The sequence below is a fragment of the Lutibacter sp. B1 genome (genome assembly GCF_012524075.1).
In the GTDB taxonomy this organism is placed as follows: Bacteria; Bacteroidota; Bacteroidia; order Flavobacteriales; family Flavobacteriaceae; genus Lutibacter.
Map to the genome: position 1 here is coordinate 1 of NZ_JAAZUI010000003.1, position 57,671 is coordinate 57,671.

General features: G+C 30.6%; 39 protein-coding genes (1 of these 39 running past the window's edge). 26 read left to right on the top strand and 13 right to left on the bottom strand.

From position 1 onward, the window contains the following. Nucleotides 1-173 precede the first annotated feature (173 nt). Nucleotides 174-569 (bottom strand): DoxX family protein, encoded by a 396-nt coding sequence (locus tag HGB55_RS02425; protein WP_168814312.1) that lies wholly within the window; start codon nt 567-569, stop codon nt 174-176. Between the two features lies 1 nt (nt 570). Next, nucleotides 571-1,710, bottom strand: a complete 1,140-nt coding sequence (locus HGB55_RS02430; protein ID WP_168814314.1) for a DNA polymerase III subunit delta' — start codon at nt 1,708-1,710, stop codon at nt 571-573. Between the two features lie 152 nt (nt 1,711-1,862). Here HGB55_RS02430 and pgk point away from each other — a divergent pair, with 152 nt between their 5' ends. The 3 genes from pgk to HGB55_RS02445 all read left to right on the top strand — a co-directional run bounded on the left by pgk (nt 1,863) and on the right by HGB55_RS02445 (nt 5,611). Next, nucleotides 1,863-3,050, top strand: coding sequence for a phosphoglycerate kinase (gene pgk, locus HGB55_RS02435; protein WP_168814316.1), 1,188 nt, complete (start codon nt 1,863-1,865; stop codon nt 3,048-3,050). A gap of 358 nt (nt 3,051-3,408) precedes the next feature. Beyond that, nucleotides 3,409-4,446: an NADP(H)-dependent aldo-keto reductase gene (locus HGB55_RS02440; protein ID WP_168814318.1), complete on the top strand. Its 1,038-nt coding sequence runs from the start codon at nt 3,409-3,411 to the stop codon at nt 4,444-4,446. Nucleotides 4,447-4,474: 28 nt separating this feature from the next. After that, a complete protein-coding gene (locus tag HGB55_RS02445; protein ID WP_168814320.1) occupies nt 4,475-5,611 on the top strand; it encodes a glycoside hydrolase family 26 protein in 1,137 nt (378 codons plus the stop codon). 192 nt (nt 5,612-5,803) lie between these two features. On the opposite strand, the gene trpS is transcribed toward HGB55_RS02445, so the two are convergent. Beyond that, a complete protein-coding gene (trpS, locus tag HGB55_RS02450; protein WP_168814322.1) occupies nt 5,804-6,772 on the bottom strand; it encodes a tryptophan--tRNA ligase in 969 nt (322 codons plus the stop codon). An 89-nt stretch (nt 6,773-6,861) separates the two neighbouring features. Beyond that, nucleotides 6,862-7,101, bottom strand: coding sequence for a GlsB/YeaQ/YmgE family stress response membrane protein (locus HGB55_RS02455; RefSeq protein ID WP_168814324.1), 240 nt, complete (start codon nt 7,099-7,101; stop codon nt 6,862-6,864). Nucleotides 7,102-7,258: 157 nt separating this feature from the next. Between HGB55_RS02455 and HGB55_RS02460 the strand changes: the two genes are divergently transcribed. The 11 genes from HGB55_RS02460 to HGB55_RS02510 all read left to right on the top strand — a co-directional run bounded on the left by HGB55_RS02460 (nt 7,259) and on the right by HGB55_RS02510 (nt 31,898). Further along, nucleotides 7,259-7,999, top strand: coding sequence for a lysophospholipid acyltransferase family protein (locus HGB55_RS02460; RefSeq protein ID WP_168814326.1), 741 nt, complete (start codon nt 7,259-7,261; stop codon nt 7,997-7,999). 43 nt (nt 8,000-8,042) lie between these two features. Then, nucleotides 8,043-8,693 carry a hemolysin III family protein gene (locus tag HGB55_RS02465; protein WP_168814327.1) on the top strand — a complete coding sequence of 217 codons (651 nt, stop codon included), beginning with the start codon at nt 8,043-8,045 and terminating at the stop codon, nt 8,691-8,693. Nucleotides 8,694-8,781: 88 nt separating this feature from the next. Continuing rightward, the gene (locus HGB55_RS02470) at nt 8,782-14,355 is read left to right on the top strand and encodes an alpha-2-macroglobulin (protein ID WP_168814329.1); all 5,574 of its coding nucleotides are present in this window, start codon (nt 8,782-8,784) and stop codon (nt 14,353-14,355) included. Between the two features lie 172 nt (nt 14,356-14,527). Further along, on the top strand, nt 14,528-16,867 hold the full coding sequence (gene pbpC, locus HGB55_RS02475) for a penicillin-binding protein 1C (RefSeq protein ID WP_168814331.1): 2,340 nt from the start codon (nt 14,528-14,530) through the stop codon (nt 16,865-16,867). 67 nt (nt 16,868-16,934) lie between these two features. Further along, nucleotides 16,935-17,672, top strand: a complete 738-nt coding sequence (locus tag HGB55_RS02480) for a LytTR family DNA-binding domain-containing protein (RefSeq protein ID WP_168814333.1) — start codon at nt 16,935-16,937, stop codon at nt 17,670-17,672. Between the two features lie 3 nt (nt 17,673-17,675). Continuing rightward, nucleotides 17,676-19,001 (top strand): sensor histidine kinase, encoded by a 1,326-nt coding sequence (locus HGB55_RS02485; protein WP_168814335.1) that lies wholly within the window; start codon nt 17,676-17,678, stop codon nt 18,999-19,001. A gap of 123 nt (nt 19,002-19,124) precedes the next feature. Further along, nucleotides 19,125-19,370, top strand: a complete 246-nt coding sequence (locus HGB55_RS02490; protein ID WP_168814337.1) for a hypothetical protein — start codon at nt 19,125-19,127, stop codon at nt 19,368-19,370. A gap of 373 nt (nt 19,371-19,743) precedes the next feature. Continuing rightward, the gene (gene recO, locus HGB55_RS02495; protein ID WP_168814339.1) at nt 19,744-20,460 is read left to right on the top strand and encodes a DNA repair protein RecO; all 717 of its coding nucleotides are present in this window, start codon (nt 19,744-19,746) and stop codon (nt 20,458-20,460) included. 2 nt (nt 20,461-20,462) lie between these two features. Further along, a complete protein-coding gene (locus tag HGB55_RS02500) occupies nt 20,463-22,913 on the top strand; it encodes a TonB-dependent siderophore receptor (RefSeq protein WP_168814341.1) in 2,451 nt (816 codons plus the stop codon). A gap of 167 nt (nt 22,914-23,080) precedes the next feature. Beyond that, complete coding sequence (locus HGB55_RS02505; protein WP_168814343.1) at nt 23,081-28,081, top strand: LamG-like jellyroll fold domain-containing protein; 5,001 nt, start codon at nt 23,081-23,083, stop codon at nt 28,079-28,081. 115 nt (nt 28,082-28,196) lie between these two features. Next, nucleotides 28,197-31,898: a LamG-like jellyroll fold domain-containing protein gene (locus HGB55_RS02510; RefSeq protein WP_168814345.1), complete on the top strand. Its 3,702-nt coding sequence runs from the start codon at nt 28,197-28,199 to the stop codon at nt 31,896-31,898. Nucleotides 31,899-31,933: 35 nt separating this feature from the next. Here HGB55_RS02510 and HGB55_RS02515 read toward each other — a convergent pair whose 3' ends face one another. Continuing rightward, nucleotides 31,934-33,112 carry an acyl-CoA dehydrogenase family protein gene (locus HGB55_RS02515; protein ID WP_168814348.1) on the bottom strand — a complete coding sequence of 393 codons (1,179 nt, stop codon included), beginning with the start codon at nt 33,110-33,112 and terminating at the stop codon, nt 31,934-31,936. 91 nt (nt 33,113-33,203) lie between these two features. Between HGB55_RS02515 and rnpA the strand changes: the two genes are divergently transcribed. The 5 genes from rnpA (at nt 33,204) to HGB55_RS02540 (ending at nt 39,315) form a co-directional block, all read left to right on the top strand. Continuing rightward, nucleotides 33,204-33,593 (top strand): ribonuclease P protein component, encoded by a 390-nt coding sequence (gene rnpA, locus HGB55_RS02520; protein ID WP_168814350.1) that lies wholly within the window; start codon nt 33,204-33,206, stop codon nt 33,591-33,593. Continuing rightward, complete coding sequence (locus HGB55_RS02525) at nt 33,577-35,214, top strand: S41 family peptidase (RefSeq protein WP_168814352.1); 1,638 nt, start codon at nt 33,577-33,579, stop codon at nt 35,212-35,214. The genes rnpA and HGB55_RS02525 overlap by 17 nt, the downstream gene beginning before the upstream one ends. Nucleotides 35,215-35,269: 55 nt before the next feature. After that, nucleotides 35,270-36,958, top strand: coding sequence for a hypothetical protein (locus tag HGB55_RS02530; protein WP_168814354.1), 1,689 nt, complete (start codon nt 35,270-35,272; stop codon nt 36,956-36,958). A 38-nt stretch (nt 36,959-36,996) separates the two neighbouring features. Then, nucleotides 36,997-38,268: a phosphoribosylamine--glycine ligase gene (gene purD / locus HGB55_RS02535; RefSeq protein WP_168814356.1), complete on the top strand. Its 1,272-nt coding sequence runs from the start codon at nt 36,997-36,999 to the stop codon at nt 38,266-38,268. A 72-nt stretch (nt 38,269-38,340) separates the two neighbouring features. Then, a complete protein-coding gene (locus HGB55_RS02540; protein ID WP_211047328.1) occupies nt 38,341-39,315 on the top strand; it encodes a glycosyltransferase in 975 nt (324 codons plus the stop codon). Here HGB55_RS02540 and HGB55_RS02545 read toward each other — a convergent pair. Beyond that, nucleotides 39,283-40,332, bottom strand: a complete 1,050-nt coding sequence (locus HGB55_RS02545) for a cell wall metabolism sensor histidine kinase WalK (RefSeq protein WP_168814358.1) — start codon at nt 40,330-40,332, stop codon at nt 39,283-39,285. The two genes, HGB55_RS02540 and HGB55_RS02545, sit on opposite strands and share 33 nt — an antisense overlap. Then, nucleotides 40,322-41,020, bottom strand: a complete 699-nt coding sequence (locus tag HGB55_RS02550) for a response regulator transcription factor (RefSeq protein WP_168814360.1) — start codon at nt 41,018-41,020, stop codon at nt 40,322-40,324. The genes HGB55_RS02545 and HGB55_RS02550 overlap by 11 nt, the downstream gene beginning before the upstream one ends. A 199-nt stretch (nt 41,021-41,219) precedes the next feature. Between HGB55_RS02550 and HGB55_RS02555 the strand changes: the two genes are divergently transcribed. Continuing rightward, nucleotides 41,220-41,936, top strand: a complete 717-nt coding sequence (locus HGB55_RS02555) for a 3'-5' exonuclease (protein ID WP_168814362.1) — start codon at nt 41,220-41,222, stop codon at nt 41,934-41,936. A 302-nt stretch (nt 41,937-42,238) separates the two neighbouring features. On the opposite strand, the gene HGB55_RS02560 is transcribed toward HGB55_RS02555, so the two are convergent. Next, nucleotides 42,239-44,104, bottom strand: a complete 1,866-nt coding sequence (locus HGB55_RS02560; RefSeq protein ID WP_168814364.1) for an ABC-F family ATP-binding cassette domain-containing protein — start codon at nt 44,102-44,104, stop codon at nt 42,239-42,241. Nucleotides 44,105-44,184: 80 nt separating this feature from the next. Then, nucleotides 44,185-47,652, bottom strand: a complete 3,468-nt coding sequence (locus HGB55_RS02565) for a M4 family metallopeptidase (RefSeq protein WP_168814366.1) — start codon at nt 47,650-47,652, stop codon at nt 44,185-44,187. Between the two features lie 159 nt (nt 47,653-47,811). On the opposite strand from HGB55_RS02565, the gene HGB55_RS02570 reads away from it, so the two are divergent. From HGB55_RS02570 to HGB55_RS02585, 4 genes are read left to right on the top strand one after another with little or no spacing between them, the layout of a single operon-like run. Continuing rightward, nucleotides 47,812-49,494 (top strand): ABC transporter ATP-binding protein, encoded by a 1,683-nt coding sequence (locus HGB55_RS02570; protein WP_211047329.1) that lies wholly within the window; start codon nt 47,812-47,814, stop codon nt 49,492-49,494. A gap of 29 nt (nt 49,495-49,523) precedes the next feature. Further along, entirely contained in the window at nt 49,524-50,477 is a 954-nt protein-coding gene (locus tag HGB55_RS02575) for a lipopolysaccharide assembly protein LapB (RefSeq protein WP_168814368.1), read from the top strand. Next, nucleotides 50,478-51,254: a DUF4292 domain-containing protein gene (locus tag HGB55_RS02580; protein ID WP_168814369.1), complete on the top strand. Its 777-nt coding sequence runs from the start codon at nt 50,478-50,480 to the stop codon at nt 51,252-51,254. After that, entirely contained in the window at nt 51,254-52,483 is a 1,230-nt protein-coding gene (locus HGB55_RS02585) for a murein hydrolase activator EnvC (protein WP_168814370.1), read from the top strand. The genes HGB55_RS02580 and HGB55_RS02585 overlap by 1 nt, the downstream gene beginning before the upstream one ends. A gap of 115 nt (nt 52,484-52,598) precedes the next feature. On the opposite strand, the gene HGB55_RS02590 is transcribed toward HGB55_RS02585, so the two are convergent. From HGB55_RS02590 to HGB55_RS02605, 4 genes are all read right to left on the bottom strand, one after another. Next, complete coding sequence (locus HGB55_RS02590) at nt 52,599-53,222, bottom strand: AAA family ATPase (protein WP_168814371.1); 624 nt, start codon at nt 53,220-53,222, stop codon at nt 52,599-52,601. Nucleotides 53,223-53,248: 26 nt separating this feature from the next. Then, complete coding sequence (locus HGB55_RS02595) at nt 53,249-54,598, bottom strand: MATE family efflux transporter (RefSeq protein ID WP_168814372.1); 1,350 nt, start codon at nt 54,596-54,598, stop codon at nt 53,249-53,251. Between the two features lie 180 nt (nt 54,599-54,778). Continuing rightward, entirely contained in the window at nt 54,779-55,288 is a 510-nt protein-coding gene (locus tag HGB55_RS02600) for an acyl-CoA thioesterase (RefSeq protein ID WP_168814373.1), read from the bottom strand. Between the two features lie 64 nt (nt 55,289-55,352). Further along, nucleotides 55,353-56,285, bottom strand: a complete 933-nt coding sequence (locus HGB55_RS02605) for an SPOR domain-containing protein (RefSeq protein ID WP_168814374.1) — start codon at nt 56,283-56,285, stop codon at nt 55,353-55,355. A gap of 95 nt (nt 56,286-56,380) precedes the next feature. Here HGB55_RS02605 and dprA point away from each other — a divergent pair, with 95 nt between their 5' ends. Further along, a complete protein-coding gene (gene dprA, locus HGB55_RS02610; RefSeq protein WP_168814375.1) occupies nt 56,381-57,484 on the top strand; it encodes a DNA-processing protein DprA in 1,104 nt (367 codons plus the stop codon). A gap of 89 nt (nt 57,485-57,573) precedes the next feature. Then, nucleotides 57,574-57,671: the 5' portion of an HAD family phosphatase gene (locus HGB55_RS02615; RefSeq protein WP_168814377.1), read on the top strand. Its footprint extends 499 nt past the window's final position; 98 of the gene's 597 nt are visible here — the first part of the coding sequence; its start codon is at nt 57,574-57,576; the stop codon falls past the right edge of the window.

Sequence of the window (57,671 nt, forward strand, 5' to 3'; positions counted from 1 at the left end):
AAAGGAACAAATTCTAAACAAAAATCATCTATAGAACAAAAAATTTGAGTAATTTTAATAGCAGAAATCATAAGCGAAATATTTAGTTATAAAATTGAATTTCAATACTTTAATTTACTAATTATTTTGCTTTTTTCTTGTAAATAAATCAACTTTTTTATGTCGAACTCACGTTAATTTATTAAATACAATGCTAGTATATTTAAAATAAAATATACGGTAATTGATGTTGCTCCAACATAATCCTTTGCTATTCTTTGGCCAATTAAAAGCATTAAAAATACTATTGAAGAAATTTCAAAAGCAATTTTTAAAATATAAGTATTGGAATCTAAAATTAGATTTATAACTCCAAAAATTAATAATCCTAGTGTAATTATTTCAAAAACAATAATTAAACCTACCCAAAAATTAATGCTACTTTTTAAAACTGTTTTTTTAAAATGATTCGCGTAAAAAATGGTGGTATTTTTCCAATCTAAAATCTTTTCGAAAGCTGAAAAAAAGAAGGTAATAATTAAAAAGAATGAGATTAAAATTACAGCAATATTTTGTTGAATAGCTTCCATTTTATACTTCTTTACTGTGTAAAAGTCGCGTAAGTTTTATTGATAGATCTAGCAAAATTATTTTAGCATTTCCATTTCGTTCTATATGATAAATAGCATCGTTCAGTTCGTTATTAATTTCTAAAATATTTCCACTGTGAACAAAAGGAGCAAAGTTCTCCAATTTAAAACTAGTTGTTTTTGGTTGAATAAACACTAAAGATTCTGCATTATAATTTAACAATAACGCTTGTCTAAAAAATTGTAAGCAGTAATTCAAAAAACGTTTTTGTGTTTCTCTTCCTGTTTTTGAAATTGTTTCACTCCATTCAATCAAATGTTGAATCACAGTTGCGTTACCTTTTGCTTTAAAAGCTGCTCTAACCCAAGTAATAAACCATTGTTCAAACTGTTCATCGGCATTATTGTTATGTAATAAATGCAGTGCTTTATTAAAACTACCATCAGCTTGCTGTGCTATTTGCTTTGCAATGGGTAAATCGGTACCCTCTCTTTCAACCAAACCTTTTGTAATATCTTCTTCTGATAGTAAAGGAAAATTTAAAACCTGACAACGCGATTTTATGGTTGAAATAATTTGATCTTCACGTATGGCAACTAAAATAAAAACTGTTTTTTCAGGTGGTTCTTCAATTAATTTTAATAATTTATTTGCTGCCGAAGGATGCATTTTTTCGGCCATCCAAATAATCATTACTTTATAACCACCTTCATACGACTTTAATTTTAAAGCTTTTACAATTTCTTCAGCTTCATCTACTCCAATTTGGCCTTGCTTATTTTCAATTCCTATTGATTGTAGCCATTCAAATAAATTTCCGTAAGGATTGGAAAGTATAAAATTTCTCCATTCTTCTAAAAACAGATTACTTACAGGGTGGCTTTTTATCTTGTCGTTTGTTGCTACAGGAAAAGCAAAATGTAAATCGGGATGCATTAATTTAGAGCATTTTAACTCACAGGCAGATTTATCTTTGTTCGAAGAACACAAAATGTATTGTGCGTAAGCAATAGCTGTTGGTAAAGTACCGCTGCCTTCATCACCAACAAATAATTGCGCATGAGAAATCCTTCCATTATCGGTAGATTTCATTAAATGATTCTTTAAATGCTCTTGTCCTAAAATTTTTGAAAAATCCATCAAAGCGAAAGTAAAACTTTTTAAGCAAATCTGTTGTTTTTACTTTATTTTTTTAATTTCAAAATAGCGTGAAATCGGTTTCGTAAAAAACCGTAATCCCTTAAATTATTTAAGTATTATAAGTTATATTTGTAGTATAAAATTCTTTTAAAATGAAAACTATACAGAACATAAATTTTAAAAACAAAAGGGCGTTAATTAGAGTTGATTTTAATGTGCCTTTAGATGAAAATTTTAATGTAACAGATGCTACAAGAATTGAAGCTGCTAAACCAACCATTATTAAAATTTTGGAAGATGGTGGAGCGGTTGTATTAATGTCTCATTTAGGAAGACCAAAAGGTGTAGAAGAAAAATACTCTTTAAAACATATTGTTGATAAAGTTTCAGAAATTATAGGTGTAGATGTTAAATTTGTTGATGATTGCATAGGTGAAAAGGTTGAAAAAGCTGCTTCTAATTTAAAAATGGGAGAAGTTTTATTGTTGGAAAATCTTCGTTTTTATGCTGAAGAAACTAAAGGAGATGAAGTTTTCTCAGAAAAACTTTCCAAGTTGGGAGATGTATATGTAAACGATGCTTTTGGCACAGCACATAGAGCTCACGCTTCTACAACAATTGTTGCCAAATTCTTTCCTGAAAACAAGTGTTTTGGAAATTTACTGGCGCAAGAAATTATCAGTATTAAAAAAGTATTGGAAGATAGTGAAAAACCTGTTTTGGCAATTTTAGGAGGTGCTAAAGTATCTTCAAAAATTACGATTATTGAAAATATTTTAGATAAAGTAGATCATTTAATTATTGGTGGCGGAATGAGTTTTACATTTATCAAGGCTCAAGGAGGTAAAATAGGGAATTCTATTTGTGAAGATGATAAACAAGAACTAGCTCTTGAAATTTTAGAAAAAGCGAAAGCAAAAGGAGTACAAGTTCATATTCCGGTTGATGTTGTTGCAGCCGATGCTTTTAGTAACAATGCAAATACACAAATTTGTGATATTGATAAAATTCCTGATGGTTGGGAAGGTGTTGATGCAGGGCCAAAATCAATTGAAATGTTTGACAAAATTGTAATGGAATCTAAAACCATTCTTTGGAACGGACCTGTAGGAGTTTTTGAAATGGAAAAATTTGCAAAAGGAACCATTGCTTTAGGTAACTCAATTGCAGCAGCAACTAAAAAAGGCACATTCTCTTTAGTTGGAGGAGGAGACTCAGTTGCAGCAGTAAAACAATTTGGTTTTGAACATAAAGTAAGTTATGTATCTACCGGAGGTGGAGCAATGTTAGAAAGTTTAGAAGGAAAAACATTACCAGGTATTGAAGCAATTTTGAAATAAAATTTCTTAAATAATTATAACTAACACAAATTAAAACGCTTTTGAATTTTCAAAAGCGTTTTTTTCTTAATTCAGAATTGATTTAATTACATTGAATTTTAGATTTCCGAATCTAGCTAATTATATGTTAAATAAGTAGAAGTTGAGTCAATATGAATTTGGTTCAGGTTCTTATATAAAAAAAACAATTATTTGTGATTCTGAAATAACACTTCAACTCTATTTCGACTTCGCTCAATAACCTTTCAAAATGACGATTTTCAACGCTTTTATAATAGCCTCTTTTGCTTCATACTACAAAGCGTATAAAGTATAAATTTGTTACATTTGAAACTTTTAACTTTCGTTCTAAATAAAGATGAAATACACAATCCTACCTAACACCTCAATAAAAGTGAGTAAAATTTGTTTGGGAACTATGACTTTTGGTGAACAAAACACTGAAATTGAAGCGCACAAACAATTAAATTATGCAGTTGAAAAAGGAATTAATTTTATTGATACTGCCGAAATGTATTCAGTACCGGGCAGAGCAGAAACACAAGGAAGTACCGAGAAGTTTATTGGAAGTTGGTTAAAAGATCAAAAACGAGAAAATTTAATAGCAGCTTCAAAAATAGCAGGTCCAAATCCTGTATTTAAGCATATAAGAGAAAATTTAGGCTTTACAAATGAAGCAATTGATGATGCTATAGAAAAAAGTTTAAAACGCTTACAAACTGATTATATAGACTTGTATCAGTTACATTGGCCGGATAGAAATACCAATTTTTTTGGGAAAAGAAATTACAAACATCAAAATGATGAAGCTTGGAGTGATAATTTTCATCAGGTCATAGAAAAATTAAACAGTCTTGTAAAACAAGGTAAAATTCGCCATTATGGTGTTTCAAATGAAACTCCTTGGGGTTTAATGAGACATTTATCAGAAAGCGAAAAAAATAAGTTTACACGTTGCAAAACTATTCAAAATCCATATTCGTTATTAAACAGAATTTTTGAAATTGGTTTGGCTGAAGTTGCCATGCGTGAAAATGTTGGTTTGTTAGCATATTCTCCGTTAGGTTTTGGAAGGTTGTCCGGTAAATATTTGAACGGAACTAAACCTAAAAAATCACGTTTAACCTTGTTTCCAAAAATGGCTCGTTATAATAGTGAGCAATCCTTATTTTTAACTCAAAAATATGCTGAATTAGCTCAAGAACTAAATTTGAGTTTAACTCAGTTGGCATTGGCTTTTGTAAATCAACAACCCTTTGTTACTTCAACTATTATTGGGGCAACAAAGATGGAGCAATTAAAAGAAAATATAGAAAGTATCCACGTGGAACTTTCTGAAGAAATTTTACAAAAAATTGATAAAATTCAAAATTTACAACCAAATCCAGCACCATAAAAGAATATATAAAGTAAATTTGTTTATTATGAAAACATCAAAATACAACACTTTATTTATAGTACTTTTTTCGTTTGTTTTACTTTCAATAAACGCACAAGAAAGCAATCTTATTGATAAAAATGCCACAAAGGAAACAAAAGCACTATTCAATAATTTAAAAGAACTATCTAAAAAGCACATCTTATTTGGGCATCAACATGCAACAGAATATGGACACGGTTGGGTTGGTGACCAAGGAAGATCTGATGTAAAATCGGTTGTAGGGAGTCACCCGGCAGTTATCGGAGTTGATTTTAGCGGTTTTTCAGGAAATCATTTGTCAAGAGCACAGATAGAAGCCAATAAAGAACATTTACGTAAAAATGTAGTTGATACGTATAACAGAGGTGGAGTTACAACTATTTCATGGCACTTTCACAATCCGGTCTCAGAAGGAGCTTTTTATTGGAACGATTCCATTTCATTGCCAGCCGTAAAATACATTATTCCGGGTGGCGAAGCACATCAAAAATACAAAGAAATTTTAGATGATATTGCCAATTGGGCACACAGTATAAAAGGAAAAAACGGAGAGTTGGTGCCGGTTATTTTTCGTCCATATCACGAGTTTGACGGTGGTTGGTTTTGGTGGGGCGCACCTCATTGCACTGTTGATGAATTTAAAACATTATGGAAATTTACCGTTTCGTATTTAAGAGATGAAAAAAACGTACATAATTTTATTTATGCCTTTTCACCCGATGTTAAATTTAATACCGAAGCACAATTTTTAGAAAGATATCCTGGAGATGAATGGGCAGACATGGTTGGTGTTGATAATTATGGCAATTTCGGGCGCGATAACTACGATTTGGAAACCGGCTTTAAAAAGCTCAAAATAGTATCAGATTATGCAAAAAAAGCAGGGAAATTAGCAGCGTTTACCGAAACAGGTTTAGAATCAATCCCAAACCCAACTTGGTGGACAGATACGCTTTTAAAAGTGCTGAAAAGAGACGGTTTACAGTTAGCGTATGTGTTAGTTTGGCGTAACGATATAAACAGCCCAACCCATTATTACGCACCTTTCCCAGGGCAAATAAGCGCACCAAATTTCATCGAATTTTATAACAATCCGTTTACACTTTTTGAGAAAGATTTAAAAGATATTTATAAAAAATAAACATAAAATTTCAATTTTTTGGGCGTTACCCTTCGGGTCAGGCTGTCATTACTCGCTTTTTTTAGTTGATAAAAACAACTAAAAAAGAGCTCAAACAAGCCATTCCATCCTTAACGCGCTTAAATTGTTATGCTGATTTCTATGATAAACCCGAATTATTTTGATCTGTTTAATTAACCGAACACACGTTATTTAATATCCCAATTTATTTCTAACACGTTTTAAAACATCCACAGCAATTATACGAGCTTTTTCGGCTCCTAGTTCTAAGGCTTTGTCTATTTCATTCAGGTTGTTTATGTAGTAATTGTAACGTGCTCTTTCTTCTGAAAATTTATTAACCAACAGTTCGTAAAAAGCTTGTTTAGCATTTCCGTAACCGTAGTTTCCTGCTAAGTAATTGGTACGCATTTCTTCAACTTGTTCTGCAGAAGCAACTAATTTATACAACGCAAATAAATTACAAGTATCCGGATTTTTTGGATCTTCAAGTGGTGTTGAATTTGTCTGAATTTTCATAATTTGTTTGCGTAATTGCTTATCAGGTAAAAACAAATTAATAATATTTCCTTGAGATTTACTCATTTTTCCACCATCAGTACCCGGAACGTACATAGTATCTTTTTGAACTTTTGCTTCCGGTACAACTAAGGTTTCTCCCATTTGATGGTTGAATCTGCTGGCAACATCACGTGTCATCTCCAAATGTTGTAACTGATCTTTTCCTACAGGCACAATTTCAGCATCATACAATAAAATATCAGCAGCCATCAACATTGGATAGGTAAATAATCCGGCATTCACATCTTCTAACCTATCGGCTTTATCTTTAAAACTATGCGCTAATGTTAAACGTTGGTATGGATAAAAACAGCTTAAATACCAAGAAAGTTCAGTAACTTCAGGAATATCACTTTGGCGGTAAAACACCGTTTTACTAATATCTAAACCAAAGGCAAGCCAGGTTGCGGCAGTACTGTAAGTATTTTGACGTAATTCTTCTCCATTTTTTATTTGAGTTAGCGAATGCATATCTGCAATAAACAAATACGAATCGTTTTTTGGATCGTTTGCCATTTCAATTGCAGGTATAATTGCCCCTAATAAATTACCTAAGTGTGGTGTTCCTGTACTTTGTACTCCTGTTAAAATTCTTGACATTTATTTCAAATTTTTATGTGCACAAAAGTACGTATTTCAATTGCATAAAAAAAGTGGCTGAATGCCGCTTTTATGTATTTTGTAAAAAGTTATTTTTTCTTTAGAAGTCCGGCAATAAATAAAATAACTATAGCACCTATAACTCCTTCAATTAAATCGCCTATAGTTCCTTCTACAATATAGATGCCAAGAGTGCCAAATAACCAGCCACCAACCAAACCACCTATAATACCAAGTACAATATTCATTAAAATACCATAACCTCCGCCTTTCATAATTTTGCCTGCAAGCCATCCGGCAATACCACCAATAACAATTGAGTATAACATAATATAAAAGTTTAATTGTTAATATATTATAAATGTAATTATAAAAATTTAATTAGTTTTAAATTAATTATTCAAAGAAAAAAAATGTTTAAGTAAAAGTTAATCATAATATCTACTAAAAATTTTTACTTTTGAAATCATTTAAAACACTAGTTAAGTGAAAATACTAAAATATATTTTAATCTTTTTTTGGAGAATTTGGTTTTATCTTTTGGTATTTATCACACTTTTGATAGCTACTCCGGTATTAGCTGTAGTTATTTCACACGAACGTTTTTACAAAACCTTTTATAAAATTGCACATGCTTGGGGAAAAACCATTTTGTTAGGAATGGGTTTTAGTTACGAGGTACATAAATTACAGCAAATACAAAAGGATAAAAGCTATATGTTTATAGCAAATCATACTTCAATGATCGATATTATGCTCATGTTGGCTGTTGTTAAAAATCCTTCGGTATTTGTTGGTAAAAAAGAACTCACCAAATTACCTTTATTTGGTTATATTTTTAAAAGAACAAGTATTACGGTTGATAGAAATTGTGTTAGAAGTAGAAAAGAAGTGTATGATGAAGCTCAAAAAAGATTGAATAACGGATTAAGCGTATGTATTTTTCCTGAAGGATTGGTTCCAAGTGATGAAAGTGTAGTGTTAAGTGAATTTAAAAATGGAGCATTTAGGCTGGCAATTGAACACCATATACCAATTGTACCTCTTGTTTTTTACGATTGTAAAAAACGATTTTCTTATACTTTTTTTAGTGGATCACCGGGTAAATTAAGAGTTAAAATACTTGAATTTATCAATACCAATGGGTTAACTTTAAAAGATGTAGCTACTATTAAAAAGAAATCTTTTGGTTTAATTTATAATGAATTGATTTCTTATTTAAAATAATTGTATTCTAGATACTTAAAAAATAAATTTAAGCAGTAAAATTATGAATAAACTAACATTTTACGAACCAACTGAAGAGAAAATGAATGTAATTTCTCATGCAATAGGATTGGTTTTAAGTGTTGCAGCATTGGTATTGTTAGTGGTGTATTCAAGTTTATACGGAACCGCATGGCATATAGTTAGTTTTAGTATTTACGGTGTTAGTTTAATTGTATTATATTCAGCTTCAACATTTTATCACTACTCAAAAAAGCCAAAATTAAGAGCTAGATTAAATATTTTTGATCATGCAGCTATTTATGTTTTAATTGCAGGTACTTACACACCATTTACTTTAGTAGTTTTAAAAGGTTGGGTTGGTTGGACTATTTTTGGAGTTTCTTGGGGAATTGCAATTACCGGAATTATACTAAAACTTTTTTATACAGGAAAATATGATAAAATTTCAACCATTGCATACGTACTTATGGGTTGGTTAATCATCTTTGCCATTAAACCCCTAATAGATAATTTACCTTTTGAGGGTTTATTATGGTTGTTTAGTGGAGGAATTTTTTATACTGTTGGTGCCATTTTATATAGTATTAATAAAATAAAATACAACCATGCCATTTTCCATATTTTTGTATTGTTAGGAAGCTTTTCACATTTTATTGCGGTGTTTTTTTATGTGTTGCCCATAAATAAATAGCTTAATTTAAGCTAAAATTTACAAGTTTCTATTTTATTTTTTTTAGTAACTTCATAGGAAATTTGCTAAACAAATAAAATTTTTTAACATGAAACTTCAATATCTTGTATTTTCCCTATTATTTTCGGTAGTTTTTGTGTCTTGTAAAAAAGAAAATCCGGAAGAAAGAACTAATAATATTTTCAAATTTAGAGACTACATAAATTATACAACTTCTGGTGAAGTATCTGTTGCGGAACCTATCCGAATTGATTTATCAAAAGAGGTTGAATCTTGGGTTTCAAATGAAGAGGTTTCAAATAATTTAGTAAGCATTTCACCAAAAGTTGAAGGGAAATTGTATTCGTTAAACACAAGAAGCCTACTTTTTCAACCGTCTAAAAAATTAGCGCAAAATAAGGAGTATACAGTTACGGTAAATTTAGGTAAAATGTACAACAATGTTCCGTCAGAATTTAAAACGTATACGTTCAAATTTAAAACTATTGAACAAAATTTTATTGTAACAACTACAAATTTTCAATCATACAATAAGGAGTGGCAATATATTGAAGGAAACATCCAAACTGCCGATGTTTTAGAATTAGAAAATGCCAAAACATTGATTTCTGCTACTCAAAAAAATAAAAACCTAATTATTAAATGGGGAAGTACCGATTCAATAAGTAAACGTTTTCAGTTTATAATTGATAGCGTACAGCGTTTTGAAGATGATTCTGAAGTTATTTTAACGTGGTCAGGTAAAAAGATTAATATTGACAATAAAGGAGAATCAACTTTAAAAATACCGGGTAAAAATAATTTTTCCATTCTTGCCATTGATGTTGTTCAATCACCGGAACAGCATTTAAACATTAATTTTTCTGATCCTTTAAAAAAACAGCAAAATTTTGATGGATTAGTAGCCATAAAAAACACGAAGAATTTAAAATTTATTGTTGATGGAAATGTATTAAAAGTATATCCTGACTCTCGTGTTGTGGGTAATGTTCAGGTAGATATTTTTCAGGGTATTAAAAGTAATGACGGGTATAAGTTAAAAACACCTTTTTCTGAAGTTGTTGCTTTTGAACAGTTAAAACCGGCGGTTAGATTATTGTCTAGCGGAGTTATTTTACCAAGTTCAAACGATTTAAAATTTAATTTTGAAGCGGTAAATTTAAAAGCTGTTGATGTTCGTGTTATTAAAATATTTGAAGATAATGTATTGCAATTTTTACAAGAAAATAATTTAGGAAGCGATAATCGTTATAACATCAGAAGAGTTGGAAGAAGAATAGCCAAAAAAACAATTACGCTTATAAATAACGATTTAGAAAATGATGGTAAATGGAAAGCTTATGCCATTGATTTATCTAAAATGATAAAATCGAATCCCGGAGCCATTTATAGAGTTGAGTTAAGTATAAAACAAGATTATTCGTTGTTTAAATGTGATGGATCAGAAACAACTTTAAATGAAGATTTAGAAGAATATTATGAAGAAGATTTTTACTACGACGAACACGAATACACAACAGAAGAGGCGAGTGATTTAGACGAGCGAGAAGAACAATATTGGGATAATTTAATTTATAGTTATAACAATAATTATTACAATTGGAAAGATAGAGAAAACCCTTGTAAAAAAGCTTATTACGACACTAATGAAAGGGTAGTTTCGGCAAATATTTTAGCTTCAAACTTAGGAGTTATAGCTAAAAAAGGTGAAAATCAATCCTATTTCTTTGCTGTAACCAATATCTTAACTACTAATTCTGTTTCCGGTGCCAAAGTAACACTTTACAACTATCAGCAACAAGAAATTGCACAAGCAGTTACAGATAATGAAGGTATTACGGGAGTTGATATTGATAAAAATGCCTATTTCGCAATAGTTTCAGATGGAAAACAAAAAACGTATATAAAGTTAGATGATGGAAATTCGCTATCGCTCAGCAAATTCAACGTTTCAGGAAAAAAATTACAAAAAGGTTTGAAGGGTTTTGTGTATGGTGAACGTGGCGTTTGGAGACCGGGAGATTCTATTCATCTAACGTTTGTTTTAAATGACAATGCAAATCCACTTCCTAAAGAACATCCCATTAAATTAGAAGTTACAGATGCAAGAGGTAAACTTGCTTATAAGCAACTAACAACAAACAATGTAAACGGTTTTTATAAATTTACAATTCCTACTTCAACTACCGATCCTACAGGGAATTGGAATAGTACAATTTCAGTTGGTGGAGCTAAGTTTTACAAGCAATTAAAGGTTGAAACAGTTAAACCGAATCGTTTAAAAATTAAAATTGATTTTGATGAAGAGGTGTTATCCAACAACAAACCCATAAACGGAAAATTAGAAGTAAAATGGTTACACGGTACACCGGCAAAAAATATTAAAACAGAGGTAAATGCCAAATTCACTTCAAATTCAACAGCGTTTAGTAATGAGTTTCCAAATTATATTTTTAGCGACCCTACCAGAGATTTTTCTTCGGAAGAAATAACCATTTTTGACAGTAAATTAGATGCAAATGGAAATGCGACAATTGACAAAAAGGTAAATTTAAAAAATACTGCTCCGGGAATGTTAAAAGTAGCATTTTTAACAAAGGCTTTTGAAAATGGTGGCGATTTTTCTACCGATGTAATAACTAAAAATTATGCTCCTTATGCATCATTTATCGGTTTAAAATTACCAAAACCAAAAACATACAGTTCGTATGATACTGGAGAAAATATAGTGTTTGATGTTGTTACTGTTACTTCTGAAGGAAAACCAATAACGAGAAACGATATAGAAGTTGAAGTTTTTAAAATTGAATGGCGTTGGTGGTGGAGTTCTTCTCCTGATAATTTATCATCGTATAGTGGTAGCAGTTATCATAAACCTTATAAGAAGCTTAAAATAAATACCAAGTCAAACGGAAAAGGAACATTTACATTAAATATTCCTGATAAAGACGGTGGAAGATACTTAATTAGAGTAATTGATAAAAAAAGTGGTCACGCAACAGGAGCTACAACCTATTTTTATAAAGATTGGTGGAAACGTCCAACCGATGATCCGGAAGCTTCAAAAATGTTAGTTTTTTCTTCAGATAAAGATACTTATAATGTGGGAGAAAAAGCGATAGTAACGTTTCCTTCCGGAACAGAAGGCAAGGCATTAATTAGTGTTGAAAATGGGACAGAAGTTCTAAAAACTTTTTGGCAAAAAACACAAAAAGGAGAAACTAAAGTTGAAATTCCTATTACAAAAGAAATGACACCCAATGTGTTTATAAATATTTCATTGCTACAACCTCACGCGTCAACAGCAAACGATTTACCATTGCGTTTGTACGGTGTAATTCCAATTTTGGTTGAAGACTCAACTACACGTTTAGAACCTGTGATTTCAATGCCGAAAGTATTGAAGCCCGAAGAAAAATTTACTGTTAAAGTAAGTGAAAAAAACGGAAAAAGAATGTCGTACACCATTGCAGTTGTAGAAGAAGGCTTGTTAGATTTAACACGTTTTAAAACTCCTGAAATTTGGGATGCATTTTATACAAGAGAAGCTTTAGGAGTGAAAACTTGGGATATTTTTGATGATGTAATTGGTGCTTTTGGAGGAAGTATAGAGCAAGTTTTTGCTATTGGTGGTGATGGAGAAGCTTTGAGTGGGAAAAACAAAAAAGCAAATCGATTTAAGCCTGTTGTTAAATTTTTAGGACCTTTTACTTTAACAAAAGGGGAAGCAGTTTCGCACAGTATCCAGATGCCCAAATATATTGGTTCGGTTAGAACTATGATTATTGCAGCAGATAATGCAAATGATGCTTATGGTAAGACCGATGTTACCACTCCGGTTCGTAAACCATTAATGGTTTTAGCATCGTTACCTCGTAAATTAAGTCCGGGAGAAAAAGTGACACTTCCTGTTACTGTTTTTGCTATGGAAAATAAAGTAAAAAATGTTGAGGTTAGTTTAAAATTATCAGCAGGAATCAAAGTAATAGGTGAAAATTCTAAAAGAATATCATTTTCAAACCCTGATGAAAAAATGGCATATTTTGATTTAGATGTTTCTGATGTAAAAGGTATTGGTAAAATTGAAGTAATAGCTTCAGGGAACGGAGAAAAATCTTCGTATGAAGTTGAAATTGATGTGGTAAATCCAAATCCAATTTCATCAAAAGTTATCGCTGTTGAATTAGAACCAAATTCAACTCAATCTATCGATTTTGAAACATTTGGAATTAAAGGAAGTAATTTTTCGGCAATTGAATTTTCAACCTTGCCACCAATGGATATTTCAGGTAGGCTACAGTATTTAATTCAATATCCTTATGGTTGTGTTGAGCAAGTAACATCGAGTGTTTTTCCTCAGTTATATTTAGATAAAATAGTTGAATTACCATTGCAACAAAAACAAAAAATGATTGCTAATATTAAAGACGCAATTGAAAAATTAGGAGATTTTCAAACATCTAACGGTGGATTGAGTTATTGGATGGGACAAAACTCAGCGAATGATTGGGGAACAAGTTATGCGGGTCATTTTATGATTGAAGCAGAGAAAAAAGGATTTGTTTTACCATTAACATTTATGAGCAATTGGTTGAAATATCAAAAAGAAGCTGCGCATAGTTGGAGGCCAAGTTACAAGCAGTACAATTCAGATTTATCACAAGCGTATCGATTATATACGTTAGCTTTGGCTGGGCATCCGGACTTATCTTCAATGAATAGATTGCGAGAATTTAGAGAACTTTCTAACAATGCAAAATGGCGTTTGGCAGCAGCGTATGCATTGGTAGGGCAAAAAGAAGCTTCCAATAAAATTGCAACTACAGCAAATATTAATTTTGAAAGCACACAAGGCGATTATTATACGTATGGTTCTGTTGATAGAAACCGAGCGATGGCACTAGAAACAATGGTACTTACCGGAAATTCACAATCAAAGGAATTGGCTAAATATATAGCGAAAAGATTATCATCTAATGCTTGGATGAGTGCACAAACTACTGCATATAGCTTATTGAGTATGGCAAAAATGGTTGAAATAAACGGTGGAAAGTCTATCAAACTTCAGTTCACTTTAAATAATGGAAAAGTAGAAAAAGTAGCTTCTGAATTTGCAATTGCACAACGAAAATTAGAAATCAAAGAAGGTCAAAATACCATTTCAATAACAAATAACGACAGTAATTTAGTATTTGTAAATGTATTAAATTCGGGTATTTTGCCTTTGGGTGAAGAAATTATTGAAAAAAGAGGTTTAGGATTAAATGTAACCTATAGAGATTCTGAAGGAAAAACAATTGATGTTTCAAAACTTTCACAAGGAACAGAATTTGAAGCGCAGGTTACAGTAAGTAATTTGAAACAAGAAGAAGTGTATAATATAGCTTTAACCGAACTATTTCCTTCGGGTTGGGAAATTGTAAACACGCGCTTTACAGATTTTGGAAGCACAACTTTAGGAACAGCAACATATACAGACATACGAGATGATCGTGTGAATTTTTATTTCAATTTAAGAAAAAATGAATCTAAAACCTTTAAAGTTTTACTAAATGCATCTTATTTAGGAAAGTATTATTTATATGGCTTACAAGCTGAAGCAATGTATGATAACGACTATTTTACTCGAACAAAAGGACAGTGGATTGAAGTTGTGAAATAGAATAACATCATAACGAGAAGAAAAACGATGAAGTAATCTGTAAATTAATTAACAAATTACTTCATTTCATTCGGAATGACAATTAGTATTGTCAACCTGGATTTATTCAGCGTAGCTAAACGAGTTCGGAATGATTTATTTTTAGAGAGTTAAATAAAGTTTGAAAAGAGTAATGAAATTTATAAAAAAGCACAAATTCAAAATTATAATAGCCGTTATAATATTAACGGCTTATTATTTTTCATTACCAAAACAACTCTTTAACAATCCAACTTCTACAGTAATTGAAAGTGCTGAAGGAGCATTATTAGGTGCAAAAATTGCAGATGACGGGCAGTGGAGATTTCCTCAAAACGATAGTGTTCCACAAAAATTTAAAGAGTGTATCGTTCAATTTGAAGATGCGTATTTTTATATACATCCTGGGTTTAATCCGATTTCAATTGTAAAGGCATTTTATCAAAACACAAAATCGAATCGAGTAAAAAGAGGTGGAAGTACATTAACGCAGCAAGTAATTCGCTTATCGCGAAAAAACAAAAAAAGAACCTATTTTGAAAAGTTAAAAGAACTTATTTTAGCTACTAGGTTAGAACTAAAATATTCAAAAGAAAAAATATTGGCACTTTATGCCTCAAACGCACCTTTTGGAGGTAATGTTGTTGGTTTAGATGTTGCTTCGTGGCGGTATTTTGGTCGTTTGCCCAATGAACTTTCTTGGGCAGAAAGCGCAACTTTAGCAGTTTTACCAAATGCTCCAAGCTTAATTTATCCGGGGAAAAATCAACAAAAATTAGTTGACAAACGTAATCGATTATTAAAAAAATTGTTTACTGAAAAAATTATTGACAAGCTAACTTATGAATTGGCTATTAAAGAAAAATTACCTCAAAAACCTTATAAAATCCCTCAAATAGCGCCACATTTATTGCAAAATGTTGCTAAAACCCAAAAAGGAGCACGCGTAAAAACTTCAGTAAAAATTGATTTACAGAAAAAAGTTAATGCAATCGTTAAAAATCATTATAACGAATTAAGCCAAAATCAAATTAACAATATTGCTGTGTTGGTTTTGGATGTAAAAACGCGAAAAGTGTTGAGTTATGTTGGAAATTCTCCAACTACAAAAGAAAACCAGAAAGATGTTGATATTATAAATAAACCTAGAAGTACCGGAAGTATTTTAAAACCCTTTTTATACGCTGCAATGCTGGACCAAGGAGATATTCTTCCAAATACTTTAGTGGCAGATGTGCCAACTCAAATAGGAAGTTACAATCCACAAAATTTCAGTAAAGAATATGATGGAGCAGTTGCGGCAAGTACCGCTTTATCCAGATCGTTAAATGTTCCGGCGGTTAGAATGTTACAAAGCTTTGGACTGGACAGGTTTCATCATTATTTAAAAAAATTAAACTTAAAAGATGTTAAGTACAATGCGAATCATTACGGACTTTCTTTAATTTTAGGTGGAGCTGAAAGTAATTTATGGGATTTGTGTAAAAGTTATGCGTCTATGGCTTCTACTGTAAATCATTATGATGACACACAAGGAAAATATTATACAAATGAGTTTTTAGAACCTTCCTATTTGGTAAATTATAAACCAAATTTTGAAAAAATTTCAACTGAAAAAACACTTTTTGATGCAGGATCAATTTATTTAACTTTTGATGCTTTGAATAAAGTAAATAGACCTGAAGGTGAAGAAAATTGGGAATTTTTTGATTCATCAAACAAAATAGCTTGGAAAACAGGTACAAGTTTTGGGTTTCGCGATGCTTGGGCAATTGGAACTACCAAAGATTTTGTAGTTGGCGTTTGGGTTGGTAATGCTGATGGAGAAGGCAGACCTGGATTGGTTGGTATTTATGCTGCTGCACCTATTTTATTTGATGTTTTTAATGAATTACCTAACAGTAATTGGTTTGAAATGCCGTACGATGAGTTAGTGAAAATTCCCGTATGCAGTAAAAGTGGTTATAGAGCTAATGAATTTTGTGAGGTAAAAGACACTATTTTTGTACAACAAACCGGATTAAAAACAAAACCTTGTCCGTTTCATTTTTGGGTGCATTTAGATAAAAATGAACAGTACCAGGTTAATTCTTCTTGCGAATCTTTGCAAAATATGATTCATAAAAGTTGGTTTATGTTACCACCATTAATGGAATATTATTATCAAAATAAAAACCCATTCTATAAAAAGTTGCCAAGCTTTAGAAAAGATTGTGTTATGCAAAGTAGCCGGGTAATGGAGTTTATATATCCAAAAGAAAATACCGTTATATATTTAACCAAAGATTTTACTGATAAAAATAACGGTTTGATTTTAAATTTAGCTCATACAATTTCTGATGTAAAAGTTTTTTGGTATTTGGATGATGTATTTATTGGAAGTACTCAAAATATTCATGAAATAGAAATATTTCCTAAAAAAGGAATTTATTTGATAACTGCTGTAGATGAATTTGGAAATGAAATAAAACAAAATGTTGAAATTAAAGATTAACTATTTGAACATTAATTCAAAAGTTGTATCTTGCAAATTAAACTAACCAAACGTCAACCCTATAACTATGCTACAAATATTGCTTGTGGATGATGAAAAAGATGCTTTAGAAGCATTGGAATGGAAATTGAATAATTACATTGATAATGTGGAAGTTACAACCTGTAACTCTCCTGTAAAAGCTATTGATTTAATTAATGAGACTAAACCTGATGTGGTTTTTTTAGATATTCAAATGCCAGAAATGGATGGATTTACTATGATTGAAAAATTAGAAAATAGAGATTTTAATCTGATTTTTACTACAGCGCATGATGAATTTGCGCTTAAAGCAATTAAAGTTTCGGCTATTGATTATTTATTAAAACCGGTTGATAAGGATGAACTATTAGACGCAATGTCTAAAATAAAAAAATCTAAAAAAGGTGATTTTCTTGAAAATAAATTACAATTATTGCTAAATAATTTGAATGATAATCAAGATAAAATCAATATTTCTGCTGATGGTAAAGTGTATTTATTGGACAAAGATGATGTTGTGATGTTAAAATCGGATAAAAGTTACACTACTATTTACTTAAAATCTGAACAAGAAATAGTGGTATCTAAAACATTGAAAGAAGTAGAAAAAAAATTCTTATTTACTAATTTTTTTAGAGTTCATAATTCTTATTTGATAAACTTAAATCACGTAAAAGAATATTTGAAAGGTCTAGGAGGAGAACTTATTATGACAAATGGTTTAACTGCTAGTATTAGTAGAAACAGAAAAGCGGAATTGTTTAAAAAACTTTATTTAGATTAAAGAATGCTTTTAGACTTCCATTCTGAAATATATTCATGGATACGAGGAGGCCTTTTCGTTTTATTCATATACCATATTTTAATATTTTTCCAAAATAAAAATAAACTATACCTGTATTATAGTATTTATTTATTATCACTTACACTATATTTACTACAACATATTTTATCACCTGAAATAAAAGAAATATATAAATACATTAATTTTCCTATACAATTTTTAGGATATGCTGCATATATAGCTTTCGCCAGAGAGCTTTTAGAAACTAGAACACACTTAATTAAATGGGATAAATTTTTTGAGATTGCAACAAAAGCATTGATTGTTTTAGCACCTATTTTTATTTTAATTCAACTATTTTTTGGGTATCACTTTCAAACAAAAGCCTTTGAAATAGTTTCAATTTTACTATCAGCATTTTCACTTTATTCTTTTTATATAATATTGAAAAATATTAAAGATAACTTTTCATTATTTTTTGTAATAGGATCTTTAATATATGTATTATTTGCCAATATTAGTTTTGCAGAACATTTTATAGGTAAAGGCTTTTTTATAAATAAAGGGTACGAACCTATGTTTTTTGTTTATTTAGGCGCGATACTGCAATGTCTTATATTTTCTATATTAATAGGTTTTATAATTAAAAGAGTAGAGCAAAAAAGCAAAAATGCTGAAGTACGTTTAGCAGTTAAGTTGAAAGAGATGGAAGAACTTAAAATGACTGCGCTTCAAAGTCAAATGAATCCACACTTTTTATTTAATTCACTTAACTCGATAAATAACTTCGTATTAAAAAATGAAGTAGAAAAAGCTTCAGATTATATCACCAAATTTTCAAGGTTAATCAGAGTTATATTAAATAGTTCATCAAGCCCAATATCAACGCTTTCTGAAGAATTAGGTATTTTGGCTTTGTATGTAAAACTTGAGCAAATGAGAGTTACCGGAGGATTTAATTATGTGGTGAATATTGATGAAAGTTTAAACTTAGAAAGGATAAAAGTACCACCAATGTTTTTACAGCCATTTATTGAAAATGCTATTTGGCATGGTATAATGAAAAAAGAAGGCGATAAATTTATTGAACTTACCATAAAAGAAGATAATGGATATGTTTTATGTGTTGTACTTGATAATGGAATTGGTATTAATAAAGCAAAAGAATTATCTCACATGTCACAAAAGCGTAAGTTTTTTGGAGCTAAGGCTACCGAGAACAGAATCAGAATGTTATATCAAAATAAAGCTGTTCAAGTTATTACTAAAGATATTTCTGATGAAACTAGAACCGGAACACAGGTCACAATTAAGTTCCCTTTAAAATAATCTTCAAATTCCATTTATTCAAATAAGCTTACTGTTCGTTTATTTTTTACTATTGCATGTTAATTTTACACAAAAATTAATTAATTGATGACTAATTTTGCATCTTGAGCAAAGCAATAATACATGTCAATAATTAATTTTACAATACCTTCTGATGCTTCAATATTGAAAGATATCAATAATGTAATAGGAGAAAGATTTATTAAGTTTATAGGGAGAGGAAGTGTATGCCAAAATATTCATGAAACAATTTATGTAAGAACATTCCAAGGTGATGATGAAATATTACGTAAAATTGTTTATCAAAAGAAAGGGACTAAATGGGTTTACCAAACAGTAGAGGTTATAAAATTGAAAAAATCTAGTTAAAATTCAGTATAAAACACTACAAAATAGGTTGATTAACCAATTAAAATACCAAAAAGCAATATTTTAAATAACTATAAATATCCGTTTATTATTAAAATAATGCCATTTATAAATTATTTCTTCACGTTTGTAAATTTCATCAAAAAGTAATCATTTTCAATACTATATTTGTTATGTATTAATGTCAAGAGGGGTTTTGGCACAGTACACAAAAACATTAAATAAGTCTTTGGGGTTGATTTATTTATTCCTTGAACATTGTAAGTATTATGATGTTCAAGGTTTTTTTTGCTTCAAATTTCAATACCAATAACTATTTTTCTTTAGTATTAATAAATATATTTGAACAATCTGTAATGCTGATTATTTCAATATGATTGAAAACACAAAAGCAATAGTAATTAATACCATAAAATATGGAGACACAAGTTTAATTTCAACTTGCTATACTAAAAATTGCGGTATAAAAACATACATGCTTAAAGGTATTTTAAAATCAAAAAAATCAAAAATTAAATCGGCATATTTTCAACCTTTAATGCAACTTAATTTAACGGCTAACCATAACAATAAAGGAGCGTTAAACTCAATTAGAGATATTGAAATTGACCATTTTTATAATTCAATTTATACCAATATAAAAAAACAAACCATTGCGCTTTTCTTAGCAGAAATACTATACTATGCTATAAAAGAAGAAGAGCAAAACCAATCTCTTTATGAATATTTAGAAACTTCATTTTTATGGTTAGATACACACGATAATGTTTCTAACTTTCATTTGCTTTTTCTTTTAAACTTGACCAAATTTTTAGGTTTTTATCCGGAAATGAATTTACCTAACAGTAATTATTTTGATTTAATTGAAGGAAACTTTACTAATATTAATAATTTTAACTCAGTTTCAGGAGAGAATTTAGTTCAATTTAAAAAGCTGTTAGGCATAAATTTTGATGTGTTACATAAAATTGATTTTAGTGCCGAAAACAGGCAAACTATACTGTTCATTTTAATTCAGTATTTTGAATTACATTTAAGCGGTTTTAAAAAACCAAAATCATTAAATGTCTTAAAATCGGTATTCAGCTAGTTATGAGATTCTTATTAATTATTCTACTTTTTTTTACAATTATAAAGTTAAATGCACAGCAGGTTAAAGTACTTGAGAGAGGTACTAATTTTCCTATAGAGAATGTAACAATTTATAATGATACAAAAGAAAAAGTTGTACATACCAATAAAAAAGGTATAGCAGATTTATCGATATTTTCTGCTAATGATATTATTTCATTTAATCATCTATCATTTGTTGAATATGAGATTTTAAAAAGAGAATTAGGTATAGTTGAATTTGTTGTTTATTTAACAAAAAGAGCTGAACAATTAGATGAGGTTGTTTTATCAGCTTCTAGAGGAAAAGAAAAAAGAAGTAGAATAGCCGAACAGGTTACAATTACCTCTTTTGAAGAAATTAAAAAAATTGCTCCTCAAACATCGGCGGATTTATTAGCAAATTTACCCGGAATTAAAGTTCAAAAATCACAATTTGGAGGAGGAAGTCCTGTTTTACGTGGAATGGAAGCAAATAGGGTGCTATTAGTAGTGGATGGAGTTAGAATGAATAACGCTATTTATAGAGTAGGTCACTTACAAAACTCCATCACTGTTTCACCAAATATTATTGATAGAACAGAAGTTATTTTTGGACCTTCGTCAGTTATTTATGGTTCTGATGCGTTAGGTGGTGTAGTTCATTATTACACAAAAACACCTAAAATAAGTGATAAAAATGAAGTTTTACCGTCACTGTATTCTCGTTTTTCAACAGTAAATAATGAATTTACAAATCAGGGAGATGTTGAGATTAGAAGTAAAAAATGGGCAAGTTATACCAGTATTTCTCATAGTAAGTTTGGAGATTTACGAATGGGGAAAAATAGAAATCATAATTTTAACGACTGGGGAAAGGTTTTTGAATATTCTAATAATACCAACACCTATTATAACCCTAATTCTGTAGTAAATTCAAACAGTAATATTCAAAAAAATACAGGATATAACCAAACTGATTTTTTACAAAAAATAGCATTACCAATCACAAATCAAACCAATTTAGTTTTTAATTTTCAGTATTCAACATCTTCAAATATAGATAGATTTGATAGTTTAAATGAAAGATCAGGTGACAATTTAAAGTTTGCAGAATGGTATTACGGTCCTCAAGATCGTTTATTGATTTCTTCTCAATTAAAAATTACCCCTGAAAAAAAATGGTTGAATAATGGAATTATAACAGCTGCGTATCAAAATATAAAAGAATCTCGAATTCAAAGAAAATTCACCAGCCTCGATCGCACTTATAGAAAAGAAAAAGTTGATGTTTATAGCTTGAACGGAGATTTTTTTGTGCCTTTAACAAAAGGTGAAAATAGAATTCTTTCTTATGGGTTTGAAGCAACACACAATAAAGTAAATTCTAATGCTTATGGCAAAACTTTAGAAGTTCAAAACAATAAAGTTGTAGGTTTTAGTGGTGATTTTATCGTTCAATCTCGTTATCCTGATGGTGGTGGAGATTATTCAAGTTTGGCCTCTTATGTAAATTACAGACAAGACATTAATAAAAAATCAACCTTAAATACCGGTTTGCGTTTTAACTATACAAATTTAAATGCAAAATGGATTGATGATACTTTTATAACGCTACCAGATTTTGATATTACGTTAGATAATTCAGCCCTAACAGCTACAATTGGTTATACATACAGACCAACCGAAAATTGGCAGTTGAACGGAGTAATATCATCAGGTTTCAGATCTCCAAATTTAGACGATGTTGGTAAAATTAGAGAAAAATCAGGAAAGGTTACTGTACCAAACATTAATTTAGAGCCGGAATATGCTTATAATTTTGAGACCGGGATTTTAAAGTATTTCAATAATAAAAGGTTTCAAACAGGATTAAATATTTACTACACACTTTTAACCAATTATATTACCAGAGATTATTTTGAGGTAAATGATTCTCCAACTATTTTGTACGATGGAGAAGAGGGTACCGTTGTAGCTAATGTAAATAAAGACAACGCCTATATTGTTGGAGGAACTTATAGTTTTAAAGGCAGTATAACAGATTTATGGTTTACAAAAGGCTCTGTTACTTATACAAAAGGAAAAGCATACGATACGCACGAACCGCTATCTTCAATTCCTCCTTTATTTGGTTCGTTAGAATTTGGAATTGAAAAGGAACGTTTTGAGGCTGGTTTAAACTGGAAATTCAATGCAAAAAAGAAGGAAAAAGACTATAATTTAATTGAAGGAATCGACAATGTTGAGCAAACACCATACAATAGCGCTACCGATTCTTATTATGGTGTACCAAGTTGGAGTACATTTAATTTAAATGCCAATTATAAAATTAAAAATAACATTACTCTATATTTAAGTATTGATAATATTTTAGATCAACACTATAAAGAATTTGCCACATCAATAAGTGCTCCCGGGCGAAATTTTTCAGTATCAGTATTGGTAAATTAATGGTTGATTACTTAGGTATTGTTAATAAGATCAAGTAGGGTTTAAAAGAGGTTGTTGTATTAAAACTTTAATAACCAATTGTTTATGTGTTAAAATAAAAGTAAAAAAATTTGGTTATTAACAATTTTTTATTATATTTGTAATACCCACACATAACCCCACTAGCTATGATACTAAAATTACCCCAAATTAAAGTATCCTTTTTTGTACTTTTATTTATTTTTCCACTATATACTTTTTCTCAAATAAACATTTGGACAGAGGATTTTTCAACTTATGCTAATGGTACAATAACAGGTACAGATGATAGATGGACATTAACAACAACTTCTGATGTTAATGGAACCGATGCAAATGACTATTTTAAAGTAGTATCTAATGAAATGCAAGCAAGAGACGTAAATGCTAATGAACAAATTTTTACTACGGAATTAATAGACATATCTGCATATACTAACATTGGCTTAAAAATAGATGTTTTTAAAGTTGGAGGGACAATGGAGTCAAACGACTATATTAAAGTTTATTACAAACTTGATGATGGTTCTGAAATATTGTTTACAGGTGGAGATAATTATGATGATTTTTCTGCTAAAACAGTAGCAGAAACAGGTTTAAATGGTTTAACAGTTCAAATTATAGTAAAAATCAAAAACGATGCTGATACCGAAATTTATGGATTTGATACTATTATAGTTGAAGGAACACCTATAGAGCCTGAAATAAACGTTCAAGGTAATGGAATTGATATTTTAAACGGAAATACTTCAATTTCTAAAAATGATAATACAGATTTTGGAATAATAAATGTATCATCTAGTGTTAGCAAAACTTTTATAATTCAAAATTTAGGAAGTTCAACATTAAATTTAACAGGAAATCCTATTGTTGAAATTAGCGGAGCTTCAGAATTCACTGTAATATCACAGCCAAGTTCAAGTTCAATTTCGGGTACAAGTAGTAGTAGTTTTGTAGTTGAATTTAGCCCTACAAGTGAAGGAACTTTTTCTGGCACTATAATTATCAATAATGATGATAGTGATGAATCAATTTATCAATTTTCCATACAGGCAAGTGCTGAGCAAAACTTTTTTGATAGTGATGGTGATGGCATTTTTGATAATGTTGATATTGATGATGATAATGATGGTATTAGAGATGAAGAAGAAGAAAATACATGTAAAAATTCTGCTATTTCTGTAACAGCAAATTATAAATTTTTAAACGAAACTTTTGGAACAGGAACAAATAGAACTACTATAGATACTAATTATGATACCATTACAACGTATTGTTATGAAGACGGGACATCCGGTACAAATACAGCAACATGTTCTAGCTTATCAGATTACAGCCTTAATGATGGAGAATATACAGTAGGTTCTTCTACGCAAATAGCATCTTGGGCTTCAGAATATTGGTTTTTAGGAGGCGATCATACTGGTGATGTCAATGGTAGAATGGCAATTTTTAATGCTTCTTACGATCCTGGAATATTTTATACCGCAACAATAAGTGGTGCACTTCCAAATGTACCTATTACGTATAGTTTTTGGGTATTAAATATTGATAGATCTGATGCTCCGGGTATTGAAAGCAGATTGAGACCTGATATTTTAGTTGAATTTAGAGATATTGATGATAATTTATTAGCTTCAATTACAACTGGAGATATTCCACCAACAACAGCAGGGAATTTAGATGGAGATTGGTATCAATTTTCAGCTGATTTAACATTAAATGTTAATGAGTTTTATGTGTATTTTATTAATAATGAAACAGGAGGATTAGGAAACGATTTAGCAATTGATGACATTGAAATAAGTCAAACATTATGTGATACAGATAGTGATGGAGTGGCCGATGTTTTTGATTTAGATTCAGATAATGATGGTATTCCTGATGTTGTTGAAATTGGATTAGGAGATTATAGTGGAGGCACAGCTACACTTTCAGGAACTTGGGTTGATAATAATTCAAATGGTATGCATGATCTTGCCGAAAGCCATACAGTTTTAGATTCTGATGGTGATGGAACTCCTAATTATTTAGATTTAGATAGTGATAATGATAGTATTTTTGATGTTGATGAATCAGGAGCGGGGAATTCAGCTGATGTCAATTTCCAAAACGGAGATGGAGATATTTCCGGAGATGGTGTTGGAGATGGAAGTGATACAGATTTGGTAAGAGAAACAGATATTAATTCTGATGGAATTTTAGAGTATTTTCCAGATGGAATTTTAGATATATATGATTATTATAATGGAAGTACATTTAATACAGCGTATGGGAATGAAAACCAAGGTGTTGGATTTACTTATTATGTTAAAGATACAGACAATGATGGTTTGCCGGATTATATTGATACAGATTCAAATAATGACGAAAAATATGATATTGAAACAACATTATATGCAAATTTAGATACGGATTATGATGGTATAATTGACGACACTAATGATACAGACGGCGATGGTATTGTTGATTTATTTGATACCGATGAAACAGTCTTTGGTTCGCCTAGGGATTTAGATGATAAATTTGCTCTTTATTTTGATGGAAGAAATGATTTTATTGAAGAAGATGGTGAAGATATTGTGAATGGTCTTTCTGAAGCAACTATGATGGCTTGGGTTAAATTAGATTCCGATTTCTCTAATGATGGAGCCATAATGGGACAAAATAATTTTTGGATTAGAATTAACGCCACAAAACGTTTAAGAGTTGAAATTAATGATCAATACCCTCTTACTGCACCGGATTCAACAATGTTATCATTAAATATATGGACTCACGTAGCGGTGGTTTATAATGGTTCTGATACAGAGGAAACAGTAAAATTATATGTAAATGGAGAAAAAGTTGCTAGTAGAAATGAAGACATTCAAGGAGGTATAAATACAAGTACAAATCAAAAATTTAGAATTGGCAGAACGCCATCAAGCTTATCTTTTGATACTGGTGAGATGTTTAAAGGAGAGATGGATGAATTACGAGTATTTAACAAAGCTTTATCAGATGAGGAGTTGCAAAAAATGGTCTACCAAGAGTTAGATGACACTAATAGTTTTAACAGGGGTGCAATTATTCCATTAGATATATCTTCAACAATAGGATCTAATTTAATTAGATACTATAAAATGGATGTTTATAAAGATGACATTTTAGATAACAAAATAACTCCCTCACCTGATTTAACAGGAGCTAAAATATACAATGTTAAAAATATTTTTTATCAAACAGCACCATTACCTTTTGAAACAAAATCAAATGGTAATTGGTCTGATTCTGCTACATGGTTAAATGGAGACGTTTTGGATATTGCAGATGAAACAACTAATAAAAACTGGATTATTGCACACGTTAAAAATAATCTAACTACATCATATCCTCATAGAACTGTTGGATTAATAGTAAATAATGGCTCAGAGCTTTCAATTCAAAGTAATCAACCTCTGTATAATTCATGGTATTTAGAATTAGATGGTATTTTAGATTTAGAGGGAGAGTCACAATTAATACAAACAGAAGGCAGTATTTTAGATGCCGATAGCGGAGGATATATAGAACGAGATCAGCAAGGAACTGCAAGCAGTTATAACTATAATTATTGGTCATCCTCAGTAAGTACAATCAATACAGCAGGTATAAGTACAAGAGGTACAGGAGTTTCAAGTGAAGGAAATCAAACATATACTGTGAAAAGTATTCTATTAGATGGTACAGATTCGTTAAATCCTCTGGAAACAATAAATTTTAAATCGGAATATTATGCAGCAGATGGAGCAAAAACAAATCCGTTAACGCTTAGCACGTATTGGTTATGGAAATTTAATGGGACCAATAGTAATTATGGAGAATGGAAAAAGATTGATGAAAACACCGTTTTAGAAGCGGGAGAAGGCTATACAATGAAGGGAATTTCTGGTACAGCATCAATTACAGATGAGCAGAATTATGTATTTAAAGGAAGGCCCAATAACGGAACTATTACATTATCAATAGAGCTTAATAAAGATCGGTTAATAGGCAATCCGTATCCTTCAGTTATTGATGCAGATGAGTTTATAAAAGATAATATCAAAGATGGCGGAAGAGCATCAACTAACATAATAAATGGAGCAATCTATTTTTGGCATCATTTTGCAGGGAAAACACATTATTTATCGGGATATGAAGGGGGTTACGCTACATATACTTTAACAGGAGGTGTTCAAGCGTACGCAACTGATGAACGAATAAAAGCAACAGGTAATGGCGGAGGAAAGATACCAGAAAGATATATTCCTTTAAACCAAGGATTTTTCGTTACAACAGCACTTAATGAATCATTAACGGCTATTACAACCGTAACAGGAGGCGATATAGTATTTAAAAACAGTCAAAGAGCGTTTAAATTAGAGGGAGAAACAGAGAATAATGATGGTTCATTATTTTTTAAAGGTTCAAAAAAAGCAAAAAGTTCTGAAACAACAGTAAATACAGATACACGCCAAAGAATATGGCTCTTATTTGATTCTCCAACAGGCTACCATCGCCAAATATTAGTTGGTACAGATGAAAATGCTACAAAAGAATTTGATTTAGGCTATGATGCAATAATGATTGATAAAGGTAATGAAGATATGTTTTGGTTAATAAACGAAGGTGAATTTGTAATACAAGGCATTGATAATTTTAATAAAGACCAAGAAATACCATTAGGGCTTGTAATTAGTGAAACCGGTTTAGCAAGAATAACAATAGATAAACTTGAGAACGTAGAAGAAAGTGAAGAAATTTATATAAAAGATAATACAACAGGAGAAACATATCAAATAAACGGACAGGATTTTGAAATAGAATTGGAAGCAGGAGAATATTTGGACAGATTTGCGTTAGTGTTTCAGCCACGTTTAAAAACCATTGAAGAAGTAGCCTTAGAAGAAGGTATCACATTATATATGGACAATCAAAGTTCAGAATTGTATGTAAAAAAGATTGTAGATACCACCATTACAGGAATAAGCGTATATAATTATTTAGGACAATCAATCAGTAATTTACAAAGTAATTTTAATCAAAGAGAGTTTTCAGTGCCTATAAGCAAAACCCCAACGGGAGTTTATGTGGTTCAGTTAACTACAGGAAATGGCAGCATTATAAAAAAGGTAGTTATTCAATAACATATTTGGTTATGTATTATAGGTTACGGGCTGTTGCATTATAAATAATTTTGGTTTAAATTTGTTGTTCCCCTCATTAACCTCAAAACAAATATACAAATGAAAATATTGTATAATGAGGATAATAGTACCCATATTAAAGTATATCACTAAAATACGATTTCAGTTACTATTTTTTGTTTTCTGTTTTATTGGTTTTAATTCTTTTTCGCAAACTACCGTTATATATTCTGAAGATTTTGAATCTGGATTTGGTGGTTGGTCTAACACTCAAACCACCAATGGTGATTGGTTATTAGGAAATAATACAGCTCACTCTACAGGAGCGTCTGGTAATTATTTTTACTCTGAAATGTATGAATTTACTGGGAGGCCTTGGTGGGTAAAATATTATTATTACAATAATGATACTTATGTAGTTGCTACAAGCCCAACTATAGATTTCACAGGATATTCTAATATCGTTTTTCAATTTGATATATGGTTTGATACTGAAGTAGATTGGGATGGCATGAAAGTGGAATATTCTTTGGATAATGGATTAAGTTGGTCTGATTTAGGAAGTGTAGCTAATACAAATTGGTATAATGATACAGATGTTGATGCGTTTAATAATGGTGAAGATGGTTGGTCTGGAGATAGTGGTGGTTGGGTTACCAAAAGTATCAACTTAAGTTTAGAAAATGGTGGATTTGATAATAATTCTCAAGTTAAATTTAGAATTCTTTTTGCTTCATCTGAAGCAGTGCAAGATACAGGAGTTGCTTTCGATAATATTATAATTGTATCAACTAAATATTGTTTATCTTATGGAAATGATTCTGACGGTTATTATACAGGAATAAAACAGGTTAAGTTTAATACAATAGATAATAGTGAACCTGATGACGAAGATAATGACTATTCAGATTTTACAAGTCAATCTACAACTGTTTTACAAGGGTCTCCCTATGATTTAACGGTAAATGTTAATACAGATGGTAATTATACAGTAAATGTATTTGCTTGGATAGATTGGAATCAAGATGGAGATTTTGATGATGTTAATGAAGAATATGATTTAGGCACTGCCAAAAATGTTAATAATGGTATTACTTCAAATTCTCCATATTCAATAACAGTTCCTTTGTCAGCCTCTGTAGGCTCTACTATAATGAGAGTATCTGTAAAATGGGATATAGATGGTGCAGACCCAACAAGTTGTGAAAAAGGGTTTGATGGTGAAGTTGAAGATTATACTATAAATATTGAAGCATATATACCTAGAATAGATTTTGATGGAACTGATGATTATGTTGATTTTGGGGATAATCATGATTTAACAGGTAATTTTTCAATAGAAGCTTGGGTTTTTCAGGAAGCAACTAATTCAAGTTCTAGATCTAATATGATTGTTACAAAAGGAACTTCCTCTACAAGTGTTACTTCTCGTTACTGGAGAGGATATTGTTTAGATATAGATTATAATAATTATCCACGATTTAGATGGTGGGATAATTCAGGAAATTTAATTATAGATATTACAACAACAAATGCAATAACAAATAATCAATGGCGTCATTTAGCAGTAACTTATGATGGAACAACAGCTACTTTGTATATAGACGGTATATCAGTTGGAAATGATACTTTTTCAGGGGCTTTAGTAAATAATAATTTTAATTTTATTATTGGGGCTATGTACTACAGTTACTCAAGTGTTGAAGCATTAGATTATTTCAACGGAGCCATTCAAGAAGTACGTATTTGGGATACAGCATTAAGCGAAGTTCAAATACGAGAAATGATGAACCAGCATATCGAAAATGATGTTGGGAATGTAAAAGGAGAAATTATCCCATTACCAATTTCAGGAGGATTACAATGGAGTAATTTAAAAGGGTACTATCCTTTAATTAACAATACTGCAACAGATTATTCTGTTAACAGTATTAATGGTTCACCTAAAAATATTACAACACAACAGAAAATTACAGCGCCTTTACCTTATGTAGCTATCACAAATTCTGATTGGGATACTGCAGGCACCTGGTTAAATAATGCAGATATTTACGTTCCAAATACAACTGGTATTGATGGAAGTACTTCTATTGATTGGAATATTGTGCACGTTACAGAAAATATGCAAAATGCTAGAGATATTACTGTATTAGGTCTGCTTGTTGATGCGGATAAAGAATTAGAAGTGGATGGAAATACCGGTACAAATACAGGGTATAGTTTAACAGTAACCAATTATTTAAAATTAGATGGTGTTATTGATTTAGAAGGAGAATCACAATTAATACAAATAGAAGGAAGTGTATTGGATGATACAAGTAGCGGATATATAGAAAGGGACCAACAAGGAGAAGGAAACAGGTATAGATACAACTATTGGTGTTCTCCGGTAATACAAACAGGAACACCATCAGGTTCATCTTTCACAATTGCAAGTGTTTTAAAAGACGGTACATATACAAATACGCCTAAAGATATTTCTTTTATATCTGGTTATGATGGTGCTCCTGCTACAGCTTCACTACCAATTCAAATTGCAAATTATTGGTTATACAAATTTGTTAATAGAACAGCAGGGGATTATAGCCAATGGTTACAAATAGGTAGTACAGGATCTTTAAATGCAGGTGAAGGATTTACAATGAAAGGGCCCAGCGATCCGGGACCACCTTCACCTGACCAAAATTATGTATTTGTAGGTAAGCCCAATAATGGAGATATTGAATTAAATATAACTTCAGGCAATAATTATCTGGTAGGTAATCCATATCCGTCAGCGTTAGATGCAGATCAATTTATAGATGATAATACTTCAATAAGTGGTACTCTATATTTTTGGGAACATTATGGTGGAGATAGTCACTATTTAGCAGATTATGAAGGCTCTTATGCAACTTATACTAAGTCAGGAGCAACACCGGCACCAACACCTAGTGGTATAACACCTAAAACTCCAGAGCGATACATCCCTGTAGGTCAAGGATTTTTTGTGTATTCCGATGTAGATGATAAAATTAAGTTTAATAATGGCCAACGTATTTTTGTAACTGAAGCAAATCCTGATAATTCTATTTTTATGAAAGAGGTCACATCAAAAAAAGCAAGCGTTGTCAAAAATAAAAATGTTGTTATTACTGATACTCGACAAAAAATTAGAATAGGTTTTGGAGCTTCAAAAACCGGGCATAGGCAATTATTATTAACCGTAGATGATAGAACAACTGATTTAGCAGATTGGGGATTTGATGGAGAAATATATGGTTTGTTACCTGAAGATATGTTTTGGATAATAGATGATAAAAAATATGTAATTCAAGGATTACCGGATTTAAATATAGATAGAGAAATACCATTGGGAATTATAATTGATGAAGATGGTTTAATATCAATAAAAATTGATAAACTTGAGAATATAGAAGAAAGTAAGAAGTTATATATTAAAGATAATTTAACAGGCGAAACATATCAAATAAACAAACAATCTTTTGAAATAGAATTGGAAGCAGGAGAGTATTTGGACAGATTTTCTTTGGTTTTTCAACCACGTTTAAAAACATTAGAAGAAATAAAGTTAGAGCAAGGGTTTAGTATATTTACACATAAATCACAATATGCGGTACAGGTTAAAAAAATAATTGATGCCGAAATTTTAAGTATAAATTTATATAACATATACGGTCGTATGGTACAAACTTGGGAAGGAGATTTAGGAGGAAGACATTTATTATTACCTATTAGAAAAACCACTACAGGAGTTTATATTGTACAATTAAACACTGCTAATGGAACTTTTGAAAAAAAGATTATTATTGAATAGTATAAAAAAAGGGACTTTAATTAAAGCCCCTTTTTTTATTTAAAAGCTTGCAGTCCGGTAATATCCATCCCTGTAATTAATAAGTGAATATCATGAGTTCCTTCATAAGTAATTACACTTTCTAAATTCATCATGTGCCGCATTATTGAATATTCTCCTGTAATACCCATTGCACCAAGTACCTGACGTGCTTCTCGAGCAATTTTTAAAGCCATATCAACATTATTACGCTTTGCCATAGATATTTGGGCAGAGGTTGCTTTATTTTCGTTTTTAAGCGTTCCTAAACGCCAAGTCAGTAATTGCGCTTTGGTAATTTCTGTAATCATTTCAGCTAATTTTTTTTGCTGAAGCTGTGTTGCAGCAATGGGCTTATCAAACTGAATACGCTCTTTAGCATAACGCAAAGCAGTATCATAACAATCCATAGCAGCACCAATAGCGCCCCAGGCTATTCCATAGCGTGCAGAATCTAAACAGCCTAAAGGAGCTCCTAAACCATCTTTATTAGGTAATATATTTTCTTTAGGAATTTTTACATTGTCAAAAATTAACTCTCCTGTTGCAGAAGTTCTTAAAGACCATTTGTTATGAGTTTCCGGAGTTGAAAAACCTTCCATTCCTCTTTCAACAATCAATCCTTTTATACGTCCGGCTTCATTTTTTGCCCAAACTACGGCAATATCTGCAAAAGGTGCATTTGAAATCCACATTTTTGCTCCATTTAATAAAAAATGATCACCTTTATCTTTAATGTTGGTTACCATTCCTCCCGGATTCGATCCAAAATCGGGCTCGGTTAATCCAAAACAACCCATAAGTTCACCGCTGGCTAATTTTGGCAGGTATTTTTGTTTTTGTTTTTCAGAGCCATATTTCCATATAGGATACATTACTAATGAAGATTGGACAGATGCTGTTGAACGTACACCGGAATCTCCTCGTTCAATTTCTTGCATAATTAAACCATACGACATTTGATCTAAACCGGCGCCACCATATTCTTCAGGAATATAAGGTCCAAATGCACCAATTTCGGCTAAACCTGAAATTATTGAAGTTGGAAATTTTGCTTGTTGTGCAGCTTCTTCAATAATTGGAGAAACAGAACGTTTTACCCATTCTCGCGCAGCATCTCTTACTAAAAGATGTTCTTCAGTTAATAATTCATCAAGTTGATAGTAATCCGGAGCTTGAAATAAATCTTGTGACATTAATTAATTATTTTTGGTTTCTAACAAATTTAGCAATTAAACTGTTTAGAAATTAATTTATTAAAATCTTTTATTCCTTACATTTGTGTTAATGAGATATACGTTAGGAAAAGAAGAGAAATTAAAAAGTAAAAAACTAATTGAACAGTTGTTTGCTGAAGGAAGTAGAATTAAATCATTCCCAATTCAATTAATTTATTTACAAAGTACATACGATGCTGAATTTCCAATAAAAGTTGGATTTTCAGTACCGAAACGTTCTATAAAATTAGCGGTAAACCGAAATAGAATTAAAAGAGTATTACGTGAAGTTTACAGAAAGAATAAATATTTATTTTCAGAAAATATACATAAACAATACATATTTATGTTTATATATATGGCTAAGGATGAAATAGAATATGCCGATTTGGAATTGTCTTTCAAAAAACTAAACGAAAAATTTTTAAGCAAAATTAAAGAAGATGAAACTAAAAATTAAAAAACGGATACTAAGTATATTTTTACTTATTTCTGTTATCGTATCAGCAGGTTTTCAATCTGATTTTTTTGAAGTTGCTAAGCAAATAGATATTTATACAACACTATTTAAAGAACTGAATATGTATTATATAGATGAGGTAAATCCTGCAAAACTCACCAATAATGCTATAAATCACATGCTCGAAAATTTAGACCCATATACTCGCTATTATGATGAACAGGGAATAGAAGATGCCAGAATTGCTTCTACAGGAGAGTATGGAGGTATTGGAGCTTTATCTCAGTTTAAAAATCACGAACTAATTATTAGAGAAATTTTAAAAAATTCTCCTGCAGAAGAAGCAGGAATAAAATCGGGAGATAAAATTTTAAAAATTAACGATGTTTTTGTGAAAGATTTTGATGAAAAAGGTGTAGCAGCGTTATTAAACGGATTGCCAAACACCAAAGTAAACCTTCAAATAGAAAGACAAAATAAAACATTTGACATAGAAATTATCAGGAAAAAAATAGATATAAATCCAGTTCCTTATTATACAATGCTCGATGCTGAAGTAGGCTATATTTCTTTTGTAAAATTTAATGATAAAGCTGCTTCTGAAGTAAAAAAAGCATTTTTAGATTTGAAAGAGCAAGGCATGAAAAAACTGGTAATTGATGTAAGAAATAATCCGGGAGGTTTGTTAAATGAAGCGGTAGATATTACCAATTTTTTTATACCAAAAGATAAAGTTGTAGTAACTACAAAAGGAAAAGTTCAAAAATTGAGCGATACTTTTAAAACAAGAAATGAGCCTTTAGATTTAGAAATACCAATTTCAATTTTGGTGGATAACCATTCGGCATCAGCTTCCGAAATTTTAGCCGGTTCTTTACAAGATTACGATAGAGCTGTAGTTATAGGTGAAAGATCTTTCGGAAAAGGATTGGTACAACGCTACAGAGAGCTTTCGTACGGTACTCAAATGAAATTGACCATTTCAAAATATTATACTCCAAGTGGCAGATGCATTCAAGAATTGGATTATGCCAATAGAGATGAAAAAGGAAATGTTCCAAAGTTTTCAGATTACGAAATTGAAACGTATAAAACCGAAAAAGGAAGAACGGTTTATGGAGGCGGTGGTATTCGTCCCGACATAGAAATTAATAAAGCCAAAACTACCGAAACTACTAAAGCTTTATTCGAATCGGATGCATTTTTTAACTATGCTACCAATTACTTTTATACTCATAAATCTATTTCAGAGCCTTCAAAATTCAATTTAGATGAAGGAGAATATGTTAAGTTGAAAAATTATTTGAATCAAAACAATGCAGATTTTGAAACTAAAACAGAAAATGAGTTTAAAAAAGCTAAAAATATAGCTTCAGAAGAAAAATTGGACGGAAGCTTACATAAAAGTTATGATGATTTGTTAAAGGCAATTCAAACTGAAAAACTAAAGGAACTAGATAAAAATAAAGAAGAAATTTTAGAAAAATTAACCGAAGAAATTGTAAAAAGGTATTTTTATATTGAAGGAGTTTATCAACAAAAAGCTGCTTTTGATCCAATCATTTTACAAGCGGTTTCAATTTTAAATAATACAAAAGAGTATAACAAAATATTAAACTAACCATTAAAAATACAACAAGTATAGATGTTGTATCTTTGCATTCCAAAATACTACTATGCAACAATCAAGAATAAAAGGAAGAACCAGAGCGCAAGAATCATCAAATGCAATAGAACGTTTGTATATTTCTATGCGCCACTTATTTAGCCGTGGTTTTTATAAACCTATGGGAATTTCAGGTGATGCTTTACGTCAATCATTATTGTTACTTCGCCCGGAAATTTATGGCTCAATAGCCGAAGAAAAAGTAGAATTAAATGGGTTAATTTATGTTATTGAAAGGCTGCCTGTTGGAATTGAAGAGTGTAGATTTATAAATTTAACAGCCGATGAAGGGTATTCAAATTCTCATTTTAAACCAATTGTTCCTCCAAAAAGAAGAAGAAATTGTTTTAGAATTGACAAAGATCAAATGAATATTGAAGTTACCAGAGGACGATCTGAGATCTATGATATTTTAACGCATTTGACTTTTTTATTTATTGAATCTCATAAAATAGCAGATAGAGTTCTTATTGATGAAGAAAGAGATACTGTTAGGGAGTGGAAAAGACTGGAAGATATAGTATTGCATAATAAAAAGCTTTCTAAAGACGATAGAGATATAATGTTGGCACACTTAGCGAGCGTTTTAGGAAGAACTTTTGAAGAGGTTCAAGAAGTGCACTTAATACTTGGAGAAAAAAATAATCCGGACAGGTTTTTCCAGATTATATTTTGGTTAGGGCATTTAGCTATTAACGAAAAAGTAAATAATTTAAAAAGAGCTATTTCATTTAGCCCGGTTTTAAGAGAACGCATAGGTCACCACATTTACGGTGAAATTTGGGCAAATAATATTAAAAAAGTATTACAAGATAATAATTTATTAGATAGACCAATACATATTATAAGCGCCAATATGCACAGTGTAATGAACTCTATTTATGCTCCTGTTGTTTTGCCTGATTTAGTAGAAGATGACAATATAATTTCTTTATTTGAACTGTTAAGTAATGATGAAAATGAAGATTTACGGAAACAGGTAAAAGAATTTGCATCTGAAAATGGTTTAATCTATTTAAAAGACACTTCAGGAACCAATATAAATGTACAGGTTATTGATACCGAGAAAATAGATTTTAGTAAAACTCAATACCAACTTAATAATATTAGTGAAGATGTAGAAAAACCGGTTATAATTGTAATGGATTATGCATTTGGTGAGCAGGCTTACGAAACTATGGACGAATTACTAAAACCTTATATTTGTGAGAACGGAAAACGCTATCATTTAAATGTAGAGTCGGTTTCTATAATGGGGAAAGCAGGAATTTTAGAAGGTGGTAAAGGAGATATTATGATTCCATCATCACATATTTTTGAGGGTACAGCCGATAATTATCCGTTTAAAAATCAATTAAAAAAGAAAATGTTTGAAGGTTGTGGTGTTGATGTTTACTCTGGTTCTATGGTAACAGTTTTAGGAACATCGCTTCAAAATAAAGATATTTTAAAATTCTTTTACGATTCTACCTGGAAAGTAACAGGATTGGAAATGGAAGGTGCTCATTACCAAAAAGCAATACAAGCGGCTTCAAAAATAAGAGGAAACATTTCTAGAAAAGTTAAGGTTCGATATGCCTATTACGCTTCAGATAATCCATTAGAATCAGGAAGTACATTAGCTTCAGGAGGTTTAGGAACTACCGGAGTATTGCCAACGTATGTTATAACTCAAAAAATATTAGAACAAATTTTTTAGAAACTATAAACTCAAAAAACATAAAATATTTTAAACTGATGAACGTATTAATTTTAGGATCTGGAGGAAGAGAACATGCAATAGCATGGAAAATAGCGCAAAGCAAATTATTAAATAAGCTATTTATTGCACCGGGCAATGCAGGTACTTTACAAGTAGGAACTAATATTGATATCAATCCAACCGATTTTAATTCATTAAAAAAAATAGTATTAGAAAATAATATTGAGTTGGTTATAGTTGGGCCGGAAGATCCTTTGGTAAAAGGCGTTCACGATTTCTTTTTAAAAGATGATGAATTAAAAAATATTGCGGTAATTGGACCACAAAAATATGCTGCTCAATTAGAAGGAAGTAAAGAATTTGCTAAAGAATTTATGTTTCGTCACAATATACCAACAGCCGCTTACAAAAGTTTTACAAAAGCTAATTTAAAAGAGGGTTATACATTTTTAGAAACTTTAACTCCACCATACGTTTTAAAAGCCGATGGCTTGGCAGCAGGTAAAGGTGTTTTAATTTTAAGCGATTTACAAGAGGCAAAAAACGAACTAACTGAAATGTTGGCAAACGAAAAGTTTGGAGCTGCAAGCAGTAAAGTTGTTATTGAAGAATTTTTAGATGGTATAGAGTTAAGTTGCTTTGTTTTAACTGATGGAAAAAGCTATGTTAACTTACCAAATGCAAAAGATTATAAACGTATTGGAGAAGGCGATAAAGGTCTAAATACAGGAGGTATGGGAGCAGTTTCTCCAGTTCCGTTTGCCAATAACGAGTTTATGGCTAAAGTTGAAGAGCAAGTTATCAAGCCAACCATTGATGGTTTACAAAAAGATGATATCCCTTATGTTGGTTTTATCTTTTTTGGATTGATAAAAGTTGAAAACGAACCAAAAGTAATTGAATACAATTGCCGAATGGGAGATCCTGAGACCGAAGTTGTAATTCCGAGAGTAAAAAGCGATTTTCTTGAATTATTAATTGCAGCCGGAAAAAAAGAATTGGGTACAAAAACTATTGAATTTAAAAACGAAAGTGCCTGTACTGTTATGTTGGTTTCTGGCGGATATCCTGATGCTTATGAAAAAGGAAAAGAAATTACAGGCTTAAATTTGGTTGAAAATTCAATTGCTTTTCATGCCGGAACAGCAACTAAAAACAATAAGGTTGTAACAAATGGAGGTAGAGTTATTGCTATCACTTCTTATGGAAGCGACTTTAAAGAAGCTTTAAAACAGTCTTATCAAAACATTAAAAAAATTAGTTTTGATAAAATGAACTTTAGAAAAGATATTGGTTTTGACCTTTAAAAAAAAATTCTTGTAGCCCCATTAAATTGGGGATTAGGACATGCAACGCGCTGCATACCTATAATTAATGCTTTGCTAAAAGCAGGTTTTGAACCTATTTTAGCAAGTGATGGAAATGCGTTGTTATTGCTTCAAAAAGAGTTTCCTTCATTAAAATTTTATACGCTTCCATCATATAACATCAAGTATACAAAAAGCGGTAAAAATTTAAAATTCAAGCTGTTTTTACATTTTCCTTCCATAATTTCAGCAGTAAAAAAAGAAAAAAAAATTGTACATAAAATCATTTTAAATGAAAACGTTGCCGGAATAATTTCTGACAATAGATTTGGTGTTTTTAGTAAAAAAGTACCATCGGTTTACATAACTCATCAATTAAATGTGTTATCAGGTAAAAGCACATATTTAACGTCTAAAATTCATCAAAAAATCATTAAAAAATACAATCAATGTTGGGTTCCTGATATGGAAGGTAAGGAAAGTCTTTCAGGTGAATTAGGGCATCTTTTAAAACGTAATTTGATGCCTGAATATATTGGAGTGTTAAGTAGGTTTAAACGAAGAAAAACGGTTAAAAAATACAATTTAATGGTGTTTTTATCGGGACCGGAACCACAGAGAACTTTGTTGGAAAATATTTTGTTGAACAAATTAAAAGATGTTAAAGAACCTGTTTTATTTGTTAGAGGCATTTTGTCTGATGAAACTGAGATTTCTGCACCTGAAAATTTTAATGTGGTTAATTATTTAAATGGAAATGATTTAGAGATGGCTTTAAATGAGAGCAAATTAATTATTGCTCGTTCAGGCTATTCTACAATAATGGATTTGGCCGTGTTGGGGAAAAAAGCATTTTTTATTCCAACTCCAGGGCAATATGAACAAGAGTATTTAGCTGAAATTTTAAATGATAAAAGGATAGCGCCTTATGCAAAGCAACATAAGTTTACGTTAGAAAATTTAAAGAAAGTTGAAAATTTTAATGGATTTAAATCGCATCAAATGAAGTTAGATTTAGATCTTTTCAACCTTTTCAAGAGTAAATGAAAACTCTGAACCTTTTTTGTACTCACTTTTAACAAAAATTTGATCTCCATGAGCTTCAACAATATGTTTTACAATAGAAAGCCCTAAGCCTGAGCCTCCCTGTTCTCTCGACCTACTTTGGTCTACTCTGTAAAAACGTTCAAAAAGTCTTTTTTGGTGCTCTTCTTTAATACCTTCACCATTGTCTGCTACTCTAATAACTACTTTATCTTTATCAAAAGTCTCAACAGTTGTCATGGTTGTACCTCCAAACCTACCGTATTTTATTGAATTTACAATCAAATTGGTTAGTACGCGTTCTATTTGCTCAACATCTCCAATAACCATTATAGGATAATCATAATATTTATTAAAAAGCAAAGAAATTTTTCTTTTTTTAGCCTTCATCTCGAGTAATTCATAAACATTTTGAATTAACTCTATAATGTTGAATTGTTTTTTATTAAGATTTAAATCGGCAGATTCCAGTTTAGAAATTAAATCTAAATCTTTTACAATTGCAATTAAACGATCAACGCCTTTATTAGCTCTTTTTAAATATTTATGACTAATTTTTTTATCATCAATAGCACCGCCTGCTAAAGTTAATAAATAGCCTTGTACGGTAAATAATGGTGTTTTTAACTCGTGTGAAATGTTTCCTAAAAATTCTCTTCTGTAGCCTTCTCTTAAAGTTAATTTTCTAATTTGTTGTTGTTTGTTTATTGCAAATTTTCGTACTTCTCTGGAAAGAGTGTCTATGTCGGACGTGATAGATGTATTTTGTAAATCTGTAGAATCTAAAATAGCTACACTGTCGTATATTTTTTTAATACGCTGATAAATAAATTTTTCTAAACGGTATTGAATTATAAAAAAAACAAAAGCGTATACAACAATTATATAAAGTAATATATATTCAATTTTTAACCAAATGCCAAATATTATGTATGATAATAAATATAAAGTTAATGAAGAGAAAAATGTAATATAAGAGGATGACCAAAATGCAAAAGAGTACGTTTTTTTAATCTTCATCTATAACAAATTTATAACCAACTCCTTTTACTGTTTTAAAATTATCGTCTCCTATTTTTTCTCTAAGTTTTCTAATATGAACATCAATAGTTCTACCTCCAACCACAACTTCATTTCCCCAAACTTTATCTAAAATATCATCGCGTTTAAATACTTTTCCTGGTTTAGACGCTAAAAGTGAAAATAGTTCAAATTCTTTTCTTGGTAAAGAAAGTTTTTCTCCATCTTTAATAATTACATATTCTTCTCTGTCAATAATAATTTCACCAACATTAACTTTATCAGATGAGGTATCAACTTCATCTATATTAACTCTACGTAAAAGAGCTTTAATTTTGCTTACTAAAACTTTTGGCTTTATTGGTTTTGTAATATAATCATCGGCGCCAACATCAAAGCCAGCAACTTGAGAATAATCTTCTCCTCGAGCGGTAAAAAATGTTATAAGTACATTTTCTAAGCCTTTGGTAGCTCTAATTTTTTCACATGCCTCAATGCCATCCATTTCTGGCATCATAATGTCTAAAATTATCAAATGCGGTATTGTTTTTTTTGCAATTTTAAGGGCTTCAATACCGTTTTTTGCTGTAAATATTTTGTATCCTTCAGTTTTTAAATTGTAACCAACAATTTCTAAAATATCCGGTTCATCATCAACCAACAGAATTTTTATATCAGAATTTTTCATATTTAATGCTATTTTAACAATAAAATCATTCAAAAGTAAACATAAATTGTGATTACCAAATTATAAGTAGTAAACTAATCAAATTTATAACATTAAGCTAATGTTAAAATTACATTGAATTAATTTAGCGCAAACGCTATTAAAATAACTAAAATAATTTAAAAAGTCTTTTTTTTAGTACATTTAAATAAAAAAAGTTATGAATACTAAAATCAATTTTGAAAACATCCTTTTTTTGGACATTGAAACGGTTCCTGAAGTTGAGTTTTTTTCTGATTTAAATGAAGAAAAACAAGAATTATTTGCGTTGAAAACACAATATCAGCGTAAAGATGAATTATCTCCTGAAGAATTTTATGAACGTGCTGGAATTTGGGCTGAGTTTGGTAAAATAGTGTGTATATCTGTAGGTTATTTTACCAATTTTAATTCGAGCTCCCGAATGTTTCGTGTTACATCTTTTTTTGGTGATGAAGTAAAAATTTTAGAAGATTTTAAAGATTTATTGAATAATCATTTTAATAAACCAGCACATGTTTTGTGTGCTCATAATGGTAAAGAATTTGATTTTCCTTATATAGCCAGAAGAATGATAATTCATCAAATTCAATTACCTGTAAAATTGAATTTATTTGGTAAAAAGCCATGGGAAATACCTCATCTAGATACTATGGAGTTATGGAAATTTGGTGATTACAAGCATTTTACTTCATTAAAATTATTAACATCTATTTTAGGGATTCCTTCACCAAAAGATGATATTAGCGGAGCTCAAGTGAGTGAAGTGTATTATAAGGAAAAGAATATGGACAGAATTGTTACGTATTGTGAAAAAGATACTATTGCAGTTGCTCAATTACTTTTACGATTTAACAATTTACCATTACTAGAGGAATTGAATATTATTCATATTTAAAAAAGTGTTTAGTATAAAAGATTCCTGCCTTCGCAGGAATGACATTAAATAGATTTTTTTAACTGATTATTTCTGAAAAAATATGAATTTAAAGAATTTTATTTTATGTGTATTCTATCTAACTTAAACAGCTGTCATTCCTGCGTAGGCAGGAATCTCTTAAAGAGACCACTAATTATTAATAGCGAAAAAGCTATTGTTCTTACATTGTATAAATTTGAGAAGTATAACTTTTTTAATGTAACAATTAATTAAAGAACTGTCATTACTGCGAAGGCAGGAATCTATTTATAATTTAAAAATTAAACTTCATCTTCCAATTTAGCAGAGAGCTCTAGCCAACGATCTTCCTTGGTTTCAATAGAGGTTTTAATTTCCTGTAATTTAATAGAGAGTTCATTAATTTCTTCTCCAGTTAAATTACCTGTAGTAAATAAATTTTCAATTTCTATTTTTTGATTTTCTAGCTTTTCAATTTCATTTTCAATAGAATCGAATTCTTTTTTTTCATTATAAGACAGTTTGACTTTACTTACTTTTTTTTCTGTTGAATCTATTTTTTTGGGTTCTGTATCTTCTTCCATAGGTTTAGAATCCTCATACACTCTATAATCGGAATAATTCCCCGGAAAATCTTCAATAACACCATCACCTCTAAAAACAAATAAATGATCAACAATTTTGTCCATAAAATACCTGTCGTGAGAAACAACAAGTAAACAACCGGGAAAGTCCAATAAAAAATTTTCCAACACGTTTAGGGTTACAATATCCAAATCGTTCGTTGGTTCATCTAAAATTAAAAAGTTAGGGTTTTGAATTAAAACAGCACATAAATACAAGCGTTTTTGTTCGCCACCGCTTAATTTTTCAACAAAATCGTATTGTCTTTTCCTACTGAATAGAAAGCGTTCCAATAGCTGTGCTGCAGAAATTTTACGCCCTTTTGTAAGAGGAATATATTCTCCAAATTCTTTAATAACTTCAATTACTTTTTGTCCCGGTTTTATTATAATACCATTTTGTGTGTAATACCCAAATTTTATAGTTTCTCCTACAACAACTTTACCGGAATCAACAGGTATTTTTTGAGTGATAATATTTAAAAAAGACGATTTTCCTGTTCCGTTTTTACCTATAATTCCTATACGTTCACCACGTTTAAAAACGTATTCAAACTTATTTAAGATTTGTAAATCGCCAAACGATTTTGAAATATGATGCAGTTCTAAAATTTTAGAACCCATACGTTCCATATCAATTTCTAATTGTACAACATGGTTGTTTCTGCGCTTATGGGCTTCTTCTTTAATTACAAAAAAGTCGTCAATTCTAGATTTGGACTTGGTGGTTCGGGCTTTAGGTTGCCTACGCATCCATTCCAATTCTTTTTTAAATAAGTTTTTAGCCTTGTCAATACTAGCTTGCTCTTGCTCTATGCGTTCTTCTTTTTTTTGTAAATAGTTAGAGTAATTTCCTTTGTAAGTATAAAAACCACCGTTATCTAACTCTACTATTTCATCACAAACCCGTTCTAAAAAATAACGGTCGTGTGTTACCATAAACAAGGTTATTTTTTCTTTTTTAAAGTAATTTTCGAGCCATTCAATCATTTCTAAGTCCAAATGATTGGTTGGTTCATCCAAAATCAATAAATCAGGTTTATGAATTAAAATAATAGCCAAAGCTAATCGTTTACGTTGTCCACCTGAAAGGTTGCTTACTTTTTGGTCAAGGTTATCGAGTTTTAATTTAAAAAGAATTTGTTTGTATTGCGTTTCAAAATCCCAAGCGTTTAATCGTTCCATTTTTTCAAAAGCTGCTTGATATGCTTTTTCATCTGAAGGATCTTTCAATGCGTGCTCGTATTCTTCAATAATTTTTAAAGTAGCATTGTCTGAATTAAAAATAGTTTCTTCAACAGTTAGGGTACTATCTAATACATCTACTTGAGACAAATATTCAATTTTCAGCCCTTTTCTACAAATTACCTGTCCTGTATCCGGACTACTCACACCCGCAATAATATTTAGCATTGAGGTTTTTCCTGCACCATTTTTAGCAATAAATGCAATTTTTTGATCTTTATTTATTCCGAATGAAATATTGCTAAAAAGTTCAACTTCACCATAAGATTTTGAGATATTTTCTACCGATACGTAATTCATTCAACTTAAATTTTTGACAAAACTACATAAAAAAAACCGAGAATTAAGTCTCGGGTTTTAAAGTAAAATTAAGTTGTTTATTATTCTTTAACTATTTTGGTTATTATAGATTTTTGTCCGTCATTAACTTCTAAGAAATAAACATCAGGCTTTAAATTTGAAATATTAATGCTTTCTTTATTCCCTTTTCCTGTTTTTACAACCTGTCCAAGCCTGTTAGAAATTTTGTAGCTCAAATTTTCTTTTTTGTTGAACTTAATTTGAATAGTTTCGGTTGTTGGGTTAGGATATACATTTAAGTCGGAACCTATTTCAAAACCTAAATCTTCAGAAGGAATAAAAGCTAAAGACGAATTATAATTAACAGTTGTACTGCTAATATTTACAGTATAATCTTCAACTTCTCCGTAAGTAAATGTTTCGCAAGCAGTTTGAGAAGAATTATATTTCATTGAAACACGCATTCTGGTTTGTCCGCTTACTGCATCTGAAGGAATTGTAATATCTGCTGATAAATTTCCTGAACTTGATGAAGATCCTGTAACCATTTTTTCGGCATCGGCAAATGTTCCATCTTGGTTAAAGTCAATCCATACAGCCCAATATTCTGTGTAAGAAGAGCTTCTAAAACCTGCACTTATTATAATTTCATTGGTAGTTCCTTTTGCTACAGTTGCAACACTAGATGTATAATCAGCATAACCACCATCATTACCTGTAGTATTTGTCATCCCTCCAAAAGAAACATAATCAATCCATTCATAAGAAGAATTATTTCCTTTAGAATCACAATAAGTAATTTGGTTATTTAATGTTGTTACACTCACAGCATTACTGGTATTAGATACATTTCCTGCATCATCTTTAGCTTTAATTGTGAAGCTATAAGTAGTTGCAGCTGTTAAACCTGTAACTTGATATGTAGTTGTTGTAACTGAGGTTAATAAACTGGTTCCCTGATAGACATCGTAGCTGGTAACAGCCACATTATCTGTAGCACCACTCCATGATAGATCAACTGTAGTATTTGTTGTATTACTTGCTGTTAAAGTTGGTGCTGTTGGAGCTTGAGTATCTGGAGCTAATGTTGTTACAGAAACCGTATTGCTGCTTTCAGAAATATTTCCGGCTTCATCTTTTGCTTTAACTGTAAAGCTATAAGATGTATCTGCAGATAAATTTGTAACCTGGTATGATGTACCTGTAATAGAAGTTAATAAAGTAGTTCCTTGATAAACATCATATCCCGTAACACCTACATTATCTGTAGCACCACTCCAAGATAAATCAACTGTAGTCTGTGTAATATTGCTTGATGTTAAAGTAGGAGCAGTAGGCGCTTCTGTATCAGGAGCACCCGTACCTAAAACAACGGTATAATCTTCAACTTCACCATAAGAAAAAGATTCGCAAGCTGTTGGAATTGCGTTGTATTTCATAGATACCCTCATTGTTGTGCTTCCTGTTATAGCACTGGTTGGTACTGTAAAAGTTCCACTAACAGGTGTTGTTTTTGAAGCTGCATTTGTCCACACTTGTTCTTCTGAATCATCAAAATCACCATCTTTATTATAATCTATCCAAACACTATAACCTTCACTGTAAACTGTACCGGTCCAAGTTGGTGTAATAGTAATAGTATAGGTATCACCTTTTACTAAATCTGTAGAAATAGAGGTATAATCTGTATAACCGCTTGATGCTCCTGTACTATTATCAATAGTTCCTAGCTGTACACGACCAATATATTCGTCACTTACACTATTTCCTGCAGAAGTACAATACTCTATAGAAGTATCTCCATATTCTTTACCAACACCCACAGCGTAAAAAGCATTGGTAGTGGCAATAACTTCTGCTGAATCTGCGCCGTATAAATCTTCTGCAGATTGAATACCAGATGTTCTTGCTTCAGCATAAGTTGAATTTGCTGATAAATAAAGGCTTTCTAATCTAAATGCAATTTGTGCAGCTTTGTCAATTCCAATACCGGTTACATTGTAAGAACTTCCAATATCATTAGTTCCAGATTTTCCTTCCGATAAAATATAAAACCAATGATTTAACACTCCTGAATTGGTATGTACACCACAATAATCGTTACTAGAGCTAGGAGTACAATTTACATCAACCCAATTAGTACCTCCATAGGTATCTGGCTGCCCTTCATCTTTAGGGTTGCTCATAGATCTTAGAGCAACACTTGTTGTTCTTCTTTCAATATCTTCACCAATTAACCATATATCTTTTTCAGGAGCAGCGTAAGCTTCTACACAAGCAGCCCAAATATCAGAAAAGGCTTCATTCATAGCTCCGGATTCTTTTTGATAAGCTAAATCTGCAGTATTTGTACATACTGCATGACCAATTTCATGTGCAGCTACATCTAATGATGTTAAAATATCAAAATAACCATCACCAACAGTTCCGTCAGAGCTACCATCACCGTAAGTCATTCTTGATCCATCCCAAAAAGCATTGTCATAAGCAGTATCATAATGCACATAACTATTAATAGTTGCACCGGCATCATCAAAACTGTTTCTTCCGTGTTTATCTTGCCAATAATCATAAGTCATTTCCGCACCCCAATGTGCGTCTAATGCGCCATTGTCTTTGGCAGTGTTATCCCATTCTGCTGCAGTCCAATTATTATCATTATCACTAAAATCAACAGCAGAGCTATAATTGGTACCTTCATTCATATCATAAGTTTTAATACCATTGCCTCGGGTAATATCACTTAAAATATAACTACCACTGCTTGAAGATGTTTCAATGGTTTTTGTGCCGCTATATCTTGTGGCAGCATTTCCCGCAGTTAATAATTTATCGGCACTTTTAGCTTTGGTTACTTTAGAGTAGTATTCTTCAAAATCTATTCCTAATAAATTATCAGCATGTTTGATAATGGCATTATAAAATAAAATTTCACCATTTTGAGCATCAACATAAACAAATCCTCTACTTATTGGTTTTGTTGCATAAATATCGAATTTATAAGCTAACTTATTTTCTTTTTTATCAATAATGTAACCTGGTAAAATTACCAATTCGCCTTTTGGTTTATCATATTTTATAAGTTTAGCGTTTTTGGTTTCTTGCCATAAATAAGATGAAGCACCAATGTGAGAAATTGCTTTTTGAAATGCAGTTGCTTCTGAAAGACTTGGTTTGGTGTTTAAATTTTCAATTTGATAAAATTCACCGGAAATAGATTTTATTTCTCCATTTTTACTGTGAACAATTGGGGTAGCAAAATCAACTTTTACATTGTTGTAAAATTGTTGGTGTTTTTCGTGAGTAAAACCTAGTTTATCTTTTTTACTTTTAGTGAAAACTATATTATCTTCACTTTTAAGATTTAATTGTTCTTTAAATAAAAGATCTTTTTGATTGGTTTTGTAAACCTTATCTATTTTTTTCTTTAAAGAATTAGGTTTGGCATTGAGTTTTGGTTCTTTTTTTTGCGCGTTGATTTGCCCTATAAATAAGGAAAAAACAACAAAAAAAACAGCAAAACTTTTTTTGGAGTAGTTTTTTTTCATATGAATTTAATTTTGGGGTTTTGGTTATAAAAACATTAAATATGTGTCGAAGATATTAAAAAAATGTTAAAAAACTATAAAAACATACCGTTTATATAAAAAAACATACCGTTTGTTTAAAAAATCATACAGTTTAATTAAATTAATTACTTTTGATATATGAGTATAATTCTTAATGTAAAAGACCTTTCAGTTTCTTTTAAAACTGACGATAATTACAATAAAGTTGTTAAAGGGGTTTCTTATATTGTTAATGAAAATGAGATTTTAGGAATTGTTGGTGAATCGGGTAGTGGAAAGTCAGTTTCATCATTGGCTATTTTAGGACTTTTGCCTAAAAGTACTTTGGTTGAAGGAGAAATTATTTTTAAAGATATTTTATTAACCAAAGTTACAGGCAAGCAATTTAAAAAAATTAGAGGCAATCAAATTTCTATGATTTTTCAAGAACCAATGAGTTCTTTAAATCCCAGTTTAACATGTGGTTATCAAGTATTAGAAATTTTACTTCAGCATAAAAAAATATCAAAAAAAGAAGCAAAAAAAGAGGTAATTGAATTGTTTAAAAAAGTAAAGTTGCCTAGAGCCGAAACTATTTTTAATCATTACCCACATCAAATTTCGGGCGGACAAAAACAACGTGTTATGATAGCGATGGCTATAGCTTGCAAACCTCAAATTTTAATTGCTGATGAGCCTACAACTGCTTTAGATGTTACCGTTCAAAAAGAAATTATTTTATTATTGAAAGAATTGCAGCAAGAAACAAATATGAGCATCATTTTTATTACTCACGATTTGGCTTTGGTTTCTGAAATTGCAGATAGAGTTTTAGTAATGAAACAAGGAGAAATTGTTGAGCAAGGTACTTCAACAGAGTTATTTAAAAATCCACAACATAATTACACAAAAGCACTTATAAATTCAAAGCCCAATTTAAATTTCAGATTAAAAAAGCTGCCAACTGTACAGAATTTTATGGAGCAAACTATTAATAATGAAGTTTATACTGAGGAGGAAAGAAACAATTTTCATTCAAAAATATACGCAAAAGAACCTTTGTTGGAAGTAAAAAATTTAGCTACATATTTTGGTAAAGAAAGCAATTGGTTTTTTGAAAAAGAACAGCTGGTAAAAGCAGTAGATAATGTTTCGTTTCAACTGTTTGAAGGTGAAACATTGGGTTTGGTTGGCGAATCGGGTTGTGGAAAAACCACGTTAGGCCGTACAATTTTACATTTAGAAAAAGCTACTAAAGGAGAGCTGTTTTATAAACAAAAAGACGTAACAAATCTTTCAAATAAAGAATTAAAAGATTTCAGAAAAGAAGTTCAAATAATTTTTCAAGATCCATTTTCTTCTTTAAATCCTAGAATTCCTGTTGGTAAAGCCATTATGGAACCAATGAAAGTACACGGAATTTTAAATTCTAAAGAAGAACGAAAGCAATATGTTTTAGAAATTTTACAACGTGTTGGCTTAAATGAAGAATATTTTTACCGCTATCCACACGAATTTTCAGGCGGGCAACGTCAACGAATTGGTATTGCGCGTACCATAGCTTTAAAGCCTAAATTAATTATTTGTGACGAATCTGTTTCGGCATTAGACGTTTCGGTTCAAGCTCAAGTTTTAAATTTGTTGAACGAGTTAAAACAGGATTTTGGTTTTACGTATATTTTTATTTCGCACGATTTGTCTGTTGTAAAATATATGTCTGATCAACTTATGGTAATGAATAATGGTAAAATTGAAGAAATTGGTGATGCTGATGAGGTTTACAAAAATCCAAAATCAAGCTATTCTAAAAAATTAATTGATGCTATTCCTAAAGGAATTTAACAGCAATATATTGTATATTGCACCTGTAAATGAGCACAAAAAGTATACATAGATTTTTTTTGGTTGTAGCCTTGGTTGTTACAGGATTTTCTTATGCTCAAATTCAACCTTTTTTTGAAGAAAATAACTTAAATTTTCAAGAACATTTTTTTGAAGCTCTAAAGCAAAAAGCAATCAATAATTTTGGAAAAGCAGTTGAAAGTCTTGAAAAATGTTACGAGATAGACCAAAATAATACTGCTGTAGAGTTTGAACTTTCAAAAAATTATTTGGAACTAAAAAAATATGAAGAAGCCGAAATATTTGTAAACAGAGCCTTGAAAAAAGAACCTAAAAATGTGTATTTATTACAGCATAAAGAAGCTATTTATAAGGCTAAGAATAATTTAGAAAAAGCAATTGAAATTCAAAAAGAAATTATTAAGTTAAACCCTAAATTTAGTGATGAGTTGGTGTTGTTGTACATTCAGAACAGAGAATTTGAAAAAGCTGGTAAATTAATTTTAGAAATAGAAGACATGGCTTTGTCAACCACTAGAATTAAAAGTTATAAAGAATATCTTGAAAACAGAAAATTACCGGTTTTAACTTCTCAAAATAATATAGATACTTCTAATGAAGATATTGAAACATTAAAAAAACAGTACAAGGAACATAAAGATTACAAAATACTACAACAAATTTTAATTAAAGAAGCAGAAAGCGAATATTTTGAAAACTTGTATAACGATAGTAAAGAAGCATTAGAATTATTTCCTTCGCAGTCCTTTTTGTATAAAATGAATGGTTTAGCTTTAAACAAACTTGGAAAATATAACGAAGCAATTTCCGTTCTTACAGTTGGCATTGATTTTGTTATTGATAATAATAAATTAGAAGCAGATTTTTATGAAGAACTATCAATAAGTTACAAAGGTTTAAATAACAATAATGAAGCTTTAAAATACCAACAAAAAGCTAAGGAGTTAAGAAAAGAAAATTAAATGAAACATTTTTCAAAATTATGTGTAGTGCTGTTATTAGGAATTACTTCATGTAAATCCACTAAAAACATAACAACAGCCGAAACTATAAGTGTATTATCAACCAAAAAAATAATTAGCAATCATTACGAGAATAATTTTAAACAAAATACGGTAACAGCTAAATTAGATGTGAAATATAAAGATAAAAAAACATCGGTTAGTGCTAATATAAAGTTGCGAATTGAGAAAGATAAAACTATTTGGATGAGCGCAACAAAATTAGGGATACCTTTAGCGAAATTAAAAATTACTCCAACCAGAGTTAGTTATTACGAAAAATTGGATAAAACGTATTTTGATGGAGATTTTTCTTTGCTAAGCAAATGGTTAGGTACAGAATTAGATTATGAAAAAGTACAAAATATATTGTTAGGACAAGCAGTATTTAATTTGAAAAAAGGAAAATATATATCTTCAATTGAAGATAATTTGTATCGAATAATGCCAAAAAAAGACAATGAATTATTTAATATTTTGTTTTTTATGAATCCGGAAAATTTTAAGTTAAATAAACAAGAAATTAGAAATCCGGCAAAACAACAACTATTAACAGTTTCATATCCAAAATATCAAAATGTTAACGGAATTCAATTTCCTGAAGATATAAAAATTAAAGCTATAGAAAAAAAGAAGTTAACTACCATAGATATTGAATATCGATCAGTAGAATTTGATAAAGAATTAACTTTTCCGTTTTCTATACCAAATGGTTATAAAGAAATTAGTTTAAAATAATGCAGTTTAAATTACATCATATTCTTATTGTTTTAGCGCTGCTGTTAAGTATAAATGTTTCGGCTCAAAAATCGAAAAGAGAACGCCTTGAAGCCCGCCGTATACAGCTGCAAAAAGATAAGGTTTACATAAATGCGTTGCTTTCAAATACCAAAAGGAAAGAAAAAAATGTGCTGGATGATTTAAAAGATTTGAAAGATAAAATTAAAACTCGGGAAGAATTTATTAACGCAATAACTAATGAAACCAACGAGCTAGGAAATGAGATCTATTTAAATCAGCTTGAAATTAATGAGTATAAAAGAGAGTTGGAAGCCTTAAAAAAAGATTATGCTGATATGATTTTTAAATCGTATAAAAGTAAATCTCAAAATAGCCGAATTATGTTTTTGCTTTCTTCTGAAAACTTTTTTCAGGCGTACAAAAGATTTCAGTACATGAATCAATACACCAAGTTTAGAAAGAAACAAGGAGAAGTAATTCAAGAAAAAACAGCTCAGTTGCAAGTTTTAACAGATTCTTTAACGGTAAAAAAACAGCAAAAACAAGCTCTTTTAAATGAGAAAAAACAAGAGCAATTAGCCATTGAAAATGAGAAAAAGGAGCAAGAGAATTTATTAAGTCAGGTAAAGAAAAAAGAAAGCAAGTATAAAAAGCAAATTCAGCAATTTCAAAAAGAAGAAGAACGAATAAATGCTCAGATTGATAAAATTATTAGAGATGCTATTGCAGCGTCGAATAAAAGAAATAAAGGTGAAATCTCCGGAAGTTCTTCGGCAACGTTTGCTTTAACTGCTGAAGCAAAAGAATTAGCTTCGCAATTTACACAAAACAAAGGGAAATTGCCTTGGCCTGTAGAAAAAGGGTACGTTTCTACATATTACGGTAAACAACCGCATCCTATAGTAAAAACTGCAACTATACAAAGTAACGGTGTTAGAATTACAACTAATGAAGGCAGTAAAGCCAGAGCTGTTTTTAATGGAACTGTTTTAGCGGTTCAGGTGATGACGGGTAATAAAAAAGCCGTTCTAATACAACATGGTAATTATATTACGGTTTATAAAAATTTAGAGAATGTTTGGGTTAAAAAAGGCGATAAAGTTACCACCAAACAAGAAATAGGAACCATTTTTACCGATAAAATTACAGGAAAAACCATTTTAAGCTTTGTTTTAACAAATAATGCTAAAACGGAAAATCCAACAGCGTGGATTTATAGAATGTGATTTTCACAATGAAATTTATTATACAATAGCAGGTATAAGTCTTACGTTGATTGTACTTTTTATATAGCCGATAAGCATATTGTTTTTTTAAATAAGTGCACTTATTTATAATTCATTAGAATCCAAACTTTTGTTTTACAAATTGTTGGATTAAAGTCACAGTACCTTTAATACCAAGGGCTGAAGAATTGATACAGATATGGTATGATTCAGCAGCTCCCCAAACTTTGTTGCTGTAATAGTTATAATATCCTGCGCGTTTTTTATCCATTTTCTCAATAAAATCTTTGGCTTTACTCTCCGATAATTGTTGAATTTCAGCAATACGTTTTACTCGGTCTTCTATATTGGCACTAATAAATACATTTACGCAGCGTGGATTTTCATGTAAAACATAATCAGCACAACGCCCTACAAAAAGACATGATTTCTGTTCAGCCAATTCGCGGATAACATCACTTTGTATTTTAAACAATGTCTCGTTACACAGGTAATTATTCACATTAATTTCATCAATTAAAGAAGTACGTAAACCAAATAAACCTCCTAAAAGACTATGACTTTCTTTTTCATCAGCTTGTTCAAAAATCTCTTTCCCTAGCCCGCTTTCCTGCGATGCAATTCGAATCAATTCCTTGTCGTAAAAAGAAATGTTTAATTCAGAAGCTAATTTTTTTCCAATTATTCGACCTCCACTACCAAGCTGTCTCCCTATATTTATAAAAAATTTTTCGTCCATGGTTGAATTGTTTTAGAAGAATAAAGTTACATCATAATTTTAGATTTTCGATATTGTGTAATTAGCAAATATGCTGCTACAATACTTGATAACAAATCTGCCGTAGGCATACTGTACCAAACACCTTTTATTCCGAAGAATGACGGGAAAATAAGAAGGCACGGTAATAAAAAAAGTACTTGACGAGCTAACGACATAAAAATGGCTTTGCCCGGCATTCCAATACTTTGAAAGAAATTTGAGGTAACCATTTGAAAACCTACAATAGGAAACAGAAACAATACTATGCGTAAACCCGGTACGGCTATTGCGATTAATTCTTTATCATTGGTAAAAACGGCAGCAATGGTATGAGGAAAAATTTCACTCATTAAAAAGCCTACAGCCATTATACCGGTAGCTAAAATAATAGTTAATTTTAATACTTGATTTACTCTGATATATTGTTTGGCTCCAAAATTATAGCCGGCAATAGGCTGCATACCTTGGTTAAGTCCCATTACAATCATAAGAAAAAGAGCCGAAACTCGATTTATAATTCCGTAAGCACCAACAGCCAAGTCACCACCATGCTTTATAAGACTTTGATTGATGATAATTACAATTATACTTGTAGCTGCATTCATTAAAAACGGAGCCATACCAATTGATAAAGAATCAACTACAATTTTGCGTTTTAACTTATATATTCCCTTCTGTAAATGAACTAAATTTTTCTTGTTACTAAATAGCTTTATTTGCCAAATTAACATAGATGTTTGAGCTATAACTGTAGCAAACGCAGCTCCTTTTATTCCCCAGTTTAATACATAAATAAATAAGGGTGTTAATACAATATTGATGATAACTGAAAAAATGGTAGCATACATTGATTTTTGAGGATTGCCGGTTGATCGCAATAAGGCATTTAAACCAAGATACATGTGTGTTATTACATTACCAAGTGTAATAATTATCATATAATCGTGGGCATATGGGATAGTATCGGAACTGGCACCAAAAAAATAGAGTATAGGATCAAGAAAAAGGAGTATTATTACCGTATAAGTAATCCCAAAAATTAAGTTTAATGAAAATACGTTCCCTAAAATATTGTTGGCAGTACTGTAGTCTTTTTGTCCTAAACGTAATGACATTAACGCAGCCGCACCTGCTCCAACTAATGATCCAAACGCAGCTGCTAGATTCATTAAAGGAAAAGTAATAGCTAATCCTGATATAGCCAACGCACCTACTCCTTGACCGATAAAAACACTATCAGTTATGTTATATAGCGATGCTGCCGTCATAGCAATTACAGCCGGAATGGCATATTGCATAAGCAAACTCCACACATTTTCACTACCTAATGCTATAGGAGATCCTTTTTTCTCCATAAATTTATTTAACTTGTCCTTAAAAAAACAAAATCAAATCAATTAGAAATTAGTATTGCAGAGTTAATGGTGCGAACAATAAAATTGAATTGATTAAGGCTTCGAAATTACTATTATTTTCAGTATTGAATTGAAAAATCTATATTTAATTTATTAAAAATATAATTGAAAGGGTTGATGTTAATCAGCAAATAAGGCTTTTAATTCTGTAGCTTGGTGTGGATTCATTTTACCTGAAAGTATTAAACTTAGTTGTTTACGTCTTAAAGCACCTTCATAACGTTCAATTTCAAGATCAGTTTCAGGTTTAACTTCAGGAACTTCAACAGTTTTTCCAAACTTATCTAGAGCTACAAACGTATAAATTCCTTCGTTAACTTTAGTTCGTTGTAAGGTTTCTCTATCTTCAATCCAAACATCAACATACACTTCCATTGATGATTTAAAAGCACGAGAAACTTTTGCTTCAACAGAAACAACACTACCAACAGGTACAGGTTTTTTAAAAGAAACATGGTTTACAGATGCTGTTACTACAATGCTGTGCGAATGTCTTTTTGCAGCAATACTACAGGCTCTATCCATTCTTGCCAATAATTCACCTCCAAATAAATACCCTAGCGGATTGGTTTCTCCGGGCAAAACAATATCAGTTAAAATTGTAAGCGATTCTTTAGGTGTTTTTACCATGCCAAATAGTTTTTCACAAAGATATGGGTATTTTTTAAAAGAAGAATGTGTTTAAAAGTGAATTCTAGTATTCTTTAACAAGCAGCCAAGCTTCAGAAGATTCAGTTCTTTTAATTTTATTTAGTGTATTGATAGCATCATTTTTAGAGTTAAAACTCTCATACGCTACCTGAGTTAAATTCCATTTATTAACACCTAAAATTTTAGCATTGTATCCTTTTTCAATAAGCTGAATTAATTTTTTTTCAGCATTTTCAGGCTCTCTAAATGCTCCGGCAATAATGTGGTAATTAAAGGTTTCTTTGGTAACATTTAAAGTGATAGCAGGCAATGGATTGCTTATAACAAAAGTTGCTTCTTGTATGGTTTTTTCTACTTTTTGCTGTTGTTGTTCAGCTTTAGCAACCATGTTGTTGTATTGATGTGTTTGGTACTGATTCCAACCTACAGAACCCAAAGCAAAAATAATTGCAGCAGTAGCTGCGTATTTTATAAATGCAGGAGTTTTACGCTTATTTTCTTCTGAAGGAAGGATAGGTGCAACGGTTTCTAATTGTCGTACTTTTTCTTTGTATGCGATGCGTTTTACAGCCGGAGAAACATAAGAACTTAAACCAAACGAAGATGTTAAATAATTAACCGTTTTATTAGGTTCAAAAATAAGTTTTCCTTCACTGTTCAAATTGAAAGAACCAATATTTTCCAATTCAAGTTCTTCCTTTTTCAAAGAATTTTTCCAAAAATCAACTTCAGTTTCAATAAATTCAACAGCATTTGAATATGAAATATTTTTTGCACCGGCTACATAATTTACCAATAATCCATCATTATTTTGTAAATGAGAATTAAAAGTTAATTGTTTGGAAGGAGCATAAAAAGTATGCGTGTAATTATTTACTCTTGCCGAAATTTCGTTAGTAACAAAACCTCCAAAATTTGGTACAATCACACATTCATATCTGTATAATAAATCGCTTATGTATTTTGCTAAAGTCATTAAAACAAATATAGAAAAAAGCACACTTAAAATTAAAAGTTATGCTATTTTTTATTAACAATAATTTTATATATTGACCCTCAAATTGTTAAAAAATGCTTGAAGAAGATTTACTGTATGTTTTAGCGTTGCAATGCGTTAAAGGAATAGGAGATGTAAGTGCAAAAAAGCTGATTTCTCACTGTGGCAGTGCTAAAAATGTATTTAAAGAGAAAAGAAGTTTACTTGAAAAAATTAATGGAATTGGTACATTAACGGTTAAAAATCTATTTGATTCGACCAATTTGAAAGAAGCTGAAAAAGAGCTTAATTATATCCGAAAAAATAATATTTCTACCCTTTATTTTTTAGATAAAGAATATCCCGAAAAATTAAAACATTGTTTAGATGCTCCAATTTTGCTTTTTAAAGAAGGGAATATCAATTTTAAAAATCAGCCCATTATAAGTGTTGTTGGAACCAGAAAAATTACAAGTTACGGTCGTGATTTTTGCGAAAACCTAATACACGATCTTAAACAATATAATCCAATAATTGTAAGTGGTTTTGCATACGGAGTTGATATTTGCGCTCATAAAGCTGCCTTAAAAAACAAGTTGCAAACCATTGGAGTTTTAGCGCATGGGTTGGAAGATGTTTATCCTAAAATTCATAAAAAATACATAAACGAAATACATAAAAACGGTGGTTTTTTAACAGAGTTTTGGCATGATAACAGTATTTATCGTGAAAATTTTTTAAAAAGAAATCGCATTGTTGCAGGCATTTCTGATGCTACAATAATAATTGAATCTGCTGAAAAAGGAGGTTCATTAGTAACAGCCGATATAGCAAATTCATATAATAGAGATGTTTTTGCAGTTCCGGGAAGAACTACAGATGTTTACAGTAAAGGTTGCAACGCTTTAATTAGAAGTAATAAAGCAGCAATTTTAACTTCTGCTGAAGATGTAATTGAAATGTTGAATTGGGAATTAAAAAATGAAAACCCAAAAGTTATTCAAAAGCAACTTTTTGTAGAACTTACAGAAATTGAAGAGCATGTATACGATTTTCTGCTTCAAAACGGAAAGGAATTGTTAGATATAATTTCTGTAAACTGTCAACTGCCAATTCACCAAACAACCTCTGTACTATTCAATTTGGAAATGAAAGGTGTTGTAAAACCATTACCGGGCAAATTATTTGAGGCAGTTTAATTTTTAAATATTAAAATAACTTTAAATCTTATTGTTTTACCGATGAAATGGAGTATTAATCTTTATTTTTGCTGAATAAAATAAAAAAGATGATAGAAATCTCAAAACAAGCAAAAGGACTTATTTTTGATTTAGACGGCACAGTTGCTAATACAATGCAAAATCATTTTGAAGCATGGAGAAAAGC

Coding starts and splice junctions, on each gene's coding strand:
- HGB55_RS02425 (WP_168814312.1), bottom strand. CDS start 569: ATGGAAGCTATTCAACAAAATATTGCTGTAATTTTAATCTCATTCTTT.
- HGB55_RS02430 (WP_168814314.1), bottom strand. CDS start 1,710: ATGGATTTTTCAAAAATTTTAGGACAAGAGCATTTAAAGAATCATTTA.
- pgk (WP_168814316.1), top strand. CDS start 1,863: ATGAAAACTATACAGAACATAAATTTTAAAAACAAAAGGGCGTTAATT.
- HGB55_RS02440 (WP_168814318.1), top strand. CDS start 3,409: ATGAAATACACAATCCTACCTAACACCTCAATAAAAGTGAGTAAAATT.
- HGB55_RS02445 (WP_168814320.1), top strand. CDS start 4,475: ATGAAAACATCAAAATACAACACTTTATTTATAGTACTTTTTTCGTTT.
- trpS (WP_168814322.1), bottom strand. CDS start 6,772: ATGTCAAGAATTTTAACAGGAGTACAAAGTACAGGAACACCACACTTA.
- HGB55_RS02455 (WP_168814324.1), bottom strand. CDS start 7,101: ATGTTATACTCAATTGTTATTGGTGGTATTGCCGGATGGCTTGCAGGC.
- HGB55_RS02465 (WP_168814327.1), top strand. CDS start 8,043: ATGAATAAACTAACATTTTACGAACCAACTGAAGAGAAAATGAATGTA.
- HGB55_RS02470 (WP_168814329.1), top strand. CDS start 8,782: ATGAAACTTCAATATCTTGTATTTTCCCTATTATTTTCGGTAGTTTTT.
- pbpC (WP_168814331.1), top strand. CDS start 14,528: ATGAAATTTATAAAAAAGCACAAATTCAAAATTATAATAGCCGTTATA.
- HGB55_RS02480 (WP_168814333.1), top strand. CDS start 16,935: ATGCTACAAATATTGCTTGTGGATGATGAAAAAGATGCTTTAGAAGCA.
- HGB55_RS02485 (WP_168814335.1), top strand. CDS start 17,676: ATGCTTTTAGACTTCCATTCTGAAATATATTCATGGATACGAGGAGGC.
- HGB55_RS02490 (WP_168814337.1), top strand. CDS start 19,125: ATGTCAATAATTAATTTTACAATACCTTCTGATGCTTCAATATTGAAA.
- recO (WP_168814339.1), top strand. CDS start 19,744: ATGATTGAAAACACAAAAGCAATAGTAATTAATACCATAAAATATGGA.
- HGB55_RS02500 (WP_168814341.1), top strand. CDS start 20,463: ATGAGATTCTTATTAATTATTCTACTTTTTTTTACAATTATAAAGTTA.
- HGB55_RS02505 (WP_168814343.1), top strand. CDS start 23,081: ATGATACTAAAATTACCCCAAATTAAAGTATCCTTTTTTGTACTTTTA.
- HGB55_RS02510 (WP_168814345.1), top strand. CDS start 28,197: ATGAGGATAATAGTACCCATATTAAAGTATATCACTAAAATACGATTT.
- HGB55_RS02515 (WP_168814348.1), bottom strand. CDS start 33,112: ATGTCACAAGATTTATTTCAAGCTCCGGATTACTATCAACTTGATGAA.
- rnpA (WP_168814350.1), top strand. CDS start 33,204: ATGAGATATACGTTAGGAAAAGAAGAGAAATTAAAAAGTAAAAAACTA.
- HGB55_RS02525 (WP_168814352.1), top strand. CDS start 33,577: ATGAAACTAAAAATTAAAAAACGGATACTAAGTATATTTTTACTTATT.
- HGB55_RS02530 (WP_168814354.1), top strand. CDS start 35,270: ATGCAACAATCAAGAATAAAAGGAAGAACCAGAGCGCAAGAATCATCA.
- purD (WP_168814356.1), top strand. CDS start 36,997: ATGAACGTATTAATTTTAGGATCTGGAGGAAGAGAACATGCAATAGCA.
- HGB55_RS02545 (WP_168814358.1), bottom strand. CDS start 40,332: ATGAAGATTAAAAAAACGTACTCTTTTGCATTTTGGTCATCCTCTTAT.
- HGB55_RS02550 (WP_168814360.1), bottom strand. CDS start 41,020: ATGAAAAATTCTGATATAAAAATTCTGTTGGTTGATGATGAACCGGAT.
- HGB55_RS02555 (WP_168814362.1), top strand. CDS start 41,220: ATGAATACTAAAATCAATTTTGAAAACATCCTTTTTTTGGACATTGAA.
- HGB55_RS02560 (WP_168814364.1), bottom strand. CDS start 44,104: ATGAATTACGTATCGGTAGAAAATATCTCAAAATCTTATGGTGAAGTT.
- HGB55_RS02565 (WP_168814366.1), bottom strand. CDS start 47,652: ATGAAAAAAAACTACTCCAAAAAAAGTTTTGCTGTTTTTTTTGTTGTT.
- HGB55_RS02570 (WP_211047329.1), top strand. CDS start 47,812: ATGAGTATAATTCTTAATGTAAAAGACCTTTCAGTTTCTTTTAAAACT.
- HGB55_RS02575 (WP_168814368.1), top strand. CDS start 49,524: ATGAGCACAAAAAGTATACATAGATTTTTTTTGGTTGTAGCCTTGGTT.
- HGB55_RS02580 (WP_168814369.1), top strand. CDS start 50,478: ATGAAACATTTTTCAAAATTATGTGTAGTGCTGTTATTAGGAATTACT.
- HGB55_RS02585 (WP_168814370.1), top strand. CDS start 51,254: ATGCAGTTTAAATTACATCATATTCTTATTGTTTTAGCGCTGCTGTTA.
- HGB55_RS02590 (WP_168814371.1), bottom strand. CDS start 53,222: ATGGACGAAAAATTTTTTATAAATATAGGGAGACAGCTTGGTAGTGGA.
- HGB55_RS02595 (WP_168814372.1), bottom strand. CDS start 54,598: ATGGAGAAAAAAGGATCTCCTATAGCATTAGGTAGTGAAAATGTGTGG.
- HGB55_RS02600 (WP_168814373.1), bottom strand. CDS start 55,288: ATGGTAAAAACACCTAAAGAATCGCTTACAATTTTAACTGATATTGTT.
- HGB55_RS02605 (WP_168814374.1), bottom strand. CDS start 56,285: ATGACTTTAGCAAAATACATAAGCGATTTATTATACAGATATGAATGT.
- dprA (WP_168814375.1), top strand. CDS start 56,381: ATGCTTGAAGAAGATTTACTGTATGTTTTAGCGTTGCAATGCGTTAAA.